Genomic DNA, 57,671 nt, shown 5'->3' with positions numbered 1-57,671 from the left:
GGGTCGCAGCCGTCGGCGACGGCACCCAGGCGGTATTGGCACCCGCCTTCGGGTGGGCGACCTTCTGCTCCAGCATCGCCGCCATCAGGTCCGGCATGGCCCACATGCCCTTGCCGATCTGCGCATGGCCGGAAAGCCCGCATTCGAGACCGATGTCGACGTTCCAGTTTTCGTAAGCGCCGATCCAGGCGGCCTGTTTCATGTCGCCCTTGCGGATCATCGGACCGGCTCCCATCGAAGTGTGGATCTCGTCGCCGGTGCGATCGAGGAAACCGGTGTTGATGAAGACGACGCGTTCGCGCGCGGCGCGGATGCACTCCTTGAGATTGACCGTCGTGCGGCGCTCCTCGTCCATGATGCCCATCTTCATGGTGTTGGCGGGCATGCCGAGTGCCGCCTCGACGCGCGAGAAGATCTCGCAGGCGAAAGCGACTTCTTCCGGCCCATGCATCTTCGGCTTGACGACATACATTGAGCCGTCGCGGGAGTTCATGCGGCGGCCGCCCTGGCCGATATCGTGCAGAGCGATCAGCGCGGTTGCCATCGCGTCCATGATGCCTTCCGGCACCTCGTTTCCGTCGCGATCAAGGATAGCCGGATTCGTCATCAGGTGACCGACGTTGCGCACCAGCATCAACGAGCGGCCTGGCAAGGTCAGCGTGCCCCCACTTGGCGCCGTGTAGACGCGATCGGCGTTGAGGCGGCGCATGAAGCTGCGGCCGCCCTTGGCGACTTCCTCCTCGAGATCGCCCTTCATCAGGCCGAGCCAGTTGCGGTATACGACGACCTTGTCTTCGGCATCGACCGCCGCAACCGAATCTTCGCAGTCCATGATGGTGGTGATCGCGGATTCGAGAATGACGTCGGAAATATGAGCCGGGTCATCCTTGCCGATCGGAGTCGTCGCATCGAGAACGACGACGGCATGCAGATTGTTGTGCCGGAGAACGATCTGCGACGGCGCTTCGTGCGAACCCGCAAAGCCGGCAAACTGCTCGGAGTTGCGAAGCGTCGTCTTCGCTCCGCCCGCAAGCGCAACCGAAAGGCTGCCGGAAGCAATCTTCAGCGACGCAACATCCGCCCAGCTGCCGCTTTCCAGCGGCGCGCTTGCATTGAGGAAGTCGCGCGCCCAGGCAATGACCTTGGTGCCGCGCTTGGGATTGTAGCCGCGTCCCTTTTCCGCACCGCCTTCGTCGGAAATGGCATCGGTGCCGTAGAGGGCGTCATAGAGCGAACCCCAGCGTGCGTTGGCGGCGTTGAGGGCATAGCGTGCATTCATGACGGGAACGACGAGCTGCGGACCGGCGATCGTAGCGATTTCAGGATCGACATTATCAGTCGAAACAGAAAACTCGGGGCCCTCAGGCAGGAGATAACCTATCTCCTTCAGAAAGCCCTGGTAGGCTTCGAGGTCGCTCGGCGCGCCATTTTCGCGATACCAGGCATCGATCCTGGCCTGCAGATCGTCGCGCTTGGCAAGCAAGGCGCGGTTCTTCGGCGCGAGGTCATGGACGATCTCCGACAGCGCGGAAAAAAACCGCTCGGCGTCGACGCCGGTGCCCGGCATCGCCTCGTCGACCAGAAAGCCATGCAGACCTGCATCGATCTTCAATCCGTATTTCTCAATGCGGTCCATCTTTTTACTCCTTGAAACAGGCCACTCGCGCGCGTGAAAGGCCGGCAGTTTCTCACCAATTCATTCCCTGTCAATTCAGCAAGGATGCGAAGAATTATTTCCAAAATCGAAAAGATCAGCCATGGGCAATGCGCGGCCTGCCGCTCGCCGACGCGATGAAACGTGCCTCGACCAGCTTGCGGCTTCCTTCGACCTCGGGAGCGTCGATTTCTTCTCGCAGCATCGAAGCCGGCTCGTCGGCACCGTTGGTGCGTGCCGCCTCAAGCGCCATCGTCTCGGCGCGACGGCGGGCCGCTGAAAAGGCCTGGTCCTGATCGAGAAAACGCTCGCTCACCCCTGCTCCGTTGACGATGAAAATGCCCTCTTCCGGCGTGGTGACGAACACGGTGACGGTTGCCCGCACCTGGCCGACAACCGCACCGACGGCATTTGCGACATCGGCCTCATCAGGGATGGATGGCTCGGTGCCAAGCATGTCGGCAATGGCGGGATAATAGACCGGGGCCGAAGCCCCCAAACCGACGAGCGGGCGATCGAGACCGATCGAAAACCGCACGATACCAGGCGCGCGGGTCAGAGCACGATCGACTGCCTGCGAGACCGCCGGGTCGATGGCCCCTGCCCCGTCTTCGCCGAGACAGGCCTGCAGGATGACTTCGCACGATTGGCGCGTGACGCGATCGACGATCATCTCGGCCATCGCCTCGGCAGATGCAGCAATCGGCTGGCCGGAGCCGTCGCGGATGCGCGCTGCCAGTTCGATGCCGAGACGGGCAGCCTCGACGCTCCATTGCGACTGCCTGCCGAGCACATGCATTGCATCGGAGGGCGTCAGGCCGCAGATATGCACCAGGCCGCGTGCCACCAGCCGGTCCAGCGTTGCCCGCTGCGGCGTCGAGGTCAGCAGGTTTTCAAGCGAGATCGGCACTGTGCCGATGCGCTCGTAGAGCGCCTGCTCCTGTGGCTGCAGACCGCTCGCCAGATGGTCGGGTAGACCGGTGCGAACAGCCAGGCGGCCGTTGTTGCGGCCGGCATGTTGCGCCCGCAGTTGTTTTTCCAAAACGGACAGCACCGCATCGCCATGCAGCGCCGCCGCGAGGCTGAGCGGCATCAACCGCCTCGGCCCAAGGTCGATCTTCGCCTTCAGCCCACGATCATTGATGCGGACCTCCGAATCGCCGCCAAGGCCATAGGTGCGCATCGCCACCGCCTCGACCATGGTGCGGAAACCGCCGACCACCGCACCTTCGCCATCGAGCCGCGGACGACCGCGGTCAAGTACCGCGACATCCGTCGTCGTGCCGCCGATATCCGAGACCACGGCATTGTCGAGGCCGGTCAGGTGCCGCGCACCGACAAGGCTGGCGGCAGGGCCGGAAAGGATCGTCTCGATCGGCCGAAGTCTTGCCTCCTCGGCCGAGATCAAGGCGCCATCGCCGCGCACAACCATCATGGGCACATCGATGCCGCGGGACTTCAAAAAGCCCTCGCACGAGCCGATCAGGCGATCGATCATCGAGACGAGCCGGGCGTTCAGCAGTGTCGTCAGCGCCCGGCGCGGGCCGCCGAGCTTGGACGAAAGCTCATGGCTGCAGGTAACCGGCAGATGCGAGACTTCGCGGATGCGGTCGCGCACCCGCTTCTCGTGATCCGGATTGCGGACGGCAAAATAGCCGGCGATCGCAAAGGAGGAAACCTGATTGGCCAAGGTCGGCAGGGCCTCATCGAGCGCGGTCATGTCGAGCGGCGTCTCGCCGCCGTGAACGTTGTGACCGCCCGGCAGGAAGATCACCGGATCGGAGCCGAGCGCATCCTGCAGCCCGTCACGCTTGAGATCGTCTGGCCCGAAGCCGATCATCACCAGGCCGGCACGGCCGCCCTGGCCCTCGACGAGCGCGTTGGTCGCAAGCGTGGTCGACAGGGATACGAGGCCGATGGCGGAAGCCGGGACGCCGGCCTTCTCCAAGACGGATTCCACCGCGCCGGAAATCCCGACGGCCAGATCGTGGCGGGTCGTCAGCGCCTTTGCCTTGGCGACGACACCCGCCGTTTCGCTGAAGAGAACGGCGTCGGTGTAGGTTCCGCCGGTATCGATGCCGAGAAGAAAATGGGACGTCAATTCAAGCCAGTCCAGTGTTTCGGCCCGGGGTAGCGCCGGGTTCAATGGGGATCGATCCGGTGATATGACATATTGGAAGAGAAGGCCATCGTGTCGCGGACATTCGCAGTCAGCAGAGCGACACGATACGAACGGGGGTGCGGCATGACGTTTTCCAGAGCTTCGGCAGTCGCCGGCATTCTTGCGGCAGGTCTGCTCTTCGCCCAGCCGGGCGGCGCGCAGGACGCCGTGGAGGAGGAATACAAGCCGCAACTGCCCGACGTCTCGATCTACAAGGCGATGCTCGACGCCAACAAGCAGACCGGGTGGATCCAGTTTCGCAACTACGACGACCGGCAGCTGATCTATTTTACCGCGCTGCAGACGATGCATTGCCGGCTATCGGAAATCCGCTACTCGATCAACTCGGACGCTCTCGACAAGCGCTTCCCCTTGGCAAAATGCAATCCGCAGATCCCCTTCAACCTGCCCGCCGACGAAACGGCCGAGTATGTCTACATCTCGCTGCCCGCAAACGAGGCCAAGACATTGACGATCCAGGCGGTGTGGGACGACGGTGCCGGCAGCGAGATCGTCGTCTACAAGCCCTGCGACAATGTCGGGGATGCGACCTGCGCCGCGATCAAGACCATCAAGAAGCCATCGAAGCTGTTGCCGCAGCCGATGCCGGCGGATTCGCCGGTGCGTGGCGTGCAATCGGCTATTCCCGGCAAGACCTTCAGCGAGCCGAAACCCGCATCGGCAAGCCGCCCCGCGGTTGAGTAGTCAGCCTCTGCACCGGCCAGGGCCGGGTCTCGTCGGTGACGTCGAAACGGAACCGATGCATCAGGACGGCAAGCGCAATGACCGCCTCCTGCAGCGCGAAGGTCGCGCCGATGCAGATGCGCGGTCCGGCGCCGAAAGGCAGATACTGAAAACGATGCAGCTTCTCGCGGTTTTCCGGCAGGAAACGCTCGGGCATGAAGGCGCGCGGCCGGTCCCAGTAGAGCACGTGACGGTGCAACGTCCACGGCATCACCAGAACCGCGATGCCCTTGGGTATCCTGACGCGCTCGCCGGACGGTGACGTCCATTCGTCCTCCTCGATGGCGGCGCGATTGATCGACGGCGCCGGCGGGTAGAGACGCATCGCCTCCTCGAAGGCCGCCAGCACATGCGGCATCAGGTTCAGCCATTCGACCGGTTCGGCACCGCTCTTGAGCACGGTGTCGATCTCCGCCTCCATCGTCTCGCGGAAAGCCGGCGTGTTGGCGACGCAATAGAGCGTCCAGGCCAACGCCCGGGCAGTGGTCTCATGCCCGGCGCCGATGAAGGTGAGGATATTGTCCTCGATCTCTTGCGTCGAAAGGCCGTTTGCGCCCTCCGTCTGCAGCAGCAATGTGAGGAAATCGTTGGGCGTGCCTGCTGGGTCCGTCGCCATGCGCTGGCGCCTCATCGCCATCGTTTCCGAGACGATCGACCGGAACCGGTTCATGACCTTCTTGCCGCCGATGCGGGTCAATCGCGGCAGCCATTCCGGCGCCAGCAGGATATCCATCGGATCGACGCGCCCCATGCGGTGCAGAAGCTCTTCTACACTCTGGACGAAGCCCTCCCTTTCGACGGCGACCTCACCGGAAAACAGCGTTTCCGCCAGGATATCGAAGGTCAGTTCGGTCATGTCGCTGGCGACATTGGTGGTGAACGGCTTCACCTTCGCGTGCGCGTAGCGTTCGACGAACTCTTCCGACCGGCGCAGCATCTGCCCGGCGAATCCCTTGGCGTGGCGCGGGGTAAAAACCGGCGCAATGGCCTTGCGCGACCGTTTCCAGATCTCGCCTTCGGCCGTCAGAAGACCGTCACGCAGGATCGGGCGGAGGATCAGCCGCCGAACCTTCGACATCTCATAGTTGCTGACGTTTTCGACGAGGATATAGCGGATGAGGCCGGGATCGTTGACGATCAGGGTGCGCTGCGTGATGAACTTGGTCTCGATCCACGGCAGCGTGTAGGACGGCTCGCCCCAGAGTTCGAGCGGATTGCGCAGAACAGTCTTGATGATCTTCAGGTAGGACGGCACGCCGACCCGAGGAATGGGAGCCGGTGGTTCGAAGGGCTCCGGACGCATGTCCATGGTGATAGGCCTTTCTCGATTGCGCCAGGATTTCAGGTTTTTACGGCGCAATCAAGGAAAGTGCTTCACATGAATCACAACAGGCCTTCGAGCTCCACGAGCTTGTCGTTCACCAGCCAGCCGTAATAGTTTTCTTCGGGCCACTGGGTCTCGCCGCCCTGGTTCCTGGCGGCAAGGGCTGCTGCGCGTTGGTCCGGATTGCCGACATTGTAAAGCGTGGCGGTGACGCCGGGATTGCCTGAAATATCGACGCCGGCGATCGACTTGTAGACGTCGATCGAGTGGCGGATCGAGGCGGCCATATAGGCGAGCGAGACATCAGGATCCATGATCGCCGCGTAGACCCCGGCGGCGTTGTTCTCGTCGAGCCGTTCGTAGCCCGACGTCTTCGAGACGATATCGGTCAGCATCAGGGCGGTCAGCGGATTGATCTGCCCGAGGCCAAAGGTCTGGCCGGCAAAGAACGGCTGGAAGAAAACGGCGCTGAAACGGTTGTTCGGGAAGGACTTGCCGCCGACGGACTTGCCGCGGAATTCGCTGTCCCAGACCCGCTCGCGGCAGCTCCACAGCGAATAGGAGCTCTTCTTTCCGGTGCAGTCGGCAAATTGCGGGCGGGCGACGAACTCAGCCACCGTCTCGCCGTCATAGCCGAACTGGAAGCTGTTACCGGCATAGGCTGCAGCCTTGACGTAGTAGGACTGCAGCCGATCGTAGGCATCGACATTGTAGGTATGTTCGCCGACGATGGCGCCGATCATGTGGATCGGTGCGATGCCATAGGCGCGCGACGTCGACTTGATCTTGCTGATCAGCTGCCGGTCATTGGCGAGCAGATCCCGCACCTTCTCGAATTTGGCATCGAAGGACGTGCGGCCGGCCTTGGTGCGGCGAACGGATGCGCCCGGGATGCCGGGTTGTTCGACGTTCCGGTTGCCCGGCGGAACAACATTGGCCGCCATCGTCTGGCCTGCGGTCAGGCAAAACGTGGCAATAGCGAGCATGCAGGCGGTAAAACGCACGATCTCTTCTTCCTATGAACGGTGGAGACGCCCTATCCAGCGGTGCGGCTCCTACGACAGGATCGTGTCGGAAAGATGCCTCCGGCCACGATCGATTGCGGTTTCCGTGTTAGAAAAAATGAAGGCGCCTGTCGAGAGACAGGCGCCTTGCATCTTCACGGTTGCCTGACGGCAAAGGATTGCCGCCACCTCCGCGTTACAGGATGCAACGCGTGCGTCACAGGATGTAACGCGACAGGTCGGTGTTGGCGGCGAGATCGCCGACGTGCTTGCGCACATATTCGGCATCGATCGTGATAGCCTGGCCAGCGCTATCCGGCGCATTGAACGAGATTTCATCCAGCACGCGCTCCATCACCGTCTGCAGCCGGCGGGCGCCGATGTTCTCGACGCTCGAGTTGAGCTGGACTGCCACGTCGGCAAGCGCATCGATGGCATCGTCGGTGAAGTCGAGTTTCACTTCTTCCGTCTCAAGCAGAGCCTTGTACTGACGGATGAGGCTCGCCTCGGTCTCCGTCAGGATGCGGCGGAAGTCTTCCTTGGTCAGGGCACGCAGCTCGACGCGGATCGGCAGGCGGCCCTGCAGTTCGGGCAGAAGATCGGAAGGCTTCGACACATGGAAGGCGCCCGAGGCGATGAAGAGAATGTGATCGGTCTTTACCGGTCCATACTTGGTCGCAACCGTCGTGCCTTCCACCAGCGGCAGCAGATCGCGCTGAACGCCTTCGCGCGATACGCCGGCACCCATGCCGCCTTCACGCGATGCGATCTTGTCGATCTCGTCGAGGAAGACGATGCCGTCGTCCTCGACCGCCCTCATCGCCTCGCGCTGGATCTGCTCGTTGTCGAGCAGCTTGTCGGACTCGTCGTTGACGAGCACCTCATAGGAAGCCTTGACCGTCGTCTTGACCTTCTTGGTGCGTGCGCCCATCGCCTTGCCGAACATTTCCGACAGGTTGAGTACACCGATATTGGCGCCCGGCATGCCCGGAATTTCGAAGCCGCCCGGCGCGCCGGTCTCGGCGATATCGACCTCGATCTCCTTGTCGTCCAGTTCGTTGGCGCGCAGCTTCTTGCGGAAGGAATCGCGCGTTGCCGGCGAGGCCGTGGCGCCGACCAGCGCGTCAAGCACCCGCTCCTCGGCATTCTGGTGCGCCCTTGCCTTGACCTCCGCCCGGCGCTTTTCGCGCACGAGACCGATGCCGACCTCGACGAGGTCGCGGATGATCTGTTCGACATCGCGGCCGACATAGCCGACTTCGGTGAACTTGGTCGCCTCGACCTTGACGAAGGGTGCACCGGCAAGCTTTGCCAGACGGCGGGAGATTTCCGTCTTGCCGACACCGGTCGGCCCGATCATCAGAATATTCTTCGGCATGACCTCGTCACGCAACTCGTCGCCGAGCTGCTGGCGCCGCCAGCGGTTGCGCAGCGCAATCGCCACCGCGCGCTTGGCGTCGTTCTGGCCGATGATGAACCGGTCGAGTTCCGACACGATTTCCCTAGGTGAAAAAGTACTCATGTATTCCTCTCAAACTCGGTCCGCGTCAGCTCCATCAGGAGTGTGCGGCCGGACGCATCTATCCATTCGCCAAAGGGCACGAAGCCAGCTTTCGCATAGGCCCTCACGGCCCTTCTGTTGCCCGCATCGGGGTCGATCACGATCCGTGGTGCGCCGGCGGCAAAAAGCGTCTGCGCAAAGGCCCTCAAGGCCAGCGACGCCACGCCTTTTCCGGTCATCTCCGGCGGGCCGATGAAGATATCGACGCCGGGGACATCGCCGGGCAGATCCTTCGCCCACGGCTCTTCGTCATATTCGGACGGTGTCCAGGACTGGATGTAGCCGGCGGGCTCGCCGGCTACATGGAAGATGAAGCCATCCACTTCGCCCGTGGCGCAGCCGTCGCGGATCAACACGACTTCCTTGTCCGGATCACCCCACCATTGCCGCACATGCGGCTCGCTCAACCAGGCATGCAGCATCGGCAGGTGGTCATCGGCCACCCGTTCGAAGCTGACATGAACCTGGTCAGTTGCCATCCAGCGTCTCCACCACGATATTGTGGTTGGTATAGACGCAGATGTCGCCTGCGATCTCGAGCGCCCGGCGGGCGATTTCTTCGGCCGACTTGTCGCTGTCCATCAGGGCGCGGGCCGCGGCAAAGGCATAGTTGCCGCCCGAGCCGATGGCGATCGTTCCATGTTCCGGCTCCAGCACGTCGCCATTGCCGGTAATCGCCAGCGTGATCGACTTGTCGGCGACCAGCATCATCGCTTCGAGATTGCGCAAATACTTGTTGGTGCGCCAATCCTTGGCGAGTTCCACTGCCGCGCGCATCAACTGGTCGGGATATTGCTCCAGCTTGGCTTCGAGCCGCTCCAGAAGCGTGAAGGCATCGGCCGTCGCCCCGGCAAAGCCGGCGATAACGTCGCCCTTGGCGAGACGCCGTACCTTGCGGGCATTGCTCTTCATCACCGTCTGGCCAAGGCTGACCTGGCCGTCGCCGGCCATCACCACCTTGCCGTCCTTGCGCACCGTGATGATGGTGGTCGCATGCATCGTTCCGTAGGGATTGTGTTCACTCATTGAAGATACCTGTCGGCCCCAGAACCAGGGGCGTTGGGGGCTCGAACGAGCCTGGTTGCTTGGAGCCTATGTAAGTGCGCCTTACGCGATTGCAAATCCCGGTGAGCCACGCAGTTGACCGTAAATCGGGCGCCTGCCCGAATCGTTCGAATCTCAGCCGCGGTTCTGGATATTTTCCGCCTCCCCTGATAAGGAGCGGCTCCAGCGCATACAGGAGAGCCTGATGGCAGAAGCCACGTCCAGCCGCACCGGCCAAGTTTCGCGAAAGACGAATGAAACGGCCGTGTCCGTATCCGTCAATATCGATGGAACCGGAACGTCGAAGATTGCGACCGGAGTCGGCTTCTTCGACCACATGCTGGACCAGCTTTCCCGACATTCGCTGATCGACATGGACATCAAGACCGATGGCGACCTCCATGTCGACGATCACCACACTGTCGAAGACACTGGCATTGCCATCGGCCAGGCCATTGCCAAGGCGCTTGGCGACCGGCGCGGCATTACCCGCTACGCCTCGCTCGACCTTGCCATGGACGAGACGATGACGCGCGCGGCGGTGGATGTGTCCGGCCGGCCGTTCCTTGTCTGGAACGTCGCCTTTACCTCACCGAAGATCGGCACGTTCGACACCGAACTGGTGCGCGAATTCTTCCAGGCGCTCGCCCAGAATGCCGGGATCACGCTGCATATCCAAAATATCTACGGCGCCAACAACCATCATATCGCCGAGACCTGCTTCAAGTCCGTCGCCCGCGTGCTTCGCACGGCAACCGAAATCGACCCGCGCCAGGCCGGACGCGTTCCCTCGACCAAGGGTACGCTTGCCTGAGCGGTCATTATCTGGCTGATGACCATGGCCTCTTACATGATCCTGACCCCGCCGGGCGCCCGCGCCGACGATGACCGAGCGCGTTTCGTCGCCGACGGCTTCTCGTGGGGCGCCTTTCTGTTTCCGGCGCTCTGGCTTTTCGCCAAGCGCATGTGGCTCTTCGGAATCGCAGTTGCTGTTCTGCAGATTTTGTTAATCTCTCTGTCGGTGATCGGTGGCGGCCTCCTGGCAGCGCTGCTGTTGCATCTGGCGCTCGGCCTCATGGTCTCGCTGGAAGGCCCTGTTTTCATCGCCCGCCGCCTGATCGCCCGCAACTGGACGGTGCGCTCGATCGTGCCGGCGCGCGATCTTGAGACCGCCGAGGAAATCTACTTCGCAAACGTGGCCCCGGCCGACCGAAAGGCAGCGGAGCGGCCATCTGTCGACTGGCCGAGACAGGCGCCGGCAAACACCGGCCCGGGTCTTGGGCTTTTTGAATCCTACGGAGAACGCTGATGCGCGTCGCCATTATCGACTATGGATCGGGCAATCTGCGCTCGGCAACGAAGGCTTTCGAACGGGCAGCGCGGGAAGCCGGCATCGACGCAGAGATCGACCTGACGGACAGGCCCGAGCGGGTGGCGACCGCCGACCGCATCGTCCTGCCGGGCGTGGGCGCCTATGCCGATTGCCGTCGCGGCCTTACGGCCGTCGACGGCATGGAGCAGGCACTGACCGAGGTCGTCGAAGAGGCCGGTCGCCCGTTTCTCGGCATCTGCGTCGGCATGCAGCTGATGTCGTCGCGCGGCCTGGAAAAGACCACGACCCACGGCTTCGGCTGGATCCCCGGCGACGTCGTAGAAATGAGGCCGGCGGATCCGTCGCTGAAAATCCCACAGATCGGCTGGAACACGCTGCGGCTTGCCCGCACGCACCCGCTGTTTGACGGCATCCGCACCGGCGACGACGGCCTGCACGCCTATTTCGTGCACTCCTACCATCTGGCCGCGGAAAATGCCGGCGATGTTGTGGCCGAGGCGGATTACGGCGGCGCCGTCACCGCCTTCGTCGCCAATGGCAACAAGGCCGGCTCGCAGTTCCATCCGGAAAAGAGCCAGGCGCTTGGCCTTGCCCTCATCTCGAATTTCCTGCGTTGGAAGCCCTGAAGGCTCCGGCGACCTCTGATCGGATAGATACATGATCCTTTTTCCCGCTATCGACCTGAAAGACGGGCAATGCGTGCGCCTGAAGCTCGGCGACATGGAGCAGGCAACGGTCTACAACCCGGATCCGGGCGCCCAGGCGCGCGCCTTCGAGGAGCAGGGTTTCGAGTGGTTGCATGTGGTCGACCTCAACGGTGCCTTTGCCGGCGAGACCGTTAATGGTGCTGCCGTCGACGCGATCCTCAAGTCGACCAAGAACCCGGTCCAACTCGGCGGCGGCATCCGTACGCTTGACCATATCGACAACTGGCTGTCGCGCGGGCTTGCCCGCGTCATCCTCGGCACCGTCGCGGTGCGCGACCCGGCACTGGTGATCGAAGCCTGCCGAAAATTCCCGGGCAAGGTCGCCGTCGGCATCGACGCTAAGGGCGGCAAGGTTGCGGTCGAGGGCTGGGCCGAGGCGTCGGAACTCGGCGTCATCGAGCTTGCGAAGAAATTCGAGGGTGCCGGCGTATCGGCGATCATCTACACCGACATCGATCGCGACGGCATTCTCACGGGCATCAACTGGCCTTCGACGCTGGAGCTTGCCGATGCGGTTTCGATCCCGGTGATCGCTTCGGGCGGTCTCGCTTCGATGGATGATATCCGGCGAATGATCGCCCCGGATGCGGCAAAACTTGAAGGCGCGATCTCCGGCCGTGCGCTCTATGATGGCCGCATCGACCCGCAGGAAGCCCTGGCGCTGATCCGCGCCACGAGAAAGGCATGAGCCGATGACCCTCAAAGCCCGCGTTATCCCCTGCCTCGACGTCAAGGACGGTCGGGTCGTCAAAGGGGTCAACTTCGTCGACCTGATCGATGCCGGCGACCCGGTGGAGGCAGCCCGCGCCTATGATGCGGCCGGAGCGGACGAGCTCTGCTTCCTCGACATCACCGCCTCGTCGGACAACCGCGAAACCATCTTCGATGTGGTGGCGCGCACGGCCGAGCAGTGTTTCATGCCACTGACCGTCGGCGGTGGCGTGCGTCAGGTGGCCGATATCCGCAAGCTGCTTTTGGCAGGCGCCGACAAGGTGTCGATCAACACGGCGGCGGTGAAGAACCCGGAGTTCGTCGCCGAAGCCGCCGACAAGTTCGGCAACCAGTGCATCGTCGTTGCGATCGACGCCAAGAAAGTCTCGAAGGACGGCGAAGAGAACCGGTGGGAAATCTTCACCCATGGCGGCCGCCAGACGACGGGCATCGATGCGGTGGACTTTGCCCGGCGCGTCGTCGATCTCGGTGCCGGCGAAATCCTTTTGACCTCGATGGATCGTGACGGAACGAAGAGCGGCTACGATATCGCGCTCACCCGGGCGGTTGCCGATGCGGTGCGTGCGCCGGTCATTGCGTCCGGAGGCGTCGGCACGCTCGACCATATGGTTGCCGGCATCCGCGACGGCCATGCGACGGCGGTTCTGGCCGCTTCGATCTTCCACTTCGGCACCTATAGCATTGGCGAAACCAAGCGCTATATGGCCGAACATGGCATCGCCATGCGTCTCGATTGAGTTTCAGGGTTTCGTTCATGAGTGATTTCTCCCTTTCCGACCTCGAGACCATCGTCGCCGCGCGCGCCAAAGCGTCACCGGACGAATCCTGGACGGCGAAACTGGTCGCAAGCGGCCAGCAGAAAGCGGCCAAGAAGCTGGGCGAGGAAGCGGTCGAAACCGTGATCGCAGCGATCCGCAACGACCGCCAGAATCTCGTCGATGAGAGCGCCGATCTGCTCTATCATCTCATGGTCGTATTGAAAATTGCAGACATTCCGTTGCAGGATGTGCTCGACGAACTTGCACGGCGGACAAGCCAATCCGGTCTGCAGGAAAAGGCTAATCGGCAGGATCCATGACCCTAGCTGCGCAAGACATCGAAACGGTCGATCTCCCGGACAATCTCCAGAACCGGGACTATTCGCCCTATCATCTGTTTTCTGCCGAAGAGTGGTCCCGCTTTCGCGCGGACACGCCCCTGACGTTGACGGCAGACGAAGTGCAGCGTCTGCGCTCGCTGAACGACCCGGTGGACCTCGGCGAGGTCAGGCAGATTTACCTGTCGCTGTCGCGGCTTCTGTCCGCGCATGTGGAATCGTCCCAGCTTTTGTTCGAGCAGCGCAAGCGCTTCCTCAGCATGTCCGGCGAGACGAAGACGCCCTTCGTCATCGGCATTGCCGGATCGGTCGCCGTCGGCAAGTCGACGGCCGCACGTATCCTTGCCCAGCTCCTGTCGCGCTGGCCGTCGAGCCCGAAGGTCGATCTGGTGACGACGGACGGCTTCCTCTATCCGAACGCCGTCCTGCAGCGCGAAAACATGATGGATCGCAAGGGCTTCCCGGAAAGCTACGACCTCGGCGCGCTGCTGCGGTTCCTCTCGGCGATCAAGGCCGGCCAGCCCAATGTCAAGGCACCGAGCTATTCGCACATGACCTATGACGTGCTGCCGGACCAGTACACGGTCATCGACCGGCCCGACATTCTGATCTTCGAAGGCATCAACGTCCTGCAATCGCGCAACCTGCCCGCCGACGGCAAGATCGTGCCGATGGTCTCGGACTTCTTCGACTTCTCGATCTACATCGACGCCGAGGAGAGCCTGATCCACAGCTGGTATGTCAGCCGCTTCATGCGCCTCAGGGAAACGGCCTTCAAGAATCCGGAATCCTACTTCCACCGCTATGCGACCATCAGCGAGGATGCGGCGCGCGCGATCGCCGAAGGACTTTGGCACAACATCAACCTGAAGAACCTGCACCAGAACATTCTGCCGACGCGGCCGCGCGCCGACCTCATCCTGCAGAAAGGCCCCAACCACCTCACCGAGAAGGTGGCGCTGCGCAAGCTTTGAGCGTGCAACATGCGTGCGACCCGAGAATACGCAGCGATGGCTTCGCGGAAAATGTGGGCGTGACGCGAAGGCTGCCGCTCTATTTTGACGCGACATGCCTTAGGGGTTCACCCGGCGCAGCGTCAGATTGAGTCGGCCACCGTTCTTGAGCAGCGTCGATGTGTTCGGATAGATCCGGTCGACGCCGTGGAAGGCCAGACGCCCCTCGCCGCCGAGCACGACGATATCGCCGCTTTCGAGCCTGAAGGATATGGTCTGGCTGCCGCGCTCTCTGCCGCCGACCCGAAACAGGCAGCTATCGCCAAGGGAAATCGAGACGACTGATGTTTCCAGATCGCGCTCGTCCCTGTCTTGGTGCAGACCCATGCGGGCCTCGTCGGAATAGAAATTCACCAGGCATGCTTCCGGCCGTTTGTCGCTGGCCGAAACCGCATTCCAGATTTCAAGGAGAACATCCGGCATCGGCGGCCACGGCCTGCCCGTCCCCGGATGCTGCGGCTGATAACGGTAGCCCTTCTCGCGGTCGGTCACCCAGCCGAGCGGGCCGCAATTGGTCATGCGCACCGACATCGGCTTACCGGTCTTCGGCATCGCCGGCACGAACAGCGGCGCTTCGTGCACCACGCCCCTGATCGCTTCAACGATCTGCTCCTGACGGGCCCGGTCGAGAAAGCCAGGGATGTGTTTTATTCCTTTCGGGAGAACCTGCATGAGGTTGCCCTCACTCCTCAAGCCCGAGCAGTTTTGCCGGGACGCCGTAGCGCTCAGACCAGCCGGCATAGGCGACATCCGTCGGACCAACGACGTGATCCACCAGATTCCATCGACCGCCCTGGAAGCTGACGAGCGCGAACACCGTCAAGCCATCCATCATGTCGGCCTCGTCGCGAAACCCGGTCTGCGCGAGATCGATGCTGCCGCCGCCCGGACGTTGCGGCTCGACCTGGACGAAGGCCCAGTTCGGCGCCGCTCGCATCGTCGTGACGACGAATTCAACCGAACCGCGCATCTCCGCCTCGACGGCAGGCCGCAAGGCATCAAGGATCGCTGCACGCTCCGAACTACCCTTAGCCGGCTCACGCAGCGATTGCGCGGTGCCGGCGGAGGCAAGTCCAAGACTTGCGACCACCAGAACGACGCTCGAAAATGCACGCATCGACAAGGCTGTCACGCGGCATCCAGATCCGGAATGCGCAGCACCTGACCGGGGTAAATTTTGTCGGGATGGGTCAGCATCGGTTTGTTTGCCTCGAAGATGACCGTGTGCTTGGCGCCCTTGCCCTTGCCGTACTGCGCCTCGGCGATCTTCCAGAGGTTGTCGCCCTTCTTGACGGTATAGAAGACGGGGGCCTTGGCGGGCGCGGGCGCTGCACCGGCATCCGCCACCTTCAGCTCAGACGCTTCGACCGAAGACACGCCGAGCGTGTTGCCGACGGCGACGACCGCCTTCTCGAACGCCGTCTGATCCTTGACGACACCCTTCAGCACCACCTTGTCGTTGACGACTTCGACCTGGACGTCCTTGGTGCCGAGATCGTGCGAAGCGAGTTCCTTCTGGACGCTGTCGGCATCAGGCGCATCGTCGTCACCGCCAATGCCCAACTTCTTGCCGGCGTTCTTGATAAAACTGAAAAGGCCCATGGATTTCTCCTTCTGCAAAAGTTCCTGCGCGATAAGAGAGGGCGCTTGGCGACAAAAGACAAGGGACAGCCGAAAAGAATCCGCAACCGCAAGTCACTCGCCAGTCGGGCGGCCGCGCAACTTCTTGGTCTCGCCGCGACCGGTTTTTTCCTTCAGTCGGCGCTCGATCGAGCCGCGTGTCGGCTTGGTCTTCCTGCGCGGTGGCGGCGGCGGCTCCGCGGCCTTCAGGATCATCTCCTTCAGCCGTTCACGGGCATCCTCGCGGTTGCGCTCCTGGCTGCGAAAGCGACTGGCCTCGATCATCAACACGCCGTCTTTCGAGGCGCGGCGACCGGCGAGCTTCAGGGTGTTGGCCTTGATGCGATCGGTGAGCGCGGGCGAGGCCTGGACATTGAAGAACAACTGAACGGCCGTCGACACCTTGTTGACGTTCTGTCCACCCGGCCCGCCAGCCAGCACGAATTGCTCGCTGAGTTCCCACCCGGCGATAACGATCTGTTCGTTGATGTATAAAGGGTCGCTGGCCATGATCGCTCCTGGCGCTTTCTACTGCATAATTCCTAAAACCGGAATCGATTTACGGAGAAAATTATGCAGCAGATCTCGAGCCTTACAGCGTCCTTTGCGCGTCACATTTGACGCGTGCGCTGCAGCGCACAGAGCGAACCGCTTGAAAACAAGCAACCACAAAAAGTGAAACCCGGCCATTGAGGCCGGGTTTCACGTGAATCATAGCCAGCAATGCTTATTCGGCGGCAATCTTCGTGCCGGGAGCTGCATCGCGGACGCTGCCATCGACATGGTCTTCGAACTTGGCGAAGTTGGCGACGAACATATCGACGAGGCGACGGGCCTGAGCGTCATAGGCGTTACCATCAGCCCAGGTCGAGCGCGGATCAAGAATGCCGTCGTCGACGCCCGGTACCGAAACCGGCACGGCGAAGCCGAAGTTCGCGTCAGTGCGCAGTTCGCTAGCGTTCAGCGAACCGTCGAGGGCTGCCGCGAGCAGGGCGCGGGTCACCTTGATCGGCATGCGGCTGCCGGCGCCATAGGCACCGCCGGTCCAGCCGGTGTTGACCAGCCAGCAGGTGACGCCGTTGTTGGCGATCAGATCCTTCAGCAGGTTGCCGTATTCCGACGGGTGACGCGGCATGAACGGCGCGCCGAAGCAGGTCGAGAACGTTGCTTCCGGCTCGGTGACGCCCTTCTCGGTGCCGGCGACCTTGGCGGTGTAGCCAGACAGGAAGTGATACATCGCCTGTTCCGGCGTCAGCTTGGCGATCGGCGGCATCACGCCGAAGGCATCGGCGGTCAGCATGATGATCGTGCGCGGCTGCGGCGCGGTACCGGTTTCGCTGGCATTCGGGATGAAATCGAGCGGATAGGCGCAGCGGGTGTTTTCGGTCAGCGAACCGTCGTCGAAATCGGGAACCCGGCGTTCGTCGAGAACGACGTTCTCCATGACGGTGCCGAAGCGGCGGGTCGTCGCGAAGATTTCCGGCTCGGCCGCTTCGGAGAGACGGATGGCCTTGGCATAGCAACCGCCTTCGAAATTGAAGACGCCCTGCTCTCCCCAGCCATGCTCATCGTCACCGATCAGCGTGCGGGTCGGATCGGCCGAAAGCGTGGTCTTGCCGGTGCCCGACAGGCCGAAGAAGATGGCGGTATCGCCTTCAGGGCCGACATTGGCCGAGCAGTGCATCGGCATGACGCCCTTCTTCGGCAGCAGGTAGTTCAGAACGGTAAATACCGACTTCTTCATCTCGCCGGCATAGGACGTACCGCCGATGAGAATGAGACCGTTGGTCAGATCGCAGGCAATGACCGTTTCCGTGCGGCAGCCGTGCCGCTCGGGATCAGCCTTGAAGCTCGGCAGGTCGATGATCGTCAGCTTCGGCAGGAAGGAAGCCAGCGCACCACGCTCCGGACGGATCAGCAGGTTGCGAATGAACAGCGAATGCCAGGCAAATTCCGTGACGACGCGGGTCGGCAGGGCATTGTCCTTGTCGGCGCCGCCAACGAGATCCTGGACATAGAGCGACATGCCCTTGGCATGATCAAGCATATCCTGGCGCAGCACGGCGAAATGCTCCGGCGACAGCGGCTTGTTGTTGTCCCACCAGATCTGATCGTCGGTGGACGCATCACGAACGACGAACTTGTCCTTCGGGGAGCGGCCGGTGTGCTGACCGGTGCGCGCAACGATCGCGCCGTGCGCCGTCAGCTGAGCCTCGCCGCGGCGAATGGCTTCTTCATAAAGCTCTGGGGCTTCGAGGTTGTAGCGGACCACATCGAGATCCGTAAAGCCGAGTTTTTCCAAGCCGTTCGCTGCATTGCGAGTGCCGAGTTGCTCCATGGTCAAGCTTCCTTCGTGTTTGGCCATTGGCGTTAAATCTGGCCGGAACATACTTGCATGCTCTCTCAAAAACAAGGCGACGTCAAAAAAAGAATAATGATTTCAGTATATTAATCGATTTAAAGAAAATTATCGTTTTTTTAATCGGTTGAATCCGAGTTCCCTGCGCCATATCTGCCTCTGGGCGACGGAGTGTACGCTTGAGCGCATTTTGGGCTTCGCCACAATTTGTTCCACCTTTATACTCAAGTAACGCACCCGTGACTCGCGGTTGCCGCAGATTCGGAGACGAAACCGGCGATCGGCCTCAAATGACGGAGTTGAACACGATGCAGACCATCGCGCTTGTCGATGATGACCGGAATATCCTGACGTCCGTATCCATCGCGCTTGAAGCTGAAGGCTACAAGGTCGAGACCTATACCGACGGCGCCTCGGCGCTCGAAGGCCTATTGGCCCGACCGCCGCAGCTTGCGATCTTCGACATCAAGATGCCGCGCATGGACGGCATGGAGCTGTTGCGGCGCCTGCGTCAGAAGTCGGATTTGCCGGTGATCTTCCTGACCTCCAAGGACGAGGAAATCGACGAGCTCTTCGGCCTGAAGATGGGTGCGGACGATTTCATCACCAAGCCGTTCTCCCAGCGCCTGCTGGTCGAGCGCGTCAAGGCGATCCTGCGCCGGGCGGCCAACCGCGAAGCGGCTGCAGCCGGCGGCACCGCCGGAACACCCAAGACTTCCGACACGCCCTCGCGCTCGCTCGAGCGTGGGCAGCTGGCCATGGACCAGGAGCGCCACACCTGCACCTGGAAGAACGAGCCGGTCACGCTTACGGTGACCGAGTTTCTCATTCTTCACTCCCTCGCCCAGCGCCCGGGCGTGGTGAAGAGCCGCGACGCGCTGATGGACGCCGCCTATGACGAGCAGGTCTATGTCGACGACCGCACCATCGACAGCCACATCAAACGGCTGCGCAAGAAGTTCAAGATGGTCGACAATGACTTCGACATGATCGAGACGCTTTACGGCGTCGGCTACCGCTTCCGCGAGATGGCCTGAAGCGACGCGGGGTCTCAGCACTTGCCATCGCGTCGTTTGTGGAGCATTCAGAACCGACGCGATGGCGGCAGGCTTTGACCCGCCTCTTGGCTTGGCCGGTGGCATCGGATCCACGAGACCGAAGACCAGAAAGAACATCCGCGGATCTGCGAAACCCGACATCCGGGTGACGCCTGGTCGCAATCAGAAGATACGGCGGGGATACTCCCGCTGCGGGAGCGGAAAGACTTGGTGGAAGTCTTGCAAGGCGATGTCGATGAACTTGACGGACGGACATCGGCGAAAGGCCGGCGCTGGGCCTATTCGTTCACGCTGATTCGCCGCCTGTTCGGCAACGCCGTCTTTTCGAGCCTGACGCGACGGATCGTCTTCTTCAATCTCGTTGCGCTCGTGGTTCTGGTCGGCGGGATCATGTATCTCAACCAGTTTCGCGAAGGGCTGATCGACGCCCGCGTCGAAAGCCTGCTGACCCAGGGCGAAATCATCGCCGGCGCCATTTCGGCTTCCGCCTCCGTCGACACCAATTCGATCACCATCGATCCTGAAAAACTGCTGGAGCTGCAGGCCGGCCAGAGCATCACGCCGCTGCCGAGCGACGAAGACCTCGATTTCCCCATCATCCAGGAACGGGTGGCTCCGGTGCTCAGGCGGCTGATCTCGCCGACCCGCACCCGCGCGCGCCTGTTCGACGCCGATGCGGATCTGCTGCTCGATTCGCGCCACCTTTATAGCGGCGGCCAGGTGCTGCGCTTCGACCTGCCGCCCGTCGATCCCGAAGCCACCGGTATCGAGGAAAAGTTCGGAAGCTGGATCAACCGCCTGCTGCAGTCGGGCGACCTGCCGCTCTACAAGGAGCCGCCGGGCGGCAACGGATCGATCTATCCGGAAGTGATGAACGCGCTGACCGGCGTGCGTGGTGCGGTGCGCCGCGTGACCGAAAAGGGCGAGCTCATCGTCTCGGTCGCCGTGCCAGTGCAGCGGTCCCGCGCCGTTCTCGGCGTGCTGCTCTTGTCCACCCAGGCCGGCGATATCGACAAGATCGTGCATGCCGAACGCCTCGCCATCATCCGCGTGTTCGGGGTAGCCGCCCTCGTCAACGTCATTCTGTCGCTGCTCTTGTCGTCGACGATCGCCAATCCGTTGCGGCGCCTTTCGGCCGCCGCCATCCGGGTGCGTCGCGGCGGTGCCAAGGAGCGCGAGGAAATTCCTGATTTCTCGTCGCGCCAGGACGAGATCGGCAATCTCTCCGTCGCGTTGCGCGAGATGACGACCGCACTCTACGACAGAATCGCGGCGATCGAGAATTTCGCCGCCGACGTCAGCCATGAGTTGAAGAATCCGCTGACGTCGCTGCGCAGCGCAGTCGAAACGCTTCCGCTCGCCCGCACCGACGAATCGAAGAAGCGGCTGATGGACGTCATCCAGCATGACGTTCGTCGCCTCGACCGCCTGATCAGCGATATCTCCGACGCCTCGCGTCTTGACGCCGAGCTTGCGCGTAGCGACGCCAAGGTGATCGACCTCGAAAAACTGCTGGGCGACCTCGTCGATATCTCGCGCCAGATCCGCAGCAAGAAGAAGCCGGTGCTGCTCGATTTCGTCATCGACCGCAAGGACAGCCCCAAGGCGCGCTTCGCCATCAACGGCTACGAACTGCGCATAGGCCAGATCATCACCAATCTGATCGAAAACGCCCGCTCCTTCGTACCCGAACAGGGCGGCCGCATCGTCGTGCGCCTGACGCGCTCCCGGTCGCGCTGCCTCGTCTATATCGAGGACAATGGTCCCGGCATCCAGGCAGAAGACATCGACCGGATCTTCGAACGCTTCTATACCGACAGGCCGGAAGGCGAAGACTTCGGCCAGAACTCCGGTCTTGGCCTGTCCATCTCCCGGCAGATTGCCGAAGCGCACGGCGGCACGCTGAAGGCCGAGAACATCATGGGTCCGGATCGGCGGATCGTCGGCGCCCGCTTCGTGCTTTCCCTGCCCGCCGAGCCGCACGCGTGACGCCGCGGCACAACATTCACGGCACGGCAATGGTTCTCGGTACGACCGGCTTTCTGGTAACCGGACCTTCCGGCATCGGCAAATCGCGGCTGGCGCTCGCCTGTATTTCGGCGGCACAGCAGATGGGACACTTTGCGGCACTGGTCGCCGACGATCGTGTCGACCTGTCAATGGAGCAGGGCCGAATAATCGCCCGTTGCCCCGCGTCGATCGAAGGCCTGATAGAGATCCGCGGCGCCGGCATTGCCAGGCTCGAGACGGTGCATGCAGCGGTAATGGATTGGGCAATCCTGCCCGTCAACGCGCCATTCGATCCGCGCATGCCGCCGGAAAACGAGGAACTTCCCCTACCCGGCGGTGGCAGCCTGCCAATTGTTCGCGTCCCCATTGAAAACGGCGTACACGTGCTTGCTGTTCTGCGTGTGCTGCTACCCGAAAAATTAGGATTTTAGCTATAGTTGCAGGCAACTGGGCTGGTTTTTCGGCATTTTTGGCTTGCACTTCGCCTTTTCCTTGCCAAGATGGCCGCCCCAACAGGTGGACGAAATTGCTGCATTGCGATATCTGACCATCAGTGAATTGCGCGTGCAGTCGGAGAAAAGATACCCATGATCGGACTTGTGCTTGTCACCCATGGCAAGCTGGCTGAGGAATTCCGGCACGCGCTCGAGCATGTTGTCGGTCCGCAAAAAGCTATCGAGACCGTTTGCATCGGCCCCGAGGACGACATGGATCAGCGTCGGCAGGATATCCTCGACGCCGTGACCAATGTCGACGAGGGCCACGGTGTCATCATTCTCACCGATATGTTCGGCGGCACGCCTTCCAATCTTGCCATCTCGGTCATGCGCAGCGGCACGGTCGAAGTCATCGCCGGCGTCAACCTGCCGATGCTGATCAAGCTGGCCGGCGTGCGTGGCGAAAGCGACATGGACAAGGCCCTGCTGGAGGCTTCCGAGGCGGGACGCAAATACATCAACGTCGCCAGCCGCGTCCTGAGTGGAAAATGATGGACCATCGCACCGACATGTTGCTGACGCGCGAGCTCCTCATCGTCAACAAACGCGGCCTCCACGCCCGCGCTTCGGCGAAGTTCGTACAAACGGTCGAGGCCTACGATGCCGAAATCACGGTGTCGAAGGACGGCAGCACCGTCGGGGGCACCTCGATCATGGGCCTGATGATGCTGGCCGCCAGCACCGGCTCAAGCGTTTGCGTCACCGCCAGCGGTGCGCAGGCCGAAGAAGCGCTGAATGCGCTCGACGCGCTTGTGCGCGACAAGTTCGGCGAAGAAATGTGACCGACAATATAAAGATATAAAGACTTCTTTATATCGAGGTTGCCCTGCCCCAGGATTCCTGATAGATCGATCGCACTCTCACCGCGATGACATGCGCGGGAGGCATAGTCGTGCCGCCGGATGGCCAGAGGGCCAGAGCGGCTTGAAGAGATCAGCCTGGAGAATTTCATGACCACCACTCAGGATTACATCGTCGCCGACATCGGTCTTGCCGATTTCGGACGCAAGGAAATCACGATCGCCGAAACCGAGATGCCGGGCCTGATCGCCTGCCGCGAAGAGTTCGGCGCCTCCAAGCCGCTGAAGGGCGCGCGGATCACCGGTTCGCTGCACATGACCATCCAGACGGCCGTGCTGATCGAGACGCTCGCGGCTCTCGGCGCTGACATCCGTTGGGCCTCGTGCAACATCTTCTCGACCCAGGACCACGCAGCCGCAGCAATTGCTGCCAGCGGCATCCCGGTCTTCGCCGTCAAGGGCGAAACGCTTGAAGAATACTGGACCTACACCGACAAGATCTTCCAGTGGACCGACGGCGGCGTCTCCAACATGATCCTGGACGACGGTGGCGACGCGACCATGTACATCCTGCTCGGCGCCCGCGCCGAAGCCGGCGAGGACGTTCTCTCCAACCCGGGTTCGGAAGAAGAAGAGATCCTGTTCGCGCAGATCAAGAAGCGCCTCCAGGCTTCGCCGGGCTGGTTCACCAAGCAGCGTGACGCCATCAAGGGCGTGACCGAGGAAACGACGACAGGCGTCAACCGTCTGTACCAGCTCCAGGCCAAGGGCCTGCTGCCCTTCCCGGCAATCAACGTCAACGATTCCGTCACCAAGTCGAAGTTCGACAACAAGTACGGCTGCAAGGAATCGCTGGTTGACGGCATCCGCCGCGGCACCGACGTGATGATGGCCGGCAAGGTTGCCGTTGTCTGCGGCTACGGCGACGTCGGCAAGGGCTCGGCTGCTTCGCTCAGCGGCGCTGGCGCCCGCGTAAAGGTCACGGAAGTCGACCCGATCTGCGCCCTGCAGGCAGCCATGGACGGTTTCGAAGTCGTCCAGCTCGAAGATGTTGTTTCGTCTGCCGACATCTTCATCACCACGACCGGCAACAAGGACGTCATCCGCATGGACCACATGCGCGAGATGAAGGACATGGCGATCGTCGGCAACATCGGCCACTTCGACAACGAAATTCAGGTCTCCGCGCTGCGTAACCTGAAGTGGACGAACATCAAGCCGCAGGTCGACATGATCGAGTTCCCGAAGGGCAACCGCATGATCCTTCTGTCGGAAGGTCGCCTGCTCAACCTCGGCAACGCCACCGGTCACCCGTCCTTCGTGATGTCCGCTTCGTTCTCCAACCAGGTGCTGGCTCAGATCGAGCTTTTCACCAAGGGTGAGAACTACAAGAACGAAGTCTACGTTCTGCCGAAGGCGCTCGACGAGAAGGTTGCCCGCCTGCACCTGAACAAGCTGGGCGCGAAGCTCTCCGAGCTGTCGCGCGAACAGGCCGACTATATCGGCGTCGGCCAGCAGGGTCCGTTCAAGCCGGAACACTACCGGTACTAATCGTTACCCGGGCAATCCACAACATGTTGTGGCCGCGTTCTTGACAAGAGAGCGCGGCCTCTTTTTTGGGCAGCTCCCTTCCCGGCGATTCGTCAACGAAGTATGCTCTAACCCATTGATTCGTGATGCCGGTGCGGACCTTCGGGCATTGCGAGTGGGATGTCTTGTCGGCAAGCGGCAAACAGACGGAGACAGACCGGGGATGCAATCAGAACTGACGCGAACCCTTCAACCGGGTATCGCCGGAACTGCGCATGGCACTACAGGGCCGGCAGCACCCTTCGGGCAGACGGGGACGGCAGCGCCATGACAACAGCACAACAAACCTCATCGGGCGGTCGCCGCAAAGGTCCGGTATATCTCCGCCGCCTGATGGCTTGCACGGCGCTTTTCGCTGCGACCGATGCGGTCGCCCAGGTCTCGGCGCAGAAGGCGAATATCTTCGGTTCGTCGGAGGTCATCACCTTCTCCGTCCTCATCGGCGTCATTTCCGCGGCGATGATCTCGGCAATCTGGCTGATCCGCCAGCGCGGCAATATCGAGGCTGAAAACCGCGAGCTGCGATCCGACCTTTCGGACGCCAATCAGCGCCTCTCGCGCTTCCAGGCGCTCATTGCCGACAAGAACCGCCGCATCGTCATCTGGGATGGGCTTGCCGAGCGGGCCGAGTTGCTCGGCCAGTTGCCGGCAGAAACCGGCGCGCCTGCAGACGATCGCGAGTTCCTGGCCTTTGGGCGCTGGATTAAGGCGAATTCCGCCAGCGAGCTCGAAAAGGCGATCGACGCCTTGCGCACGCAGGCACGCAGCTTCGATCTGGTGCTCGAAACGACGCGCAACGAAGTCCTGGAGGCACAAGGCCGCGTTTCCGGCGGACGCGCTTTTGTGCGCTTCATCGCGCTTAACAACATGCGGGCTGAACTGGCTGAACTGAAGCTCGAACGCGATCGCCTCAACAACTCGCTGACGTCCTTCCGCACCCTGCTCGACGCGATCGACCTGCCGGTCTGGCAGCGCGGCACCGATGGAGCGCTGAGCTGGGTCAACGAGGCCTATGCCGACGCCGTGGAAGCCCCCAACGTCGCTGCAGCCATCGCCGAGGGCCGTGAACTGCTGGCGACCGTGGCACGCGAAAAAATACGCGCCGTCTCGACCTTCGACACGCCATTCCGAGACAAGCTGTCGACCGTGGTCAAGGGCAACCGCACATTCTTCGACGTCGTCGACGCACGCAGCCCGGCCGGAACGACCGGCATTGCCATCGACGTCTCCGGCGTCGAGGCTGTGCGGGAAGAACTCAATCGCACGCTCAAGAGCCACGCGGAAACGCTTGACCATCTCGCAACGCCGGTCGCAATCTTCGACGGCAATCAGCGCCTGCAATTCTACAACCAGGCCTTCCAGCGCCTCTGGAACCTGGACATGGGCTTCCTCGAGCGCAAGCCGGACAATGGCGAAGTGCTCGACCGTCTGCGCTCGGGCGGACAGCTGCCCGAACAGCTCAACTGGAAACAGTGGAAGGCGAACGCGCTCTCCGTCTACCAGGCGCTCGATACGCAATCCGACCTCTGGCACCTGCCGAACGGCCAGACGCTACGGGTATTCGCAACGGCACGGCCGCAAGGCGGCGTCACGTGGGTATTCGAGAACCTAACCGAGAAGGTCGATCTGGAAACCCGCTACAACACGCTGGTCCAGGTCCAGGGCGAAACGATCGACCATCTGGCCGAAGGCGTTGCGGTGTTCGGTCCCGATGGCCGCATCCGGCTTTCCAACCCGGCCTTTCGCGCGACCTGGGGCATCAACGAGACCGAGGCGAAGCCAGGCACGCATATCCGCGCGATCGAGCAGGCCTGCCTCATGTCCTACGACCAGCCGGACGGCTGGAAGCGGTTCTCCCATATCATCACCAGTTTCGACGACGAACGGCCCTCGAGTCGAGGCATTCTTGAACTTCGAACCGGGCTGATCCTCGACTACGCCGTCATTCCGCTGCCAAACGCCCAGACGATGCTGACCTTCGTCAACATCACCGACAGCGTGCGGGTCGAACGGGCACTGACCGAGAAGAACGATGCGCTGCGCAAGGCGGATGCGCTGAAGAACGACTTCGTTCATCACGTGTCCTACGAGCTGCGCTCGCCGCTTACCAACATCATCGGTTTTGCCGATTTGCTGAAGACGCCTGCCTTTGGTGACCTCAACGATCGGCAGGCGGAATATGTCGATCACATCGCCACGTCCTCGTCGCTGCTTTTGACCATCGTCAACGACATTCTCGATCTTGCGACCGTCGACGCCGGCATCGTCGAGCTCGACATGTCGGAAATCAATCTTACCGACTTCCTCGACGACATCGCCCATCAGATGGCTGACCGACTGGTCGAGGGCGGCGTCACACTGCGCGTTGCGGCACCCGACAACCTCGGACGCATGGTCGCCGACCAGCAGCGGCTGAAGCAGATTTTCGTCAAGCTGCTCACCAACGCCGCCAACTTTGCTCCTGACGGTAGTGTCATCGAGCTTTCGTGCCGGCGCGACGGTGGAGACTTCGTCTTTTCCGTTTCGGACAGCGGACCGGGCATTCCCCAGGACGTGCTCGATACGGTGTTCAACCGCTTCGAAAGCCACGGTCAGCGCGGCGGCGCCGGCCTTGGCCTGTCGATCGTCGAGAGCTTCGTCAGCCTTCACCACGGCACCGTGTCGATCCGCAGCCGTGAGGGCGAAGGCACCGAGGTCAGCTGCCGTATCCCTTCGGCAGAGGTCCCGAAGATCGTCGCGGCGGAATAATGAAGCCGATCGAACGCTTCCTGAAGGACGAGGCAGCCACGATCCAGCTTGGCGAAGACCTGGCTCTGGCGCTGAAAGTCGGCGACTGCCTGGCTCTCTCGGGTGATCTTGGGGCCGGAAAGTCGACCTTGGCACGCGCCTTCCTGCGCGCCGTCGCCGATGACGACGGGCTGGAAGTCCCGAGCCCGACATTTACGCTGGTGCAGAGCTACGACCTGCGCATTCCCGTGGCGCATTTCGATCTCTATCGGCTGGCAGATGCCAGCGAACTCGATGAGCTGGGCTTCGACGAGGCGCTGTCTCTGGGCGTCTGCCTGGTCGAATGGCCGGAGAGGGCCGACGGGGCGTTGCCTTCCGACAGGATCGTGCTGCAGATCACCCATGAGGCGGCCGGACGAACCGCCAGCATCGCCGGCCCCGAAGATGCCCTGCAGCGCATTACCCGCTCGCTGGCGATCCGCGATTTCCTCGCAGGTAACGGATTTGCGGACGCGCGCCGACGTCACCTGAGCGGCGATGCCTCGGTGCGAGCATACGAACGGGTCGACGGCCGAGACGGCCTTCCGAGCCGGATCCTGATGGATGCCGCGCGGCATAAGCCCGGTCCGATCCTCCAGGATGGCAGGTACTACCAGCAACTCGCGCATATCGCCGAAGATGTGATCCCCTTCGTCGCCATCGACGAGCTCCTCAGAGAACGGGGCTTTGCAGCACCTGTGATCTACGCACGCGATCTCGACCAGGGAATTCTGCTGATCGAGGACCTCGGCTCCGAAGGAGTACTCGACGAGGCCGGGAAGCCGATCGAGGCACGCTACGTCGAAAGCGCGCGCTTGCTCGCCCGACTTCACGCCACCCCGGCAAGGCGTGACATCGCGCTCTCCGGCGGCGTAGAGCACCATATCCCTGATTTCGACCGGAGGGCGATGAAGATAGAGACCCGGCTGCTCACCGACTGGTACCTGCCGTGGAAACGCGGCGAGCCGGCGACGGAACAGGAAAAGCAGGAATACGCGGCGATCTGGGACGACCTCATCGACCTCATCGCGACGTCGGAGAAGAACCTGCTCCTGCGCGACTTTCACTCGCCGAACATCATCTGGCGTCCCGAGCACGAGGGTCTCCAGCGTGTCGGCCTGATCGACTTCCAGGATGCGATGATTGGCCCGACGGCCTATGACGTGGCGTCACTGGTGCAGGACGCTCGGGTGACGATCGAACCGGCACTGGCAAGCCGCATGATGGATGCCTATCTCGGCGACCGCCGCGCTGCCGGTTCGTTCGACGAGGCCCTGTTCCTTCGCGACTGGCATCTGATGTCGGCGCAGCGCAACTGCAAGCTCGTCGGCATCTGGGTGCGGCTGATGCAGCGCGACGGCAAACCCGGCTATATGAAGCATATGCCGCGCACTTTCGCCTATCTCGAAGTCGCTCTCATGCACGAAGCGCTGAAACCCTTGCGCGACTGGTGTATGAAGACGGGAATCATCGTGCCAGAATCAGCGAACTGACAGAGAAGCAATGTCGATCAGCAATGCGATGGTGCTCGCGGCGGGCCTCGGTACCCGTCTACGCCCGATCACCAACTCCATCCCGAAGCCACTGGTGAAGATCGCCGGCAAGCCGATGATCGACTATGTTCTGGATCTGCTGGTGAACGCCGGCGTCACCAGGGCAGCCGTCAACGTCCACCACTTCGCCGACCAGATGGAAGCACATCTGGCGCAGCGCCCGGCGCCCGAAATCGTGATTTCCGACGAACGCGATGCGCTGATGAATTCGGGCGGTGGCCTGGTCAAGGGGCTGAAGCTGCTTGCCGATGGCCCCGTTCTGGTGATGAACGCCGATCTCTTCTGGGTTGGCGAGGAAGCGGGCAAGCCCAGCAATCTCGAGCGGCTCGCCGGCTTCTTCGATCCGCAGCGCATGGACATGGCACTGCTTTGCGTGCGCGACGAGGATACGACCGGGCACAACGGCAAGAGGGACTTTTCGCTCGGCACCGACGGCCGTCTGGTCCGCTATGCCGAGGGCATGGACAATCCCGTGGTCTATGCCGGCGCGATCGCGCTCGACAAGAAACTGTTTGCCGACGCGCCGGATGATGCGTTCAACCTGAACATCTATTTCGATCGGGCGATCGCCGAAGGCCGATTGTTCGGCATCGTGCTCGACGGCCACTGGATGACTGTGGGCACGCCAGAGGCGATCGAAGACGCTGAAGCCGCGATCCGCCGCTACCAGCCGGAAGGATGAGCATGTCCTATCGCGGAACCAACGTCTTTACGATTCCGCCGGGCCTGCCCTTCCTGAAGACACTTGCGCGCAAACTCTGCGACGGGACGCTGACGCCGGATTTTCGCTACGATCCCGCGGATCCGCTGCCGCTTGCCGGCGTGACGATTTTCGTCCCGACGCGTCGGTCCGCCCGCGTGCTGCGCTCCGAATTCGTCGATCTGCTCGGCGGCCGTTCGGCAATCCTGCCGACGATCCGGGCACTCGGCGAAACCGATGACGACAGCGGCTTCTTCGATGCGGAAGTGCCGGCGATCTTGGACCTGGCGCCGCCCCTTCCCGGCACCGCCCGCCTGATCGAACTTGGCCGGCTTATCCTTGCCTGGCGAAACCGCCTGCCGAAGGTGGTGCTCGACATTCACGCGGAAAGCCCACTGATCGCCCCCGCAAGCCCGGCGGACGCCATCTGGCTGGCGCGCAATCTGGCCGAACTCATCGATGCGATGGAGACGGAAGAACTCGACTGGGAGCAGCTCGACAGTCTCGATGCCGGCGAACATGCGCTGTGGTGGCAGCTGACGCTCGAGTTCCTGAAAATCGCCCGCACCTATTGGCCGGAGCGGCTGGAAGAACTCAAACAATCCTCGCCGGCACGACATCGCAACGCCATCCTGCAGGCCGAGACCCAGCGCATTGCCGCGGGCGCGCTTCAAGGGCCGATCGTCATTGCCGGTTCGACCGGCTCCATCCCGGCGACGGCCGCCCTGATTGCCGCGGTTCAGAAGCTGTCCAACGGCACGATCGTGCTGCCGGGGCTCGACCAGACGATGACCGACGCCGAATGGGGCATGATCGTCGGCGAGACCGTCACCGGCGGCAGATCCGATCCGGCCAGCCGCAGCCACCCGCAATACGGCTTTCACCGCCTGCTGCAACGCATGCAGGTGGAACGCCGCGATATCCCGACCCTCGACCAGGCCGATGCAGGGCTCATCGATCGCAGCGAAATCCTGTCGCATGCGCTTTTGCCCGCCAAGGCGACGAATGGCTGGACTGAAACCCGCAACGAACTTAAGCCCGAAACATTGCAACGGGCCTTTGGCGACGTCGCCCTGATCGAAACCGCCAATGAGCGCGAGGAGGCGACGGCGATCGCGATCGCACTGCGGCTGGCGCTTGAGGGAAGCGACGACAGCCAGGCGGCCCTGATCACCCCCGACCGCAATCTTGCGCGCCGTGTCGGCGCGGAGCTGGCACGTTTCGATATCGAGGCCGACGATTCCGCCGGCACGCCGCTCGCCTCTACGCCTGCCGGCACGCTGATGCGGCTTCTGCTGGAGGCAAGTCTCAGGCCCGGCGATCCGGTACCGTTGGTCGCTTTGTTCAAGCATCCCCTAGCCCGCTTCGGCCTGCCGCAGACGGAGATGCGCCGCAGCGCCGATGTGCTGGAGCGCTTGGCGCTGCGCAGCGGCACCGATATCGCCGACATTTCGCTTCTGGTGCCGCTGCTCGAACAGGCAGCCGGCCATCACAGGACGGACCGCCATCCCCCGGAATGGCGGATCGGCATTACCGAGGACGACATTCTCGCCGCGAGGGGCCTCGCAGCGCGGGTAAAGGTGGCAACGGACCCACTCGCCGGCGCGCTGGTGCGGCGCAGCCATGGCCGCCGCCCCTTCTCCGAGATATTTACCTTTGCCGAATGGGCGACACGAACCGGCCAGGCGCTGGAGGCCGTCTGCGGCGACGAGCGCGCCGACCTCAGCGGTCTATGGTCCGGCGAGGCAGGCGAAGCCTTGGCGACGCTGCTGCGCGGCATCATCGAGACCGAAGGCCAGATGGATGCCGACGGACCGCAATGGTGCGACATCATGGAGGCGCTTGCCGCCAGTGAGGCGGTCAAGCCGCGCTCGATGCGCCACCCCCGCGTCTTCATCTTCGGCGCGCTGGAATCGCGCCTGCAGAGCATGGATCTCGTGGTGCTTGGCGGCATGAACGAAGGCAACTGGCCGGGGCAAACCGCCAATGATCCCTTCCTTTCCCGAACGATGAAAACCGGGATCGGCCTCGAGCCGCCCGAACGCCGCATCGGCCAGCTCGCCCACGACTTCCAGATGGCGTGCGGCACCCGCAAGCTGATCTTCACCCGCTCGATGCGCCAGGGATCGGCGCCGACCGTCGCATCGCGATGGCTGCAGCGGCTGCTGGCGCTGGGCGGCAAGCGGCTGGCAGAGAACCTGCGATCGAACGGCAGCGACTATCTCCTGTGGGCGCGGATGCTCGACAAGGGTGGGCGTCAGGCCTTGGCCGAGCGCCCGGCACCCAAGCCGCCGGTCGACCTGCAGCCACGCAAATATTCGTTCAGCGAAGTCTCGCGGCTTCGCCGCGATCCCTATTCGATCTACGCGCGCCGGATCCTGCGTCTGCATCCGCTCGACCCGTTCAATCGCGATCCGGGCGCGTCAGAACGCGGCACGCTCTATCACCGCATCGTCGATCGTTTCGTGCGCGGCGGCTTCGACATCCTGTCCGCGGCTGCAGAAGAGGCGATGGGCCGCCTGCTCAATGAAGCCTTCGACGAAGAACGGCTGCCCGCCCATATCGACACCATATGGCGGCCACGCTTTGCAGCGGTCGGCAAGGCGTTCGTCGCCTGGGAACGGGAGCGTGCGCGGTTTATCCGCAAGCCGTTGACCGAAGTTGCGGCATCGATGGAGATCGGGGTGGTGGATATTCGCCTGACGGGGATCGCCGACCGGCTCGACACGATGACCGACGGGACGGTGGAAATCATCGATTACAAGACCGGCTCCAGCCCGTCGATCAAGGAAGCCCGCGTGCTGCTCGATCCGCAGCTGGCGCTGGAAGCGGCAGCGCTGAAAGCCGGTGCGTTCAAGGGCATGGGTCCCGGCCACCCGCAATCGCTGCTCTATGTCCGGTTGAAGCCCGGCTCCCGCTTCAAGGTCGAGACCGTCAACAACGAAAACAGCCGCGCCAAGGAAACGAAATCGGCCGATCAGCTGGCGGACGACGCCCTGACTGAGCTTAGAAAGCTGCTGACCGCCCTGATGTCGGGCAGACATGGCTTTGCCTCACGACTGATCGTGCAGAAGGAACGCGACTACGGCGGTGAATACGACCATCTGGCCCGGGTTGCGGAATGGTCGACAGCCGACAGCGAGGATGACAGCGATGAGGGATGAAAGCGCCGGCCCCGACGAAAGGACGCCCGAAGCCTGGCTCGACTGGACGTCGCGCCGGCAGTCGCTCGCCTCCGATCCCGCTCGCTCCGCCTGGGTTTCAGCCAATGCCGGGTCGGGCAAGACCCACGTTCTGACGCAGCGCGTCATCCGGCTGCTGCTTGCGGGCTGCAGGCCTTCGGCCATTCTGTGCCTGACCTATACCAAGGCGGCGGCTTCGGAAATGTCGAACCGCGTGTTCGAACGCCTTGCCGAATGGGTGACGCTCGACGACGAGGCGCTGGAAAAGCGGATCGAAACCATCGAGGGCGAGTTGCCCTCGCGGCTGAAGCTCCAGGAGGCGCGGCGGCTGTTTGCGCGCGCGCTCGAAACGCCGGGTGGCCTGAAGATCCAGACCATCCACGCCTTCTGCGAGGCGCTGTTGCACCAGTTTCCGCTCGAGGCAAACGTTGCCGGGCATTTCTCGGTTCTCGACGACCGGGCGGCGGCCGTGCTGCTGGCAGACGCGCGCCGTGCCCTCTTGACCGCGACAACGGCTGACGGCGATGCACCGCTTGCCGATGCCTTTGCCACCGTGCTCGAGCTTGCCGACGACACCGGGCTTGAAAAACTGCTGGGTGCGATCGTCTCCAACCGCACGGCGATACAGGCATTTCTCGACCATGCTGACCTCCATGGCGGCGTCGCCGTGCAACTGCACGCGGCACTCAGGCTTGAACCTGAAGACAGCGTCGAGCGCATCCTCGAAAGCGTCTGGCCGCTTCCCGGCCTTAACGGCCCGGCCCTCGAACGCTACCTTGGATTGGCTGCCAGCGCCGGCGGCGCCAAGGTGCTCGATTTCGCCGAGGGGCTTCGCGCAACGGCGAAGCTTGTCGATCCGATGGCCCGATACGAGGGGCTGCAGGAGCTGTTCTTTACCGGCACCGGCAAGCCGCGCGCCGAATCGGCCTTCGTAAACAAGGCCATGCTCCAGGCCGCGCCGGATCTGATTGAGCTGGTCGAAGCCGCCCGCGATCATGTCGTCGCCTGCGCCGACCGGCTGAGCATCATCCAGATGTACGAGGCGACACTCTCGGCGCTGACGCTCGCCGATCGGCTCAACAACGACTATGAAGCGCTGAAGCGCACCCGCAGCCAGCTCGACTTCGAGGACCTGATCAATCGCACCGCAAGCCTGTTTGCGCGCGGCGACGTCAGCGCCTGGGTTCACTACAAGCTGGACCAGGGCATCGACCATATCCTTGTCGACGAAGCCCAGGATACGAGCCCGACGCAATGGACGATCATCCAGGCGCTGGCGGCGGAATTCTTCTCGGGCGACAGTGCGCGCGGCAACGAGCGCACCATGTTTGCCGTCGGTGACGAGAAGCAATCGATCTACTCGTTCCAGGGCGCACGCCCCGAGCGTTTCTCGCGCGAAAGCATCGAGACCGAGCGGCGCGTGCGAGACGGCGGCAAGGCGTTCAGTCCGATCCGCCTGCAGCTCTCCTTCCGCTCCACCGTCGACGTGCTCTCCGCCGTCGATACCGTCTTTGCCAACCCGGCGCATGCGCGTGGGCTGAGCGCCCGGAACGAAGCGGTCGTGCACGCCTCGAACCGCATCGGCCATCCCGGCGCCGTCGACATCTGGGATGTGATCGCGGCCGAGCCGACGGCGACCGACGACGAATGGACGGCCCCCTTCGATGCCACGCCGGAAACGGCACCGGTCAACATTTTGGCACGGCGCATTGCCGCCGTACTCGATAGCTGGATCGGGCGCGAGACCATCATCGAAAAGGGCGTGCGCCGCGCCATGCGCCCGGGCGATGTCATCGTGCTCGTCCGGAAGCGCGACGCCTTTGTCAATGCGCTGACCCGCGCCCTGAAGCGGCGCAGCGACATCCCCGTCGCCGGTGCCGACCGGCTGGTTCTGACGAGCCATATCGCCATCCAGGACCTGCTGGCGCTCGGGCGCTTCATGCTGCTGCCGGAGGACGACCTGTCGCTCGCGGCGCTGTTAAAGAGCCCGCTGTTTAACCTCGACGAAGACATGCTTTTCGAACTCGCTGCCCGACGGGACGAAGGCGCTAGCCTCTGGCAGAGGCTGCAGGAATCCGGCGCCATCGAAGGCTCCCCACATGAGGGAACCGTCAAGGCGCTTCTTCGTTATGCCGCCCTTTCTCAACAATTGGCCCCGCATGATTTCTATGCCCGCGTGCTTGGCGTTCATGGTGGGCGCGCGGCGTTTCTCGCCCGGCTCGGCAGCGAAGTGAGCGACATTCTCGACGAGTTCCTGACCTTTGCGCTCGAACACGAAAGAAGCGGCCTGCCCGGCCTGCAGGCTTTCGTCTCGACGCTCGAAATCGAGGCGCCGACCGTCAAGCGCGAGCAGGACAAGGAGCGCGACGAAGTCCGGATCATGACGGTGCATGCGGCCAAGGGGCTGGAGGCGCCGGTGGTGTTTCTGGTCGACGGCGGCGGCAAGCCTTTCAACTCCCAGCACGTGCCCGATCTTCGCTTCCTCGAGATGCCACTCGCCGATGGCTCGAGCTACCCGCTGCCCGTCTGGCGGGCGCCCGGTTCGGCTTCGAATTCACTCATCGCCGCCGACAGCGACCGGCTGAAGACGCTGGCCGAGGAAGAATACCGCCGGCTGCTTTATGTGGGCATGACCCGGGCTGCCGACCGGCTGGTCGTCTGCGGGTATCGCGGGCAGCGGCCAAGTGCGGACACTTGGCACGCCATCGTGCAGGCGAGCCTTTCGCAGGACGAGAATGGTCGCTGCACCCCTGTCACCTTCAAGGCGGGTGACGAAGAATGGCCAGGGCACTCCTGGCGGGAAACGCATGTGCCGCGCGAAGTGCCGTCAGGTGACGAGCTATCGGACCTCATGGCCCCCGCGAAGACCGGCCTGCCGATTGCTCTTTCGACGCCGCTGCCGCCGCCACGGCGGTTGCCGCGGCCGCTGAGCCCATCGGGCGTCGGCATTGCGGTCGATGAGGACGACGGCGACATGATCGTGAGCTCGGCGCTGTTTTCCGTGAAAACGCCAGCAAATTTCTCGATGCTGCGCGGCGCCATCCTGCACCGGCTGCTGCAGGTGCTGCCGTCGATCGCCCCGTCCGAGCGCCTGGCGGCGGCCGACCGATATCTCGCCCGCTCGGTGCCGCGTTGGCCCGAAACGCAACGCAAGCGCCTGCGTGATGCCGTCCTGCAGGTCCTCGATCGTGGTGACCTGCGCGCGCTCTTTTCCGGCGCCAGCCGCGCAGAAGTCTCGGTCATGGGCACATTGAAGCTCGCAAACCGCGAATTTGCCGTTTCCGGCCGGATCGACCGGCTGTCGGTGGCGGATGGCGTCGTCACCATTGCCGACTTCAAGACCAATCGCAGCGTGCCCGCGTCAGCCGACAACGTCCCCGCCGCCTATAAAACCCAGCTTGCGATCTATCGCGAGCTGCTGCGGCCACTTTATCCCGCGCACCGCTTCCAGTGTGCGTTGATCTTCACCGAAGGCCCCGTCATCCACGTGCTCGAGGATGCGGCACTGGACAGGAGCCTTGAAGACCTCGCGACAAAGTGAGATACCCGATATTGAAAATCCAGTGGGACAGCCTCACATGAGACACAACATCTGGACACCGACATTTCGAACGCAAGGAGCAGCCGATGGCTACTGTAAAAGTCGATACATCCAATTTTCAGCAGGAAGTGCTGAACGCCGCCGAGCCGGTGGTTGTCGATTTCTGGGCTGAATGGTGCGGCCCGTGCAAGATGATCGCGCCGAGCCTTGAGGAAATCTCCAACGAGCTCGCCGGCAAGGTCAAGGTCGTGAAGCTGAACATCGACGAGAACCCGGAGCTGGCCGCGCAATACGGCGTGCGCTCGATCCCGACGCTTGCGATGTTCAAGGCCGGTGAAGTTGCCGACATCAAGGTTGGCGCTGCTCCGAAGACGGCCCTGACGTCCTGGATTTCGACTGCGGCCGCTTAAGGCCACCACATCGAAGTGACTTCAAAGCCCGGCTTGCCGGGCTTTTTTCTTGTCAAGAGCGTTTCCGATTTATGCGGAACCGCACAAACGCTCTATCTCTTTGTTTTTACGCATTTCCTGACGGAAAACCGCTTCGCACTTTTCCTGGAAATGCTCTAGAGGAAATTGCCCGGCTGCCAATTTTCGGGCGCCAGCGCAAATGGCGGCCTGTTGCGATCCTTGTCGCAGGCAACCGATCACTTCGGTGGCGTACCGTTATCGGCAAGCACGTCGCCGACGAGATAGAGCGAACCGCCGATCAGGATGCGTGGCGGCATCGGGTCTTCGTCGACGAGATTGGCGATGACGGTCAACGCTTCGGCCACCGATGACACGGCGGACGCCTCGAAGCCGACCGAGGCCGCGTCCTGCGCCAGGGCCACCGGATCCAGACCGGCATCGGAGCCACGAATCGGCACCGTGAAGACCTGTTCGGCCAGATCAAGGAAGGCGCGGAAGTAACCGAGCTGATCCTTGGTGCTGATCATGCCGATGATCAGGAACAGCGGGCGGGACTCCCGCTCCTCGAAATTCGCCATGGCTTCGGCGATCACCTGGCCGGCACCGGGATTGTGCCCGCCATCGACCCAGATTTCCGCATCCTGCGGGCCGTAGTGACCAAGCTTGCCACCGGCAAGACGCTGCAAGCGTCCGGGCCACTCGACGCCGGCGACACCGCGCTCGATGGCCGCATCCGGCACGTCGAAACCGGCGGCGCGGACGGCGCGGATGGCCGCGGCTGCATTGGCATACTGGTGACGGCCGGGCAGCTTCGGCAGGGGAAGGTCAGACAGACCCCGCTCGTCCTGATAGACAAGGCGGCCGAATTCCTCATGCGCCATGAAGTCCTGCCCGTAGACGGACATCGGGCAGCCGAGACGCTCGGCGGTCGAGGTCAGGACGTCGCGGACGCCTTCTTCTTCCTGCTGGCCGATGACGACGGAGCAGCCACGCTTCATGATGCCGGCTTTTTCCGCTGCGATCAGTTCGACCCGGTCGCCGAGATAGGCCTGGTGATCGAGCGAGATCGGCATGATCACGGAGACCGCAGGGCGGGTTATGACATTGGTCGCGTCGAAGCGGCCACCGAGACCGACCTCGATGATCGCGACATCTGCCGGGTGTTCGGCGAAAAGAACGAAGGTAACGGCGGTCAGGATTTCGAAGACGGTGATCTTCTCGCCGCCATTGGCTTCCGCGACGCGCCGAACCGCATCGGCAAGCACGGGATCGCTGACGAGCCTGCCCTTGCCACCCTTGACGCCAAGCCGATAGCGCTCGTGCCAGTTGACCAGATGCGGCGAGGTGTGGACGTGAACGCTCAAGCCCGCGGCTTCAAGCACCGCCCGCGAGAATGCGGTGACGGAGCCCTTGCCGTTAGTGCCGGCCACGTGAATGATCGGCGGCAGCCGATCCTGCGGATTGCCGAGCGCGGCCAGAAGCCGGGTTATCCTGTCCAACGACAGGTCGAAGCCTTTCGGATGCAAGGCAAGGAGTTTTTCGATCTCATAGCCTGCTTCGCTGGCTTCCACCGCTGTCATCTCGCCCTGCCCCGATAGGATCGTATGCTATGCGCTTGCCGCAACCGGCAAAGCCGCTGGTTCTGCACCGCCGCCGTTGAGTTTTACCGCATCGGCCGGCTTCTTCATCAGGATCTTCAGCACACGGGCCAGCGTCGAGGGAATGTCATGACGCTTGACCACCATGTCGACCATGCCGTGCTCCAGCAGGTATTCCGCGGTCTGGAAGCCTTCCGGCAGCTTTTCGCGCAGGGTCTGCTCGATCACGCGCTTGCCGGCAAAGCCGATTTCGGCGCCGGGTTCGGCCAGATGGACATCGCCAAGCATGGCGTAGGAGGCGGTTACACCACCGGTGGTCGGGTTCGTCAAAACGACGATATAGGGAAGGCCCGCTTCCTTGAGCATGTTGACCGCAACGGTCGTGCGCGGCAGCTGCATCAGCGACAGGATGCCTTCCTGCATGCGGGCGCCACCGGAGGCCGGGAAGATGACCAGCGGGCACTTCTCCGCAATCGCCTTCTCGAAGGCCTTCACGATCGCTTCGCCTGCGGCCATGCCGAGCGAACCGCCGATGAAGTTGAACTCATGCACGACGCCGACGAGCTTGACGCCCTGGACGCGGCCGACACCGGCCACGATCGTATCTTCCAGCTCGGTCTTGGCGCGACTGTCACGAAGGCGATCGGAGTATTTCTTGGAGTCGCGGAACTTCAACGGATCCTGCGCCACCTTGGGCTGCGGCAGGGCTTCATAGATGCCACCGTCGAACAGATCCTTCAGTCGCGCCTTGGCCGGCATCTTCATATGGAGGCCGGATTGCGGGATGACCCATTTGTTTTCCTCGAGATCGCGGTGATACACCATCTCGCCGGTTTCCGGGCACTTGATCCAGAGATTTTCCGGAACTTCCCTGCGGCCCAGCATCGAATTGATCTTCGGCCGAACGTAGTTTGTGATCCAGTTCACTTATAGACTCCTGAAGATTTTCTTCGGGTTGTGCGCGCTAATATAGGCAATTATTCGGCTGCTGCGAGCCGTGCGGACCGCACGCCAGCCGAAAGGCCCCTTACCAACGCTTCGACACCCGGTACCGTCGCGTCCGTTGCCCTGCCCTCTTCGGTCAGGCTCGACGCGATCTGATTGACGATCGCCGTACCGACGACGACGCCATCGGCGGAAGCACCAATGGCTCTTGCATGTTCCGCCGTCTTGACGCCGAAACCGACGCAAACGGGCAGTTTCGTATGGGCCTTGATGCGCTGAACGGCACCGGCAATCAACGACGGATCCGGCAGTGCCGAGCCGGTGATGCCGTTCATCGAGACGTAGTACACGAAGCCCGAGGTATTTTCGAGAACCTTCGGCAGACGACGGTCATCCGTCGTCGGCGTCGCCAGGCGAATGAAACTGATGCCCTTCTGCAAGGCGGGGATGCAGAGTTCATCGTCCATCTCCGGTGGCAGATCGACAACGATCAGGCCATCGATGCCTGCGTCCAAAGCATCCGTCAGGAAGCGATCGACGCCGTAGATGTAGATCGGATTGTAGTAGCCCATCAGCACGATCGGCGTGCGCTGGTCTTCCTCGCGGAAACGGCGAGCGATCTCCAGCGTCTTTGCCAGCGTCTGGCCGCCCTTCAGCGCGCGCTGGCCGGCAAGCTGGATCGCCGGTCCGTCGGCCATCGGGTCCGAAAACGGCATGCCGAGTTCAATGACGTCGGCACCGGCCTTCGGCAGCGCCTTCATGATGGAAAGGGACGTTTCGAAATCGGGGTCGCCACCCATGAAATAGGTGACAAGGACCGGACGTCCTTCCGACGCCACATCGGCGAACTTTCTGTCCATGCGTGCGGTCATGATCGTTATAGCCCCATACCCAGAATCTTGCCGACGGTGAAGATGTCCTTGTCGCCGCGACCGGAGAGATTCATCAGGATGATCTCGTCCTTGCCCATCTTCGGCGCACGCTTGATGACCTCGGCCAAGGCGTGCGAGGGCTCCAGCGCCGGGATGATGCCTTCAAGGCGGGTCAGCATCTGGAATGCCTCCAGCGCCTCGTGGTCCATGATCGGCACATATTCGACGCGGCCGACATCGTTGAGCCAGGAGTGTTCCGGGCCGATGCCGGGGTAGTCGAGGCCGGCCGAAATCGAGTGGCCTTCCTTGATCTGTCCGTCGCCGTCCTGCAGCAGATAGGTGCGGTTGCCGTGGAGCACGCCCGGCGAACCGGCCGTGATCGACGCGCAATGCTCGTCGCCGTCGAGCCCCTTGCCGCCAGCCTCGACGCCGACGATCTTCACGCCTTCGTCGTCAAGGAACGAGTGGAAGATGCCGATCGCATTGGAACCGCCGCCGACGGCAGCAATGACGAGATCGGGCAGCCGGCCTTCGGCCGCAAGCATCTGTTCCTTCGCCTCCTGGCCGATGACGGCCTGAAAGTCGCGGACCATTTCCGGATAGGGATGCGGACCGGCAGCCGTGCCGATCAGGTAATAGGTGTTGTCGACATTGGTAACCCAATCGCGCAGCGCCTCGTTCATCGCATCCTTGAGCGTGCCGTTGCCGGCGGTCACCGGCTTCACCTCGGCACCCAAAAGCTTCATGCGGAAGACGTTCGGCGCCTGACGCTCGACGTCGGTCGCGCCCATGTAGACGACGCAAGGCAGGCCGAAGCGGGCGGCGACGGTGGCCGAGGCCACGCCGTGCTGACCGGCGCCGGTTTCGGCGATGATGCGCGTCTTGCCCATGCGCTTGGCAAGCAGGATCTGGCCAATGCAATTGTTGATCTTGTGCGAACCGGTGTGGTTCAACTCTTCGCGCTTGAAGTAGATCTTGGCGCCGCCGAGTTCTGCGGTCAGCCGTTCGGCGAAATAGAGCGGGCTCGGGCGACCGATATAATGCGCGCCGAGATTGTCGAGTTCGGCCTTGAAGGCCGGATCGTTCTTTGCCTTGTCCCACTCGGCCTGCAGATCGAGGATCAACGGCATCAGGGTTTCAGCAACGAAGCGGCCACCGAAAATGCCGAAACGGCCGTCTTCGTCAGGGCCCGCCCGGAAGGAATTCAGTTTTGGCGCCTCGTTCACGTCTTGCTCCCTGACCGTGCCGTAACCGCCTCCGCCTGGCGAACGGCATCGAAAAACGATTCCATGAGCTTCAGATCCTTGACGCCCGGCGCGCTCTCGACGCCGGAGGAGGTATCGATGGCGCGGGCGCGCGTCTGCGCCAGGGCCTCACCGATGTTGTTTACGTTCAAACCACCGGAAAGCATGTAATCGACGCTGCCGTCAAGCGCATCGAGCAGCTTCCAGTCGAAGGAAACACCGTTGCCGCCGGGCAATTCCGATCCTGCTGGGGGCTTTGCATCGAAGAGAAAGCGGTCGGCGATCCCGATATAGGGCTCGACCTTTTTCAGATCGTCGGCGTCGCGGATCGACAGGGCCTTCATCACCGGAAGGCCGTAGACCGCCTTGACGGTGAGCACCCTGTCGGGCGTCTCGCTGCCATGCAGCTGCAGAATGTCCGGATTAAGCGCGGCGACGATTTCATCGAGATCGTCATTGTCGGCATTGACGGTCACGGCGACGATTTTCGCCTTGCCTCGGATTCTGTCCGCCAGGCGGCCAGCGTCATCGGGTTCCAGGTTGCGCGGGCTCTTGGCGAAAAAGATGAACCCCGTGTGCGTTGCGCCGAGCGCAACTGCGCGATCCACCGCTTCCGCGGTCTTCAGCCCGCATATCTTCACTTCGGTTTTCATGAGAAGCGACCTTGCATGAAATGTCGCTGGAGTCGAGCCAAAAACCACCCTGCACACCGTCGTCCAGAGGGTGCGGCATTGCGGTGTCGGCGTGCGCTCACCATATGCATTCTATCACAACGGAGAGACGAATGCGTCTGCTGCTTGCCCTCATTCTTCCCTGGCTTCAGTTCTTCACCATCGGCCGTCCCTTTGCAGGCATCATCTGCCTCATTCTGCAGATTACCCTGATCGGCTGGGTACCGGCAGCGATCTGGTCGGTCTATGCGCTTAGCCAGTACAAGACAGACGAGAAAATTCAGGCGGCACTCGCCGGCCCCAGCCGCGGCTAATTCCAAAGCAAATCAGTCGAAGTCGATGGCGTGCAGCATCGTGCCGTTGCGCCTTAGCCAGCGCTTGGCATCGTTGGTGTCGGGGCAAAGCTTTTCGCACAGCGCCCAGAATTGAGGGCCGTGGTTCATCTCCTGGAGATGCGCGACTTCGTGTGCTGCGAGATAGGCGATGACCTTCGGCGGCGCCATGACGATGCGCCATGAGAAGCTCAGGGCGCCATCGGCCGAACAGGAGCCCCAGCGGCTGCGCGTGTCCTTCAGGCTCAGCGATTTGGGCCGCCGGCCGATCCGGCCGGCATAGACCGCGACCAGGCGATCGAGATCGTGCCGCGCTTCCTTCTTGAGAAAGTCGACGATGCGGCGGCGCAGATGTTCCTCGCCGCCGCTGACACGCAATATCGCGTCTTCGCCGACGATGATTGCCTCGGTCAAACCTCTGATTTTTCCTGACCTTTCGATCCGATGCGCGATACCGCGGATCAGGATCGAGCCGCCCTCTTCCAGTTGGCTTTCGCCGGAAAACCGCGCCAGCTTTGTCATCAACCAGCCCTGATGGCGGTTGAGGAAGGCGTTTACCTCCCGATCGGCCAGCCCTTGCGGAACCGTCAGCTTCAGCGCCCGACCGCCGGGCTCGATGCGCAGCGTCATTCGTGTGGCGCGCGAATTCTGGCGGATGGTTAGCGGAAGCATCTTGCCCGCGACTTCGATTTCTCGGGTCGTGTCGACAGGAGCCGGGGGAATGCGCCGCCGCGTGAAAGAAGGGAACATGACGGCTTTCTATCCGATTCGCGGTCTTTTCGGCTAATGCATAATTCCCTAAGGCATCAACGATCCAGGGAATTGCCAGTGCCTGATGATCGAAGCGCCTGATGATCGATAAGGATCGGCCCGTTTTCTCATCGAGAGAGACACGTGGCCCGCATGGCTGATCGCGACATCCGGCGTTTCATGTGAAACACCGGATGTCTTTTTCGTCACTCAGTTTGCCTCGAACGGGGCTACCGGTCCGGAACCGCCGTTGCGGCGTTCGCGCATGAAGCGGTCGAACTCTTCCTGGTCCTTGGCGCGGCGAAGCTCGCGCACGTAGGAATCGAATTCCTCGCGCATTTCATCGAGCTTGCGACGCTCTTCATCGAGGCGGGTAAGCTCGGCTTGGCGCCAGTCATCGAAGGCGACGTTGCCGGTGCGATGATGCTGCGTCCAGTTGGCGCGATTGCCGCGCTTGAAGGCGGAGCACATGCCATCGACCGTGCTGTTGGCGTCCTTCTTGAACGTTTTCAGTTTCTCGCCGAAGAGGATGTAGGCGAGCATGGCCAGGCCGAGAGGCCAGAAGACCACGAAACCGAGCACCATCAATGCAATGGTCGCGGGCGTCCAATCCGGACGGATCAATGCAGATTGGTTCATCTTCAGGATTCCTCGCAATCACCCGGGCCACCCATTGCGGCCCGGTGAAAACGATGTGGGAAGGCGGGCTTTCGACTACAAGACGCCCTTCCCCGGAATCGGACAAACCCTTGACTCTAAGCGGGCAAAAGCCCGCATTTTACGGGGATCAGGCGGTTTTGCCGCCCTTGATCAGCTGCTTTACCGGCTTTGCGTGGCGTGCGTGCTCGCGCTGGAAGGCGACGATGCGCGGCGCGATCTCGCGACGGAAACGCGAACCGTTGAAGACGCCGTAGTGGCCGACGTCCGGCTGCATGTAGTGCATCCGCATGTGCTCGGGGATGTTGGTGCAGATCGTCTGCGCCGCCTTCGTCTGGCCGAGACCGGAAATGTCGTCATTCTCGCCTTCGACCGTCAGCAGGGCCACCTTCTTGATCGCCGTGGTATCAACCCGGCGACCGCGATGCATCATCTCGCCCTTGGGCAAGGCATGCTGCATGAAGACGACCTGAACGGTCTGCAGGTAAAACTCTGCCGTCAGATCCATCACCGCAAGATATTCATCGTAGAAATCCCGGTGCTTCTCGGCCGCATCGCCGTCGTTCTTCACCAGGTGGGCGAAGAATTCCTTATGGGCGATCAGATGCCGGTCGAGGTTCATCGACATGAAGCCGGAGAGTTGCAGGAAGCCGGGATAGACCATGCGCATGAAGCCCGGCTGCGGCCACGGCACCGGCATGATCACGTTGTCGCGGAACCACTCGATCGGCCGTTCCTTGGCCAGCAGATTGACGGCTGTCGGGTTGATGCGCGTATCGATCGGCCCACCCATCAGCGTCATCGACGCCGGCGACAGCGGATCATCAGCCGCTTCCATCAGGGCGACGGCGGCAAGCACCGGAACGGCGGGCTGACAGACGCCGATGACATGGGTGTCGGGTCCGAGGAAGTGCAGCATCTGGATGACGTAGTCGATGTAGTCGTCGAGATCGAAGGTGCCCTCGCTCAAGGGAACCATGCGCGCGTCTATCCAGTCGGTGATGTAGATGTCGGAATGGGGAAGCAGGGCCTCAACGGTTCCACGCAAGAGCGTGGCATAATGGCCCGACATCGGCGCGACGATCAGCACCTTCGGATCGGCAGCCCGCCCCTTGGGAAGCGCGCGCTCGAAATGGATCAGATTGCAGAACGGCTCGCGCCAGACGATGCGCTCGTGAACGCCAACGGGCTCGCCGTCGATCAGCGTTTCGGGAAGGCCGAATTCCGGCTTGCCGTAGCGGCGCGTCGACCGCTCGAAGACCTCGAGGCCAGCCGCCGTCGCGCGGCCGAAATAGGTGTGCGAGATCGGGTTCATCGGATTGCTGAAAGCAAGCCGCATGGCATCCGCCGCCGTTCGCCACGGCGCCATCATGGCATGATTCAATTCATAGAGCTGGTAGAACATAGGAAGCGTACCCCTTGGTTCAATCAACGACAACGCCGCTCCCAGTCGGACGCAAGCTTGCGATTGTTTGTCTTGGTGTCCGCAATCCCTGCCAGACTACCATGTTTCTTGTGCACTGCAACAAGTATACCCGTTTCGGTTCTAGACAAGCGACTTCTGCGAGAATGCGCCCGGATTACTGACAATTAACAAACGGACTTGCTCGGGGCTGGCCGAAAAGTCGCGTTTTCGTCAAAAATCGCGGATTTCGGCGAAGGCGTCTTACTTTCTCCGGCCGGCTTTCGATATCTGGCCGCCGATCCGCTTTCTCGCATCGCAGCAGAACGGGTCGTCACGCCGCCGCTATCCGGACGATCGCCTTGACCAGGCCCGACTTCTCATGCGCCCAGCGCGGCAGATCGTGGACCACCGCGTCCATCGTCGTTCGGTGGGTGATCAACCGCTCCACCGGCACCAGCCCCTCGCGTATCGAATTTACGACATGGTCGAAATCCTTGCGCGTGGCGTTACGGCTGCCGATCAACGTCATTTCCCGCTTGTGAAATTCCGGATCGGAGAAACGGATGCTGTCCTTGACGACGCTGACGAACACCAGTGTTCCCCCATGAGCCACATGGCCGAAGGAAGCCTCCATCGAACCGCCATGGCCGGTGGCATCGAAGACGACATCGAAACCATCGCCCCCGGTCGCCTCGGCGACGCGCCGAACGCACGCTTCGTCGGCAACGATGCCGGAACCGAAACCGAGCCGGTCGGTCGCAAACGCCAGCCGTTCGATGCTGGTATCCATCAGCGTCACCGCATGGCCGGCGATGCGCGAGAAGATGGCGGTTCCAAGCCCGATCGGCCCGGCGCCAATCACCAGAGCACGAACGCCGGCAGGGGCCGCAGCCCGGCGCACGGCATGGGCGCCGATAGCGAGGAATTCCACCGTCGCTGCCGCCTCTGGCGACAGATCGATCGCCGGATAAAGATTGCCCTCGGGAACGAGGATTTCCTCGCAGAAGGCTCCGTCGGTATGGACGCCGAGCACCTTGATCGCCGTGCAGCAGTTCGGCTTCCCCCGGCGGCAGGCGACACAGTCGCCGCAGGAAAGGTAGGGGTTGACCACCACAGGCGTTCCCGGCGCGATCGTCGTCGCCGGTCCGTTGGCAATTACCGTCGCGGAGATCTCATGCCCCATCACTCGCGGATATTCCAGGAACGGGTGCTTGCCGGCGAAGATGTGGTAGTCGGTGCCGCAGATGCCGACATGGCTGACGGCAACCCGCACCCACCCGGCCGATGGGGCGGGCGCGGGCGCGCGTTCAACAATCTCCAGGCGGCCGGGTTCCGGGCAGAGGACGGCTTTCATGTCATTTTCCGCATGTTGTCAGGGCCGGCGCCTAGCGCGCGCCGCGCCGCCTGAGCTGATCAAAATAGACGATCACGATGATGAGCACGCCGGTGATAATGCGCTGCCAGAACGAATTGACGTTGAGCAGGTTGGCGCCATTGTTGATCGTGGCGAGAATGAAGGCGCCAAGCAGCGGGCCGTGCACGGAGCCGACCGCGCCGAAGAGGCTGGTGCCGCCGATGACCGACGAGGCGATCGCCTGCAGCTCCCAGCCTTCGGCTTGCGTGGCGTTGCCGATGCCGATGCGGGAGGCGAGCAGCAGGCCGACAAAGGCCGCGCAGGTCGAGGACAGGATATAGGCAAGATAGATCGTGCGATGCACGTTGACGCCGGAAAGGCGGGCCGCCTCACTGTTGGAGCCGACGGCGAAGAGATAGCGGCCAAAGCGGCTCAAGTGCAGGAAGACATAGGCCGGGATCGCCACCACGATCACCATCCAGAACAGGCTGGGTACCCCGAGGAAGTTGGCGCGGGAGAAATTGGTGAAGGCCTCGTTGGTGATCGAGATCGTCGAGCCATTGGTGATCAACAGTCCGATGCCGCGCAGCGAGGTCAGGGTTGCAAGCGTGATGATGAACGGCGGCAGACCCATGCGGACAATACCGAAGGCGTGGAAGGCGCCGATCAGCACGCCGAAGGCGAGCGTCAGGATGATCGCAATCCAGAGCGGCACGCCGGCGGCAAGCAGCCAGGCGACGATCACGCTGGTGAAGCCGACAACGGCACCCACGGAAAGATCGATGCCCGCAGTGATGATGACGAAGGTCTGGCCGACCGCAAGGATCGCCGTCATGGCGCCCTGGCGCAACAGGTTGCTGATGTTGTTCGGCGTCCAGAAACTGTTGGTGGCAAGCCCCAAGAGCAGCCAGAGGAAAAGCAGGAGCCCGAGAAGCGTGAGCCCGAACAGGATGCTCACGCCTTTCCGCGGCGCGGGGCCGGCTCCGCTGTCGACCGTATCAGCACTCATCGTCGTCCTCCTGCTTCTTCTTGATTGTCATTGTCGCGATCAGACACCGATCGCCTGTGTCAGCACTTCCTCGTGGCTTGCCGCGTGATAGTCGTGGCTGGCGACCAGCCGTCCCCGGCGAAACACGTGCAGGCGATCGGACAGTTCGTAGACTTCAGGCAGGTAGGAGGAGATCAGGATGATCCCCGCTCCGTTTTCCAGAAGCCGGGCGAACAACCGGTAGATTTCCGCCTTGGTGCCGACGTCGACGCCGACCGTCGGCTCATCGAAGATGAAAAGCTTGGCGCCGTGGCTCAGCCACTTGCCGATGACGATCTTCTGCTGGTTGCCGCCGGACATCGCCGAGACAAGCACGCGGCGCGATGGCGTCTTGATCTTCAAATCCCTGATCTGCCGATCCGCATTCTCGATTTCCTTCTGACGGTTGATCGTCAGCCCGCGCGTCAGCCGACTGAAGATCGGCAGGTTGATGTTGAGGCCGATCGGCAGATTGAGGCAGAGGCCCTGATCGCGCCGGCTTTCCGGTGCCAACGCAATGCCGAGGTCTATCGCGATCCGCTCGTTGGCGATATTGACCTTGCGCCCCTGCCAGTAGACCTCGCCCGCAGTCGATGCATGGCGACCATAGAGGCCGAGCGCAAACTCGCTGCGTCCGGCACCGATCAGACCGTAGAGGCCGACGATCTCGCCGGCGCGAACGGTCAGCGACACATCCGCGAAACCGGGGCCGCTCAAGCCCCGGGTCTCGACGATCACTTCGCCGGCCGGAAAGTGTTCCTTGTGGTAGATCTGCTCGATGGTGCGATTGATCATCAGGGTGATCAGTTCGGCGTCGTTGGTCTCGCCGATCTTTCGCGTGCCGACGTGGGTGCCGTCGCGCAGCACCGACACACGATCGGCCAGCTCGAAGACTTCCTCCATGCGGTGGCTGATATAGACGATCGTCACACCTTCGCCCTGTAGCCGGCGAATGAGTCGGAACAGTTGCGCGGATTCCTGACGGGTCAGATAGGCGGTCGGCTCGTCGAAGATCAGAAACTGGGTGCCGCGCATGGCGGCGCGAGCGGTCGCGACCAACTGCTGCTGGCCGATCGTCAGGCTGCCGAGCGCCGCCGCGGCCGGCAGGTTGAAACCGAGATCGTCAAGGACGCTCTGGGCCGCCTCGGTCATGGCGCGCTTGCGCATCAGGCCGGCGCTGTTGATCTCGTCGCCGAGGAACATGTTGGCGGCGACGCTCAAGTGCGGGCATAGCACCACCTCCTGATGCACGGCGTTGATTCCGCGCGCAATCGCTTCTTGAGGATTGTCGAGCTGGACCGGCTTGCCGCACCAATAGACTTCGCCAGACGTGCGCCGGATGACGCCGGTCAAAAGCTTGATCAGTGTCGATTTTCCGGCACCGTTTTCACCAACGATGGCGTGAACTTCTCCTGATAGAAAGGTGATGGAGGCGGGCTTCAACGCTTCGACGGCGCCATATTTCTTCTGAAGCGCGCGCATTTCCAGGATCGGTTCGCCCCTCGGCACTGGGTGGCGGGCAGCCGTCCTCAAACCGTCGCTCTTGTTATCGCTGACCTCATCGAGACCTGGCATCTGCGCACTCCTCCCAATCGCACAGACTGCCAGCGGCCGGTCCTCGTATCCGGCCGCTGGCAACCGTATTCTCGGCGGCAGGCAATGCTCGCGCCTGCCGCCGATTGCCGTCAATTGACCTTCGGGTTCAGCAGTGCGTCGATCTTCGGTTCAGCCATGTTGGCCTTGGTCACCAGATTGGCGCCGGTATCGACATTGGCTTCGACCTTCTCCTTCTTCGAGACCGCAAGCGCCGTCTTCACGCCATCATAACCCATGCGGTAGGGATCCTGAACGACCAGGCCGGCCAGCACGCCTTCCTTGAGGAAGCCGACAGTCTTCTCGTCGCTATCGAAGCCGATCACCTTGATCTTGTCGCCGAGCTTGTTTTCGGCAATCGCCTGGCCGACACCCTGTGCCATGATCAGGTTGGAGGCAAAGACGCCGACGAGATTCGGGTTGGCGGTGATCAGGTCGGTCATCATGTTGAGACCGGTGGTTGCCTGGCCATCGGCATATTTGTCGGCCACGACCTTGAAGCCCGGATATTTCGTCTTGATCTGGTCGAGGAAGCCTTCGCGGCGCTGATCGAGCGAACCGACGCCCGGCAGGCTGGTGATGATGGCGATATCGCCTTCTTCCTTGCCCGACATTTCCTTGATCGCTGCAGCCAGACCATCGGCCGCGATCCTGCCACCCTGAACGTTGTCGGTCGTCAGGAACGAGGAGAACGCCTTGGAATCGGCGCCGGAGTCGATGCCGATGATCGGAACCGCCTTGGCAGCTTCGTCGATCGGCTTGCCCAGCGCCTTGAACTCGGTTGGTGAGATCACCACGGCAGCCGGAGAACCGGCAACGGCGTTTTCGAGGATGCTGATCTGACCGTTGATATCGGATTCGGACTGGGCGCCGAGCTCGGGAACGTGGACGCCGAGATCCTTGCCGGCCGCGCGCGCACCGGCCAGCACGATCTGCCAGTAGAAGGACGTGGTATCCTTGACGATGATCGGGATCGTGACATCCTGCGCGAAGGACGCGACGGGTGCCATCGCGGCGATCATCGTCGCGCCGGCCAGGGCAGTGAAGGCACGGCGGGAAAGAATGTGCTTGGCTATGCTCATTGGGGTTCTCCTCTCAGTGCACCTCGTTCCACCTTATGGAGATCGATTCGCCAGGTGCTTGCATATCGATCTTTTATCGATAAAAAACATATTGAAACGCTAATACAACGCTGTCCGCTTTGCAAGCAGTCGTTGCTGCGATTTACGTGACTGCACTGTCTCCTCCCAGATTACGTTTCGTTATGTGAAATTCGGGTTGTGCCTGCAAGGACCCGCGGGCTCGGCACCCTCAAGCATCAGGCCCGGACTGCCTCCAATCCAAGCTCCGGCGCCACAAGCGTGTAGGGCTCGAAAGCCGAGAAATCGTCCTTTGACATACGATGCCGCAGCGCATCGATGTTGCGCCTCAAGCTTTCCGGTTTCGCTGTCCCAAGCAGGACCGAGGCAACCACCGGATTGTCGAGCGGGAACTGCATGGCGGCAGCGGCCAACGGCACACCACGCTCCCGGGCAATGCGTTCCATCGCGCCGACCTTTTCGCGCACCTCGGCATTTGCTCGCATATAGTCGAAATGCGCGCCATCGACCGGGCCAGTCGCCAGGATGCCCGAGTTGAACACACCGCCGACGATCAGCGACGTCTTCTTTGTCTCGCAGAGCGGCAGGAGTTCGGCGACTGCGGAACGATCAAGCAGCGTATAGCGCCCCGCAAGCAGGATGCAGTCGATGTCGGCACGGCGCATCACCTCCAGGCAAACCGGAACCTCGTTGACGCCAAGCCCATAGGCCGCGATCACGCCACCAGCCTTTAGTTCCTCCAGCGCCTTAAGGCCGGAATCCAGCAATTGCCTGAGATAGACGGCGTTGCGGGCGACACCGTGCGTGTAGACGCCGATATCATGGACATAGAGGATATCGATGCGATTGAGGCCGAGGCGCGCATAGCTGAATTCCACCGAACGCATGATGGCATCGTAGCTGTAGTCGTAACGCACGTCGAAGTTCAGCGCCTTGACGTAGGAATAGTCCGGCACGGCGCCTTCAGGCACGGGATGCAGCAGCCGTCCGACCTTGGTGGACAGCACATAGTCACCGCGCGGCTTGTCGCGCAGGAAATCGCCGACCCGCCGCTCTGCAAGACCGAGCCCGTAATAGGGTGCGACGTCGAAATAGCGCAAACCAGAGCCCCAAGCGGCGTCCAGCGTTTCGATCGCCGCTTCGCGCGTGCATTCGCGGTAGAGCCCCCCAAGTCCGGCGGCGCCGAAGCTGTATTCGGTCACCGGCAGGTCGGTTCGACCGATCTTTCTCGTCTGCATTCCCTGTCTCCTCCCTCCTAGGATGCGCAAGCTCACATCATCAGAGTGTTGCCCCGAGATGCCAGGGCACGAATTCGTTGTCGCCGTAGCCGAAGAGTTCGCTCTTGGTCTTCTTTCCCGAAGCGGTATCGATGATGAGATCGAAGATCTCGCGACCGAGGTCGGCGATCGTCGCCTCGCCGGATGCGATCACGCCGCAATCGATGTCCATGTCTTCTTCCATCGCGCGGAACAGCGCGGTGTTGCTGGTCAGCTTGATCGACGGTGCCGGCCGACAGCCGAAACAACTGCCGCGGCCGGTGGTAAAGGCGATGACATTGGCTCCGCCGGCCACCTGGCCGGTCGCCGACACCGGATCGTAGCCGGGCGTATCCATGAAGACGAGCCCGTGTTCAGTGACGCGTTCGGCATAGCCGTAAACCGCATTGAGCGGTGAGCGCCCGCCCTTGGCGACCGCACCCAGCGACTTCTCCAGAATGGTTGTGAGGCCACCGCGTTTGTTGCCCGGCGAAGGATTGTTGTCGAGCGATGCACCATGCAGCGCGACGTAGTTTTCCCACCAGACAATCAGCCCGTCGAGCTTTGCGGCGACCGCCGCGCTGGCGGCACGGCTGCGCAACAGATGTTCGGCGCCGTAGATTTCTGACGTTTCGGAAAGGATGGCGGTACCACCGGCAGCCGCCAGGATATCCACCGCCGCTCCCAGCGCCGGGTTAGCGGTGATGCCAGACAGCCCGTCCGAGCCGCCGCATTGCAGACCGACGATGATTTCGCTGACCGGAATGGCGACGCGACGTTGCCTGCCGACTTCCTCGGCAATTTCATCGAGGATGCCGAGTGCACGCTCGACCGAGCGTCGGGATCCGCCGGCCTCCTGGATGTTGAAGTGGCGCTTTTCCTGCCCGGCTCCGCTCTGCCCGTAAAGCGTCAACTGGTTGACCTCGCAGCCGAGCCCGACCATCAGCACCCCGCCGAAATTGGCGTGGCGCGCGTAGCCCGCCAAGGTCCTGTGCAGGTTCATCATGCCGTCGCCGGTCGAAGACATGCCGCAACCCTGGTCATGCACGATCGGCACGAATCCGTCGATGCCATCATATTTCGGCAAGATGCGTCTGTTGGCCTCCTCGGCGATTGCCCGGCAGACGGTGGTGGAACAGTTCACGCTGGCAATGATGCCGATATAGTTGCGCGTCGCCGCCCGTCCGTCTTTGCGCCGATAGCCCATGAAGGTGCGCGCCCTGTCGGCGGCGCTCGCCTCTTCCGGCGCGCCTTGTGGACTGATGGCCAAGCGATCCTGATCGAAGGAGAGGTTGTGGGAATGGACATGCTCGCCGGCTTCTATATCGCTGGTCGCGCGTCCGATCGCCTGGGCATATTTGACCACGGGGTCGCCCGCACGAATCCGCCGTATGGCGACCTTGTGCCCCAGATCGATCTTCGTGGCGGTGCGAACTCCGCCCGGCAGGGCCTCGCCGGCAGCGATTGCCAACGTCGCCACGGCCACATTGTCCTCAGGAGCCAGAAGGATTGAAGACGGCACAGACACTCTGAATTTCTCCGTGAAAACTGCTGCGATTTTGAGAAGGGTCTATTTGTCTTTTATCCACAATAGACAGATCGCCGTCAATGGGTATTATGAAACGAGACAGCGCCGCCCGCCCGCAGGCACAGCAGCAACAGGGGAGAAACGTCATGATTTTGGTGCGAGAGCCAAAGACAAGCGCGCGCCGGCAGGTTAGATCGGCGGCCGACGAAAGCTGATCTTCCGATCAGCGGCTCATCGCTCGCGCAACCCCAACCGTCCGGATCCTGGCAATGGCAAAACAGAACACCGTCTTCAAGGATGCCTATAACCGCTGCCTGAAAGTGCTGGCGGAGACATCTTCCCTGCCCTCCGAGCCGGAACTCGGTCAGGTGCTCGGCGTGAGCCGGACGACGGTGCGTGCCATTCTCCGCCGCTTCGAAGAGGCGAAGCTGATCACCTGGGACAAGCGCAAGAAGATCGTGCTGCGCCAGCCGCAACCGGACGACTATTTCCCGACGGAGGAAACGGATTCGCTGGCCGAGATCATCGAGCGCAGCTTCATGCGCCGGATTCTGGCCGGCGGCGCCGAGCCTGGCATGCAGATCAACGAACTGGAGCTGGCACGCGAGATCGGCGCCGGTACCACGAGCGTGCGGGAGTTCCTGATCCGCTTCAGCCGGTTCGGGCTGATCGAGAAGCGACCGAACAGCCACTGGATCCTCAAAGGTTTCACCCGCGAGTTTGCGCTGGAACTGACCGAGGTCCGCGAGATGTTCGAGCTTCGCTCGGCTGCAAGTTTCGTTGCGCTGCCGGACAGCCATCCGGCCTGGCAGGAGCTGAACAGGATCGAGGCGCTGCACCACGAAATCCTGGCCGACATCGACAACCGCTACAAGGAATTCTCCGAACTCGACGAGCGCTTCCACCTCCTGGTGCACAAGTCGTCGAGCAATCGTTTCATCGTCGATTTCTACGACATCATCTCGATCGTGTTCCACTATCACTACCAATGGAACAAGACCAACGCGCGGCAGCGAAATGCGCGCGCGCTTGAAGAGCACCTTGCTTACATCGAAGCGCTCAGGTCTCACGATCCAAAACGTGCCGAGGAAGCCTGCCGGCGACACCTGCGCTCGGCACGCGAGACCCTGCTGCAATCCATTCCATAGCCAGCTACCGGAGCACCGGCATGAAGACCCCATTTGTGCAGTTTGGAACGAGCCGCTTTCTTCAGGCGCATGCCGATCTCTTCATCAGCGAGGCGCTGGAAAGGCAGGAAGCACCGGGGCGGATCACGGTGGTACAGACGACCGGCTCAGCGGAACGGTCGGGACGCCTGGTGGCACTGACGCAACCCGATGGTTATCCCGTGATGATCCGTGGCCTTGCCGACGGCAAGCCGGTGGACAAGATCGAGCGGGTCAAGAGCGTCGTCCGGGCCGTGTCAACAAACGACAACTGGGATGCTGTTTGCCATATCGTGGCGGACGAGGCCGAATTCCTGATCTCGAACACCGGTGATACCGGCTACGACGTTTCCGGCGACGACCTGTCGACATACGTGCCGCTGTCTTTTCCCGGCAAACTTCTCCTGCTTTTGAAAGCCCGCTTCGATGCCGGCGGCAAACCGCTGACCATCCTTCCGTGCGAACTGGTGTCGCGCAATGGCGACGTGCTGAAAGCCATCGTGCTGGAGCTCGCGCGCGAGCGCCTCGGCGACCCGCAATTCGTGTTCTGGCTGGCGAACGCGATAATCTGGGCCAACACGCTGGTGGACCGGATCGTCTCGGAACCGATCGAGCCCGCCGGCGCCGTGGCCGAACCCTACGCTTTATGGGCGATCGAGAAACAGCGGGGGTTGAGAGCGCCTTGCGCGCACGAATGCGTGATACTGGTCGACGACCTGACGCACTACGAAAAATTGAAGCTTCATATCCTCAACCTCGGCCACACGGTGCTCGCGGATATCTGGCTGAGGCAGGGCCGCGATCCCGACGAAACAGTCCGGCAGATCCTTGCCGATGCGGACGTCGCCAGGCGGCTCGAGGATATCTACGCACAAGAAGTCGTTCCTGCCTTTGCCGCCAAGGGCCTCGGGCGACAGGCGAGTGCCTATGTCGCAACGACGCTCGACCGCTTCCGAAATCCGTTCCTTGACCATCGCATGGGCGATATCGCCAACCATCACACTGAAAAGATCGTGCGACGGATTGCCGAGCTCCGGCGCTGGAGCCCTGAAGTTGCCATGCCGATGCTCAGCGCGATCTGCGATCAGTAGCCGGATTCCAGCTTGTCGGGTTTATGCCCCTGCTCGTCGGTAAATTCCTGGCGCAGCGCCTGTGTCGCCCGAACCAGGGATGTGACATCGGTGCCGATCGCCATGAAATCGGCCCCGAGATCGCGATACTCGCGTGCCTGCGCGAGATCGAGCGTCATGATTCCGCGCGCTTTTCCGGCCTTGTCGATGCGCGCGAAGGCATCGACAATCGCCGCCCGTACATCCGGGTGTCCTGGGCTGCCGAGATAGCCCATATCCGCGGCGAGATCCGACGGTCCGATGAACAGGCCGTCGACGCCTTCAAGAGCGGCAATCTCATCGATCGCCGCCAGGCCGGCGCGGCTCTCGATCTGCAAGAGAAGGCAGATCTGGTCATTTGCGGTGTGGAGATAGTCGGCTATCCGGCCGAATTGCGATGCACGCGCCAGTGCCGCGCCGACACCGCGAATGCCATGCGGCGGATAGCGGGTTGCTCGAACAAGTTCCCTGGCCTGCTCGGCGCTTTCGACCATCGGGATCAGCAGCGTCTGGACGCCGACATCGAGGATCTGCTTGATCAGCGCGGTATCGCCGACAGGAAGGCGAACGATCGGGTGGCTGGCGGATGCCGTCACTGCCCGGAACTGCGCCGACAACAGCGGCAGGTCGTTGGGCGCATGCTCGCCGTCGATCAACAGCCAGTCATAACCGCTGTTGGAGACGACTTCGGCCGCATAGGGGCTCGCCAGCGCGACCCAAAGCCCGAGTTGAAAGCGCTGCTCGCGAAGGGCGGCCTTGAAGGGGTTGGTTGGTGCCGGCATCGCGTCATCTCCTCTTTTCACGACGTCAACTTCTGTACCGGCAAACGAAAAAACCGGCCAGAGCTTTCCGGCCGGTTTCGCGATCAGATTGTATCGGACTGCAAATGCGTCAGGCGATGCCGCCGAGGCAGACATATTTGATCTCGGTAAACTCCTCGATCCCGTACTTCGAACCTTCGCGGCCGAGGCCCGAGAGCTTGACGCCGCCGAACGGTGCTTCCGCCGTGGAGATCAGCCCGGTGTTGACGCCGACCATGCCGTATTCCAGCGCCTCGGCCACGCGGAACACCCGCGCCAGATCCTTGGCATAGAAATAGGAGGCCAGCCCGAACTCGGTGTCATTGGCCTGTTCGACGACATCGGCCTCATCCTTGAAGCGGAACAGCGGCGCGACCGGGCCGAAGGTTTCCTCGCGGGCGACTGCCATCGCCTGGGTGACATCGGCCAGAACCGTTGCTTCGAAGAAGGTGCCGCCGAGCGCATGGCGCTTGCCGCCCTGGATGACGCGCGCGCCCTTGGCGGTGGCATCGGCGATATGCTCTTCCACCTTCTCCAGTGCCGCCTTGTCGATCAGCGGGCCGAGGATGACGCCCTGGTCGAGACCATTGCCGATCTTGAGCTTGGCAACGGCCGCCGCCAGCTTGTCGGAGAAGGCATCATAGACCTTGTCCTGCACGTAGATACGGTTAGCGCAGACGCAGGTCTGGCCGTTGTTGCGGAACTTGGCGATCAATGCGCCTTCCACGGCCGCATCGAGATCGGCGTCGTCGAAGACGATGAACGGCGCATTGCCGCCGAGTTCCAGCCCGAGCTTCTTGATCGTGCCGGCGCTCTGGCGATAGAGCTCGGCGCCGACCTCGGTCGAGCCGGTAAAGGTCAGCTTGCGCACCACCGGATTGGCGGTCATTTCGGCACCGATTTCGCGGGCCGAGCCGGTCACGACGCTGAAGAGCCCCTTGGGCAGGCCGGCGCGCTCGGCAAGAACGGCGATGGCAAGGGCCGAGAACGGCGTCTGCGACGCCGGCTTCAACACCATGGCGCAACCGGCGGCAAAGGCCGGGCCGGCCTTGCGGGTGATCATCGCGTTGGGGAAGTTCCAGGGCGTGATCGCAGCGACGACGCCGATCGGCTGCTTCATCACCATGATGCGCTTGTCCGGCTGATGGCCTGGGATCAGGTCGCCGTAGATGCGACGGCCCTCTTCGGCAAACCATTCGACGAAGCTGGCGCCATAGACGATTTCGCCGGTCGCCTCTGCCAGCGGCTTGCCCTGTTCGAGCGTGAGGATGCGGCCGAGATCGTCCTTGTTCTCGATCATCAGCTCAAACCAGCGGCGAAGCACACCGGCGCGATCCTTGGCGGTGCGGGCAGCCCAACCCTTCTGCGCCAGACGCGCCGCTTCGATTGCCGCCTTGGTTTCCTTGCCTCCAAGCTTCGGTACGCGGCCGACGAGTTCGCCCGTTGCCGGGTTCACCACATCGATCGCATTGGCGGCATCCGCTTCGATCCATTCGCCGCCAATCAAGGCAGCCTGGCGAAACAGTGACGGGTCCTTAAAAGTCATCGCGCGTCCTCTCTCAGAAAAATCTACAGAACTTATACAACTTTTTTATCGATCTCGACAATCACCCGAAACGCCGTTTCTGCATATTCCGTTTTAGCACCGGATCGGGCCGACAAAAGGACCGACGATCCGCGCGCAAAGCCGGTTTCATCGCTCCTCGATCCCATGTAGCGTCCGCAGCGAATCTCGCCCTACGTCTCGCTAACGACGGCAATCGTCATCGACGGCGGCGCGCTCCTCCCACGGGATTCCCGATACG

Annotated in this window: 51 protein-coding genes (1 of these 51 only partly in view); 23 read left to right on the top strand and 28 right to left on the bottom strand. The window is 62.3% G+C overall.

The features are described 5' to 3' along the window. A protein-coding gene (locus ASD00_RS10705) for a malate synthase G (protein WP_057206495.1) crosses the window boundary here: on the bottom strand, nt 1-1,636 show its 5' portion. The gene continues 536 nt to the left of window position 1, outside the view; the window shows 1,636 of its 2,172 coding nt (coding positions 1-1,636); its start codon is at nt 1,634-1,636; its stop codon lies off the left edge, out of view. A 115-nt stretch (nt 1,637-1,751) separates the two neighbouring features. After that, nucleotides 1,752-3,755, bottom strand: coding sequence for a hydantoinase/oxoprolinase family protein (locus ASD00_RS10700; RefSeq protein ID WP_057206506.1), 2,004 nt, complete (start codon nt 3,753-3,755; stop codon nt 1,752-1,754). 144 nt (nt 3,756-3,899) lie between these two features. Between ASD00_RS10700 and ASD00_RS10695 the strand changes: the two genes are divergently transcribed. After that, the gene (locus ASD00_RS10695) at nt 3,900-4,520 is read left to right on the top strand and encodes a hypothetical protein (protein ID WP_025425364.1); all 621 of its coding nucleotides are present in this window, start codon (nt 3,900-3,902) and stop codon (nt 4,518-4,520) included. On the opposite strand, the gene ASD00_RS10690 is transcribed toward ASD00_RS10695, so the two are convergent. From ASD00_RS10690 to hslV, 5 genes are all read right to left on the bottom strand, one after another. Beyond that, nucleotides 4,474-5,868, bottom strand: a complete 1,395-nt coding sequence (locus ASD00_RS10690) for a cytochrome P450 (RefSeq protein WP_025425363.1) — start codon at nt 5,866-5,868, stop codon at nt 4,474-4,476. The two genes, ASD00_RS10695 and ASD00_RS10690, sit on opposite strands and share 47 nt — an antisense overlap. A 74-nt stretch (nt 5,869-5,942) precedes the next feature. Continuing rightward, nucleotides 5,943-6,869: a DUF1402 family protein gene (locus tag ASD00_RS10685; protein WP_057206493.1), complete on the bottom strand. Its 927-nt coding sequence runs from the start codon at nt 6,867-6,869 to the stop codon at nt 5,943-5,945. A gap of 235 nt (nt 6,870-7,104) precedes the next feature. Next, the gene (gene hslU, locus ASD00_RS10680) at nt 7,105-8,409 is read right to left on the bottom strand and encodes an ATP-dependent protease ATPase subunit HslU (RefSeq protein ID WP_025425361.1); all 1,305 of its coding nucleotides are present in this window, start codon (nt 8,407-8,409) and stop codon (nt 7,105-7,107) included. Further along, entirely contained in the window at nt 8,406-8,927 is a 522-nt protein-coding gene (locus ASD00_RS10675) for a GNAT family N-acetyltransferase (RefSeq protein ID WP_025425360.1), read from the bottom strand. The genes hslU and ASD00_RS10675 overlap by 4 nt, the downstream gene beginning before the upstream one ends. After that, nucleotides 8,917-9,474, bottom strand: coding sequence for an ATP-dependent protease subunit HslV (hslV, locus tag ASD00_RS10670; RefSeq protein ID WP_025425359.1), 558 nt, complete (start codon nt 9,472-9,474; stop codon nt 8,917-8,919). The genes ASD00_RS10675 and hslV overlap by 11 nt, the downstream gene beginning before the upstream one ends. Nucleotides 9,475-9,697: 223 nt before the next feature. Between hslV and hisB the strand changes: the two genes are divergently transcribed. The 7 genes from hisB to coaA are packed head-to-tail and all read left to right on the top strand — an operon-like array spanning nt 9,698 to nt 14,334. After that, on the top strand, nt 9,698-10,306 hold the full coding sequence (gene hisB, locus ASD00_RS10665; protein WP_025425358.1) for an imidazoleglycerol-phosphate dehydratase HisB: 609 nt from the start codon (nt 9,698-9,700) through the stop codon (nt 10,304-10,306). Between the two features lie 24 nt (nt 10,307-10,330). Beyond that, on the top strand, nt 10,331-10,801 hold the full coding sequence (locus tag ASD00_RS10660; protein ID WP_025425357.1) for a DUF2628 domain-containing protein: 471 nt from the start codon (nt 10,331-10,333) through the stop codon (nt 10,799-10,801). Further along, nucleotides 10,801-11,451: an imidazole glycerol phosphate synthase subunit HisH gene (hisH, locus tag ASD00_RS10655; RefSeq protein ID WP_025425356.1), complete on the top strand. Its 651-nt coding sequence runs from the start codon at nt 10,801-10,803 to the stop codon at nt 11,449-11,451. The genes ASD00_RS10660 and hisH overlap by 1 nt, the downstream gene beginning before the upstream one ends. A gap of 31 nt (nt 11,452-11,482) precedes the next feature. Then, nucleotides 11,483-12,220: a 1-(5-phosphoribosyl)-5-[(5-phosphoribosylamino)methylideneamino]imidazole-4-carboxamide isomerase gene (hisA, locus tag ASD00_RS10650; RefSeq protein WP_025425355.1), complete on the top strand. Its 738-nt coding sequence runs from the start codon at nt 11,483-11,485 to the stop codon at nt 12,218-12,220. A gap of 4 nt (nt 12,221-12,224) precedes the next feature. After that, entirely contained in the window at nt 12,225-13,001 is a 777-nt protein-coding gene (gene hisF / locus ASD00_RS10645) for an imidazole glycerol phosphate synthase subunit HisF (protein ID WP_025425354.1), read from the top strand. A gap of 17 nt (nt 13,002-13,018) precedes the next feature. Beyond that, nucleotides 13,019-13,342, top strand: a complete 324-nt coding sequence (locus tag ASD00_RS10640; protein ID WP_025425353.1) for a phosphoribosyl-ATP diphosphatase — start codon at nt 13,019-13,021, stop codon at nt 13,340-13,342. Beyond that, nucleotides 13,339-14,334, top strand: a complete 996-nt coding sequence (gene coaA / locus ASD00_RS10635; protein WP_025425352.1) for a type I pantothenate kinase — start codon at nt 13,339-13,341, stop codon at nt 14,332-14,334. The genes ASD00_RS10640 and coaA overlap by 4 nt, the downstream gene beginning before the upstream one ends. Nucleotides 14,335-14,433: 99 nt before the next feature. Here coaA and ASD00_RS10630 read toward each other — a convergent pair whose 3' ends face one another. From ASD00_RS10630 to ASD00_RS10610, 5 genes are all read right to left on the bottom strand, one after another. After that, nucleotides 14,434-15,045, bottom strand: a complete 612-nt coding sequence (locus ASD00_RS10630; RefSeq protein ID WP_025425351.1) for an alpha-ketoglutarate-dependent dioxygenase AlkB — start codon at nt 15,043-15,045, stop codon at nt 14,434-14,436. A gap of 10 nt (nt 15,046-15,055) precedes the next feature. Continuing rightward, nucleotides 15,056-15,505, bottom strand: coding sequence for a hypothetical protein (locus tag ASD00_RS10625; RefSeq protein WP_025425350.1), 450 nt, complete (start codon nt 15,503-15,505; stop codon nt 15,056-15,058). Beyond that, entirely contained in the window at nt 15,502-15,975 is a 474-nt protein-coding gene (gene lysM / locus ASD00_RS10620; protein ID WP_025425349.1) for a peptidoglycan-binding protein LysM, read from the bottom strand. Before lysM ends, ASD00_RS10625 begins: the two co-directional genes overlap by 4 nt. Nucleotides 15,976-16,068: 93 nt before the next feature. Then, a complete protein-coding gene (gene arfB, locus ASD00_RS10615) occupies nt 16,069-16,503 on the bottom strand; it encodes an alternative ribosome rescue aminoacyl-tRNA hydrolase ArfB (RefSeq protein WP_025425348.1) in 435 nt (144 codons plus the stop codon). Between the two features lie 217 nt (nt 16,504-16,720). Then, complete coding sequence (locus tag ASD00_RS10610) at nt 16,721-18,331, bottom strand: phosphoenolpyruvate carboxykinase (protein ID WP_025425347.1); 1,611 nt, start codon at nt 18,329-18,331, stop codon at nt 16,721-16,723. Nucleotides 18,332-18,660: 329 nt separating this feature from the next. Between ASD00_RS10610 and chvI the strand changes: the two genes are divergently transcribed. From chvI to trxA, 12 genes are all read left to right on the top strand, one after another. Next, nucleotides 18,661-19,389, top strand: coding sequence for a two-component system response regulator ChvI (chvI, locus tag ASD00_RS10605; RefSeq protein WP_025425346.1), 729 nt, complete (start codon nt 18,661-18,663; stop codon nt 19,387-19,389). 228 nt (nt 19,390-19,617) lie between these two features. Further along, a complete protein-coding gene (locus tag ASD00_RS10600; protein WP_025425345.1) occupies nt 19,618-21,399 on the top strand; it encodes a sensor histidine kinase in 1,782 nt (593 codons plus the stop codon). Nucleotides 21,400-21,428: 29 nt separating this feature from the next. Next, nucleotides 21,429-21,851, top strand: a complete 423-nt coding sequence (locus tag ASD00_RS10595) for a serine kinase (protein WP_051509138.1) — start codon at nt 21,429-21,431, stop codon at nt 21,849-21,851. Between the two features lie 156 nt (nt 21,852-22,007). Then, on the top strand, nt 22,008-22,409 hold the full coding sequence (locus ASD00_RS10590) for a PTS sugar transporter subunit IIA (protein ID WP_025425343.1): 402 nt from the start codon (nt 22,008-22,010) through the stop codon (nt 22,407-22,409). After that, entirely contained in the window at nt 22,406-22,699 is a 294-nt protein-coding gene (locus ASD00_RS10585) for an HPr family phosphocarrier protein (protein ID WP_025425342.1), read from the top strand. The genes ASD00_RS10590 and ASD00_RS10585 overlap by 4 nt, the downstream gene beginning before the upstream one ends. 168 nt (nt 22,700-22,867) lie before the next feature. After that, nucleotides 22,868-24,268 carry an adenosylhomocysteinase gene (gene ahcY / locus ASD00_RS10580; RefSeq protein ID WP_025425341.1) on the top strand — a complete coding sequence of 467 codons (1,401 nt, stop codon included), beginning with the start codon at nt 22,868-22,870 and terminating at the stop codon, nt 24,266-24,268. A gap of 306 nt (nt 24,269-24,574) precedes the next feature. Further along, complete coding sequence (locus ASD00_RS10575) at nt 24,575-27,055, top strand: PAS domain-containing sensor histidine kinase (protein ID WP_057206490.1); 2,481 nt, start codon at nt 24,575-24,577, stop codon at nt 27,053-27,055. Further along, nucleotides 27,055-28,566 (top strand): tRNA (adenosine(37)-N6)-threonylcarbamoyltransferase complex ATPase subunit type 1 TsaE, encoded by a 1,512-nt coding sequence (gene tsaE / locus ASD00_RS10570; protein WP_025425339.1) that lies wholly within the window; start codon nt 27,055-27,057, stop codon nt 28,564-28,566. The genes ASD00_RS10575 and tsaE overlap by 1 nt, the downstream gene beginning before the upstream one ends. Before the next feature lie 10 nt (nt 28,567-28,576). After that, nucleotides 28,577-29,308 carry a nucleotidyltransferase family protein gene (locus ASD00_RS10565; RefSeq protein WP_025425338.1) on the top strand — a complete coding sequence of 244 codons (732 nt, stop codon included), beginning with the start codon at nt 28,577-28,579 and terminating at the stop codon, nt 29,306-29,308. Nucleotides 29,309-29,310: 2 nt separating this feature from the next. Further along, the gene (addB, locus tag ASD00_RS10560) at nt 29,311-32,490 is read left to right on the top strand and encodes a double-strand break repair protein AddB (protein WP_057206489.1); all 3,180 of its coding nucleotides are present in this window, start codon (nt 29,311-29,313) and stop codon (nt 32,488-32,490) included. Further along, nucleotides 32,480-36,049, top strand: coding sequence for a double-strand break repair helicase AddA (gene addA, locus ASD00_RS10555; RefSeq protein ID WP_057206487.1), 3,570 nt, complete (start codon nt 32,480-32,482; stop codon nt 36,047-36,049). Before addB ends, addA begins: the two co-directional genes overlap by 11 nt. Before the next feature lie 86 nt (nt 36,050-36,135). Then, entirely contained in the window at nt 36,136-36,459 is a 324-nt protein-coding gene (gene trxA, locus ASD00_RS10550; protein ID WP_025425335.1) for a thioredoxin, read from the top strand. A gap of 236 nt (nt 36,460-36,695) precedes the next feature. Here the strand turns inward: trxA and ASD00_RS10545 are convergent, their stop codons facing one another. Genes ASD00_RS10545 through ASD00_RS10525 form a run of 5 tightly spaced genes read right to left on the bottom strand, consistent with a single transcriptional unit; the run spans nt 36,696 to nt 41,771 of the window. After that, nucleotides 36,696-38,039 (bottom strand): folylpolyglutamate synthase/dihydrofolate synthase family protein, encoded by a 1,344-nt coding sequence (locus tag ASD00_RS10545; protein WP_025425334.1) that lies wholly within the window; start codon nt 38,037-38,039, stop codon nt 36,696-36,698. 27 nt (nt 38,040-38,066) lie between these two features. Continuing rightward, a complete protein-coding gene (gene accD / locus ASD00_RS10540) occupies nt 38,067-38,984 on the bottom strand; it encodes an acetyl-CoA carboxylase, carboxyltransferase subunit beta (protein ID WP_057206485.1) in 918 nt (305 codons plus the stop codon). 50 nt (nt 38,985-39,034) lie between these two features. Then, nucleotides 39,035-39,874, bottom strand: coding sequence for a tryptophan synthase subunit alpha (gene trpA, locus ASD00_RS10535; RefSeq protein WP_025425332.1), 840 nt, complete (start codon nt 39,872-39,874; stop codon nt 39,035-39,037). 5 nt (nt 39,875-39,879) lie between these two features. After that, a complete protein-coding gene (gene trpB, locus ASD00_RS10530) occupies nt 39,880-41,100 on the bottom strand; it encodes a tryptophan synthase subunit beta (RefSeq protein WP_025425331.1) in 1,221 nt (406 codons plus the stop codon). Further along, a complete protein-coding gene (locus tag ASD00_RS10525; protein ID WP_025425330.1) occupies nt 41,097-41,771 on the bottom strand; it encodes a phosphoribosylanthranilate isomerase in 675 nt (224 codons plus the stop codon). Before ASD00_RS10525 ends, trpB begins: the two co-directional genes overlap by 4 nt. 131 nt (nt 41,772-41,902) lie before the next feature. On the opposite strand from ASD00_RS10525, the gene ASD00_RS10520 reads away from it, so the two are divergent. After that, complete coding sequence (locus ASD00_RS10520; protein ID WP_025425329.1) at nt 41,903-42,103, top strand: YqaE/Pmp3 family membrane protein; 201 nt, start codon at nt 41,903-41,905, stop codon at nt 42,101-42,103. A 12-nt stretch (nt 42,104-42,115) separates the two neighbouring features. Here ASD00_RS10520 and ASD00_RS10515 read toward each other — a convergent pair whose 3' ends face one another. From ASD00_RS10515 to ASD00_RS10475, 9 genes are all read right to left on the bottom strand, one after another. Continuing rightward, nucleotides 42,116-42,871: a SprT family zinc-dependent metalloprotease gene (locus ASD00_RS10515; RefSeq protein WP_025425328.1), complete on the bottom strand. Its 756-nt coding sequence runs from the start codon at nt 42,869-42,871 to the stop codon at nt 42,116-42,118. 210 nt (nt 42,872-43,081) lie between these two features. Then, nucleotides 43,082-43,510 (bottom strand): DUF2852 domain-containing protein, encoded by a 429-nt coding sequence (locus ASD00_RS10510; RefSeq protein WP_025425327.1) that lies wholly within the window; start codon nt 43,508-43,510, stop codon nt 43,082-43,084. 148 nt (nt 43,511-43,658) lie between these two features. After that, on the bottom strand, nt 43,659-44,933 hold the full coding sequence (gene phaZ, locus ASD00_RS10505) for a polyhydroxyalkanoate depolymerase (protein ID WP_025425326.1): 1,275 nt from the start codon (nt 44,931-44,933) through the stop codon (nt 43,659-43,661). A gap of 331 nt (nt 44,934-45,264) precedes the next feature. After that, on the bottom strand, nt 45,265-46,287 hold the full coding sequence (locus ASD00_RS10500) for a zinc-binding alcohol dehydrogenase family protein (RefSeq protein WP_057206483.1): 1,023 nt from the start codon (nt 46,285-46,287) through the stop codon (nt 45,265-45,267). A gap of 31 nt (nt 46,288-46,318) precedes the next feature. Then, nucleotides 46,319-47,296 carry an ABC transporter permease gene (locus tag ASD00_RS10495; RefSeq protein WP_057206480.1) on the bottom strand — a complete coding sequence of 326 codons (978 nt, stop codon included), beginning with the start codon at nt 47,294-47,296 and terminating at the stop codon, nt 46,319-46,321. A gap of 39 nt (nt 47,297-47,335) precedes the next feature. Further along, nucleotides 47,336-48,889 (bottom strand): sugar ABC transporter ATP-binding protein, encoded by a 1,554-nt coding sequence (locus tag ASD00_RS10490; RefSeq protein WP_025425323.1) that lies wholly within the window; start codon nt 48,887-48,889, stop codon nt 47,336-47,338. Nucleotides 48,890-48,999: 110 nt separating this feature from the next. Then, nucleotides 49,000-49,989: an ABC transporter substrate-binding protein gene (locus ASD00_RS10485; protein ID WP_057206479.1), complete on the bottom strand. Its 990-nt coding sequence runs from the start codon at nt 49,987-49,989 to the stop codon at nt 49,000-49,002. Nucleotides 49,990-50,225: 236 nt separating this feature from the next. Then, nucleotides 50,226-51,245, bottom strand: coding sequence for an aldo/keto reductase (locus tag ASD00_RS10480; protein ID WP_025425321.1), 1,020 nt, complete (start codon nt 51,243-51,245; stop codon nt 50,226-50,228). A 40-nt stretch (nt 51,246-51,285) separates the two neighbouring features. Then, nucleotides 51,286-52,791, bottom strand: coding sequence for an altronate dehydratase family protein (locus ASD00_RS10475; protein WP_057206477.1), 1,506 nt, complete (start codon nt 52,789-52,791; stop codon nt 51,286-51,288). A 269-nt stretch (nt 52,792-53,060) separates the two neighbouring features. Between ASD00_RS10475 and ASD00_RS10470 the strand changes: the two genes are divergently transcribed. Then, a complete protein-coding gene (locus ASD00_RS10470) occupies nt 53,061-53,939 on the top strand; it encodes a GntR family transcriptional regulator (RefSeq protein WP_025425319.1) in 879 nt (292 codons plus the stop codon). A 20-nt stretch (nt 53,940-53,959) separates the two neighbouring features. Further along, nucleotides 53,960-55,048 (top strand): D-mannonate oxidoreductase, encoded by a 1,089-nt coding sequence (locus ASD00_RS10465; RefSeq protein ID WP_025425318.1) that lies wholly within the window; start codon nt 53,960-53,962, stop codon nt 55,046-55,048. Here the strand turns inward: ASD00_RS10465 and hpaI are convergent. Next, nucleotides 55,042-55,848, bottom strand: coding sequence for a 4-hydroxy-2-oxoheptanedioate aldolase (gene hpaI, locus ASD00_RS10460; RefSeq protein WP_025425317.1), 807 nt, complete (start codon nt 55,846-55,848; stop codon nt 55,042-55,044). The genes ASD00_RS10465 and hpaI overlap by 7 nt on opposite strands. Nucleotides 55,849-55,957: 109 nt before the next feature. Continuing rightward, complete coding sequence (gabD, locus tag ASD00_RS10455; protein ID WP_025425316.1) at nt 55,958-57,412, bottom strand: NADP-dependent succinate-semialdehyde dehydrogenase; 1,455 nt, start codon at nt 57,410-57,412, stop codon at nt 55,958-55,960. Between the last annotated feature and the right edge of the window lie 259 nt (nt 57,413-57,671).

Origin of the sequence: Ensifer sp. Root31 (assembly GCF_001424825.1) — a bacterium.
In the GTDB taxonomy this organism is placed as follows: Bacteria; Pseudomonadota; Alphaproteobacteria; order Rhizobiales; family Rhizobiaceae; genus Ensifer; species Ensifer canadensis.
This window is presented reverse-complemented; position numbering and strand designations above follow the sequence as displayed.

Excerpts from the sequence above, each read along its gene's own strand:
- ASD00_RS10695 (WP_025425364.1), top strand. The coding sequence starts at position 3,900 with ATGACGTTTTCCAGAGCTTCGGCAGTCGCCGGCATTCTTGCGGCAGGT.
- ASD00_RS10690 (WP_025425363.1), bottom strand. The coding sequence starts at position 5,868 with ATGGACATGCGTCCGGAGCCCTTCGAACCACCGGCTCCCATTCCTCGG.
- ASD00_RS10685 (WP_057206493.1), bottom strand. The coding sequence starts at position 6,869 with ATGCTCGCTATTGCCACGTTTTGCCTGACCGCAGGCCAGACGATGGCG.
- hslU (WP_025425361.1), bottom strand. The coding sequence starts at position 8,409 with ATGAGTACTTTTTCACCTAGGGAAATCGTGTCGGAACTCGACCGGTTC.
- ASD00_RS10675 (WP_025425360.1), bottom strand. The coding sequence starts at position 8,927 with ATGGCAACTGACCAGGTTCATGTCAGCTTCGAACGGGTGGCCGATGAC.
- hslV (WP_025425359.1), bottom strand. The coding sequence starts at position 9,474 with ATGAGTGAACACAATCCCTACGGAACGATGCATGCGACCACCATCATC.
- hisB (WP_025425358.1), top strand. The coding sequence starts at position 9,698 with ATGGCAGAAGCCACGTCCAGCCGCACCGGCCAAGTTTCGCGAAAGACG.
- ASD00_RS10660 (WP_025425357.1), top strand. The coding sequence starts at position 10,331 with ATGGCCTCTTACATGATCCTGACCCCGCCGGGCGCCCGCGCCGACGAT.
- hisH (WP_025425356.1), top strand. The coding sequence starts at position 10,801 with ATGCGCGTCGCCATTATCGACTATGGATCGGGCAATCTGCGCTCGGCA.
- hisA (WP_025425355.1), top strand. The coding sequence starts at position 11,483 with ATGATCCTTTTTCCCGCTATCGACCTGAAAGACGGGCAATGCGTGCGC.
- hisF (WP_025425354.1), top strand. The coding sequence starts at position 12,225 with ATGACCCTCAAAGCCCGCGTTATCCCCTGCCTCGACGTCAAGGACGGT.
- ASD00_RS10640 (WP_025425353.1), top strand. The coding sequence starts at position 13,019 with ATGAGTGATTTCTCCCTTTCCGACCTCGAGACCATCGTCGCCGCGCGC.
- coaA (WP_025425352.1), top strand. The coding sequence starts at position 13,339 with ATGACCCTAGCTGCGCAAGACATCGAAACGGTCGATCTCCCGGACAAT.
- ASD00_RS10630 (WP_025425351.1), bottom strand. The coding sequence starts at position 15,045 with ATGCAGGTTCTCCCGAAAGGAATAAAACACATCCCTGGCTTTCTCGAC.
- lysM (WP_025425349.1), bottom strand. The coding sequence starts at position 15,975 with ATGGGCCTTTTCAGTTTTATCAAGAACGCCGGCAAGAAGTTGGGCATT.
- arfB (WP_025425348.1), bottom strand. The coding sequence starts at position 16,503 with ATGGCCAGCGACCCTTTATACATCAACGAACAGATCGTTATCGCCGGG.
- ASD00_RS10610 (WP_025425347.1), bottom strand. The coding sequence starts at position 18,331 with ATGGAGCAACTCGGCACTCGCAATGCAGCGAACGGCTTGGAAAAACTC.
- chvI (WP_025425346.1), top strand. The coding sequence starts at position 18,661 with ATGCAGACCATCGCGCTTGTCGATGATGACCGGAATATCCTGACGTCC.
- ASD00_RS10595 (WP_051509138.1), top strand. The coding sequence starts at position 21,429 with ATGGTTCTCGGTACGACCGGCTTTCTGGTAACCGGACCTTCCGGCATC.
- ASD00_RS10590 (WP_025425343.1), top strand. The coding sequence starts at position 22,008 with ATGATCGGACTTGTGCTTGTCACCCATGGCAAGCTGGCTGAGGAATTC.
- ASD00_RS10585 (WP_025425342.1), top strand. The coding sequence starts at position 22,406 with ATGATGGACCATCGCACCGACATGTTGCTGACGCGCGAGCTCCTCATC.
- ahcY (WP_025425341.1), top strand. The coding sequence starts at position 22,868 with ATGACCACCACTCAGGATTACATCGTCGCCGACATCGGTCTTGCCGAT.
- ASD00_RS10575 (WP_057206490.1), top strand. The coding sequence starts at position 24,575 with ATGACAACAGCACAACAAACCTCATCGGGCGGTCGCCGCAAAGGTCCG.
- tsaE (WP_025425339.1), top strand. The coding sequence starts at position 27,055 with ATGAAGCCGATCGAACGCTTCCTGAAGGACGAGGCAGCCACGATCCAG.
- ASD00_RS10565 (WP_025425338.1), top strand. The coding sequence starts at position 28,577 with ATGTCGATCAGCAATGCGATGGTGCTCGCGGCGGGCCTCGGTACCCGT.
- addB (WP_057206489.1), top strand. The coding sequence starts at position 29,311 with ATGTCCTATCGCGGAACCAACGTCTTTACGATTCCGCCGGGCCTGCCC.
- addA (WP_057206487.1), top strand. The coding sequence starts at position 32,480 with ATGAGGGATGAAAGCGCCGGCCCCGACGAAAGGACGCCCGAAGCCTGG.
- trxA (WP_025425335.1), top strand. The coding sequence starts at position 36,136 with ATGGCTACTGTAAAAGTCGATACATCCAATTTTCAGCAGGAAGTGCTG.
- ASD00_RS10545 (WP_025425334.1), bottom strand. The coding sequence starts at position 38,039 with ATGACAGCGGTGGAAGCCAGCGAAGCAGGCTATGAGATCGAAAAACTC.
- trpA (WP_025425332.1), bottom strand. The coding sequence starts at position 39,874 with ATGACCGCACGCATGGACAGAAAGTTCGCCGATGTGGCGTCGGAAGGA.
- ASD00_RS10525 (WP_025425330.1), bottom strand. The coding sequence starts at position 41,771 with ATGAAAACCGAAGTGAAGATATGCGGGCTGAAGACCGCGGAAGCGGTG.
- ASD00_RS10520 (WP_025425329.1), top strand. The coding sequence starts at position 41,903 with ATGCGTCTGCTGCTTGCCCTCATTCTTCCCTGGCTTCAGTTCTTCACC.
- ASD00_RS10515 (WP_025425328.1), bottom strand. The coding sequence starts at position 42,871 with ATGTTCCCTTCTTTCACGCGGCGGCGCATTCCCCCGGCTCCTGTCGAC.
- ASD00_RS10510 (WP_025425327.1), bottom strand. The coding sequence starts at position 43,510 with ATGAACCAATCTGCATTGATCCGTCCGGATTGGACGCCCGCGACCATT.
- phaZ (WP_025425326.1), bottom strand. The coding sequence starts at position 44,933 with ATGTTCTACCAGCTCTATGAATTGAATCATGCCATGATGGCGCCGTGG.
- ASD00_RS10500 (WP_057206483.1), bottom strand. The coding sequence starts at position 46,287 with ATGAAAGCCGTCCTCTGCCCGGAACCCGGCCGCCTGGAGATTGTTGAA.
- ASD00_RS10495 (WP_057206480.1), bottom strand. The coding sequence starts at position 47,296 with ATGAGTGCTGATACGGTCGACAGCGGAGCCGGCCCCGCGCCGCGGAAA.
- ASD00_RS10490 (WP_025425323.1), bottom strand. The coding sequence starts at position 48,889 with ATGCCAGGTCTCGATGAGGTCAGCGATAACAAGAGCGACGGTTTGAGG.
- ASD00_RS10485 (WP_057206479.1), bottom strand. The coding sequence starts at position 49,989 with ATGAGCATAGCCAAGCACATTCTTTCCCGCCGTGCCTTCACTGCCCTG.
- ASD00_RS10480 (WP_025425321.1), bottom strand. The coding sequence starts at position 51,245 with ATGCAGACGAGAAAGATCGGTCGAACCGACCTGCCGGTGACCGAATAC.
- ASD00_RS10470 (WP_025425319.1), top strand. The coding sequence starts at position 53,061 with ATGGCAAAACAGAACACCGTCTTCAAGGATGCCTATAACCGCTGCCTG.
- ASD00_RS10465 (WP_025425318.1), top strand. The coding sequence starts at position 53,960 with ATGAAGACCCCATTTGTGCAGTTTGGAACGAGCCGCTTTCTTCAGGCG.
- hpaI (WP_025425317.1), bottom strand. The coding sequence starts at position 55,848 with ATGCCGGCACCAACCAACCCCTTCAAGGCCGCCCTTCGCGAGCAGCGC.
- gabD (WP_025425316.1), bottom strand. The coding sequence starts at position 57,412 with ATGACTTTTAAGGACCCGTCACTGTTTCGCCAGGCTGCCTTGATTGGC.